Here is a 53,029-nt window from a genome sequence, read left to right on the forward strand (position 1 = left end):
GCAAACTACCCATTTGACCCAAGGGTGTCAACACCTTTTTTTCCATCTTTTTTCTTTTTTCTTAACTTGCTTGAAACATAAGAATTTTAAAAACTGTTTTTTCAGAACATACCCAAAAACAGCTCACAAAAAGCTCTACAGCAGAACCATCCGACAGGGAAAGCATACAAAAAACGCAGTGCCCCTACCACTCCCGCCGAAAAAAATCCTGCTCCCTTTCGTCGCCACAAAGCCCCGAGCCATTGGGAATGATGGTGCATCCGGTAGCAGGAGCATCCGAAAACTCCGACACTGAACGCACCGGAACGCCAACATTCCCCCGCGATATCACAAGAGGAACACGGCTTTCTCCCATTTTTGCCAGAGCCATCCTGTTTCTCCAGAGCTTCAGGTTCAATCCGATTCCCTCTGAAAAAGAGATCTCTCCATAAGAAGCCTCCTCCCAAAAACGGGAAAAAGCCTCTGTGACCGCCATACCCTGATCCAGATTTTTCTTCAGACTCAGGATGCGGTAACGATCCTGATGGTCTTTAGCAATGGGATAGAGAGCTATTGTTTTAAAACCATCCGGATCTTGTATCCATTTTTCCAAAAGGTTCCTGCAGGAAGGACAGGACGGAGAGAAAAAAATCTGAACCTCTCCAACGATTCCTTCTTGAAGAGGCCAGGGGGCAATCCCCTCCCGGGCTGCCCCCAACAGAGCTCCAAAGAACAAAAGAAACCACACCCATAAGAGACATCGATAGAGCAGAACGCCGTTACGAAAACACCAAAATCCAAACATTCCAAAAAACGCAGCCACAATAAGGCAGGATATACAGGGCCATAAAAAAATCTGAAAAACAAGAAAGATAAGATTGCACCCCAGTACCAGGGCCGTAAACAGGCGAAACCAGCGGGTCTCGAAAAACCAAGGGGCAAGCCCCCCCATCATCAGAAAAACCAGAGCGCCGACGAGATAAAGAGAAATCCCGAAAACCTGATACCCTTTGTACACATCACAGCCGGAAGTCAGGCAGAAAGGATCGCTGATTCCCCAAAAAGACAGAAGGCAAAAAATAAAACCAGAAAACCCCAGAAAAGATAAAGTCCACCGTGTTCCAGCTTTCATTGAAGACGCTCACCCAGTTTTTCCGCCTGAAAACCTTCTACCATATGACCGTTTACAAAAAAAACCGGCGTAGAGCTGATCCCAAGGGTCTGGGCGTCCATACGTTCCTTCCGAATTTTTTCCTGGTAATGGGATTCAAGATAGGCCAACGCGGCAGCACCGTCTTCCCCCCATTTTTTTTTCAGCTCCGGAAAAGCGGCTAAAAACTGCTGCAAAAGTACCTGGGGATCCTGCGTAAAAGTCAGATTTTCATAAGCAAAATCCACGACCTCAAGCACCCTGAAATCTCGGGTTTCCACATCTGTAAGCACCATGCAGGTAACCTCGGAAATCCGATTCAAAGGAAAATGCGCCAACCGCAGGGTCTTGATCTTCTCCCGCTGTCCTTTCAAAAAAACCCACCCCTTACGGCAGTACGGACAAAAGGGATCGGAAACCACGACCATCTCATGCTTGCCCTTTCCCCTGAAGAGAACTGTGCCGAAATCCTTGGGAAGATTATCAATTTTACGCAAAACAGCCATGGAGTCTTCCATAAGGCTGCGCCCTGTAGACAAATCCTGAATATCCGTGAACTGCAACTGACCGCCGCCATCCACAACCAGTAGAAGCTGTTCTTCATGGGTGTCCGGAGCCGGCATCCTGAGTTTCACTTTCACGGCAAAAAGAACACTTCCATTCACTTCTACAGGCACCTGCTGGACAATCCGAACATTCTCCCTGGAAAAGGTTTTAAACCTCTCATCCCTTTCTCCCCAGGAAAACCGGGTACGTCTGGCAATACTTTCTTTGAGGTTCTCAAGATTAAGACCGGAACTTTCTTTTACCGTCTCCCCTGCTACAAGTGTACAGGGCATGAAAAAACAGGCCCACAAACCAAAAACAAAAAGCCAGAATCTGCACCAGACCGTAGAAAATAAACGCATACAACCCCTTTTCCTCAGTGTTGAATAAAAAATGCATCCAAAATAAATCATAAAAGCATCAGGGCCTTTTCCGCAATCTGATCCAGGGGGAGAACATACTCCGCCCCTCCCATCCGGATGGCTTCCCTGGGCATACCAAAAACCACACAACTTTTTTCATCCTGGGCAAGGGTTCTTGCTCCAGCATCCCGCATTTTTTTCATACCCGCAGCACCATCCGCCCCCATACCCGTCAGAATAACCCCCAGAGCATTGGCTCCTGCATAGCTGGCTACAGAATCAAAAAGCACATCCACAGCAGGACGCTGATGATGTATCAGGGGGCCTGATTTCACCTGCACATAATATCTCGCCCCACTGCGCCGCAGCAGCATATGAAAATTCCCCGGCGCGATAAGGGCCTGCCCCGGTGTTACGGCATCCCCATCCTCCGCTTCCTTCACGGAAATGGTACAGAGATCATCCAGTCGCTTGGCAAACGCTGTGGTGAAACGGGCGGGCATGTGCTGTACCACCAGAATACCCGGAGCATTTGCGGGCATACGTATCAATACTTCCCGCAAGGCCTCCGTCCCCCCGGTGGATGCCCCAATGGCAATCATCTTGTGTGTGGTTACGCGCAACGCCAAAGGAGCAGGATGTACCATTTTTTTCTGTTCCCCTCCGGATTCAGAAAAACGCCGATTCACCTGCACACCCGCAACGGCCCGGATCTTTTCCGCAAGCTGAACACTCATATCCCCGACGGAATAGGCGGATGTCGGCTTGGAAATCACCTCCAGCGCGCCACTGGCCAAAGCTTCCAGGGCCAGTTCACTCCCTCTGGGGGTCAGGGAACTGACGATGATGACAGGAAGCGGATAATAATGCATAAGCTTACGCAAAAAGGTAAGACCATCCATACGGGGCATTTCAATGTCCAGCGTCACCACATCCGGCTTCAGATGAACAATTCTGTCCCGTGCCACATATGGATCGGGAGCTGTTCCCACCACCTCAATCCCCGGCTCCCGCGACAATTCTTCCGTAAAGACCTTGCGGACAATGGCCGAATCATCCACAACCAGGACACGGATAGATCCAGATCCCATAGCACCCTCCCGGTACTGCTCCTTTCAGGAGCGAATTTCCATCCATACACCTATGGGAGCCTCCAGGGATTCCACCAGAAGAAAAACCCCTTCCCCCGCAAAGAAATGTGGCGTCACGGAGGATGACGAAAGCATTTCGGGTATCCCAAGAGAAAAATCTGCACTGCTGTCATAGATACTGAAGGTATTCCCCGCTACCATATTGACAATTTCCTTCAGGGTACCAGCCATCTGTTCCGGCCCCACCTCCGTACTCCCCATAAAATCCGACGTCATGGTCTTGAGCAGTTTTTCAGGAATAAGCATCAGCAGAGAACCTGAAACAGGCCCTTTAAAATCAAGCTTTGCCGCACAGATACGGGCTTCCCGAAAAAGACCACTTCCCTCCAGACTCTCCTCCGGGTCAAACTCAAGGGGCATGTAAAACATCGTTCCCAAAACTTCAGAAATCGAGTCCTGCATCGCCTTCTTCAATCGCTGTTCCATGGGGAGCTCCTAAAATTGCCAGCAGTTTTTCCCTTATTTTTTCGGGGGTAAAGGGTTTTTTGATATACCCCGAAGCCCCCATACGCAAAAAAGACTCCACTTTTTCCCGACTGCCTTCCGTTGTCACGACCAGAACGGGGATTGTGGCCAGAAGGGAATCTTTTTTCAATGCCGCAATCATTTCCATGCCATTCATATCGGGCATATTGTAGTCCGTGACCACAATATCCAGCCAATTTTCTCCAATCCGGGCCAGGGCTTCCCTGCCATTGGCGGCTTCCAGGAATTCACCATCCCCATAGCCCGCAGCACGGATGGTTTTGATAATCACAGCCCGCATGGGCTGGGAATCATCTACCACCAGAATTTTAAATGCCATGAGTTCTCCCTTCTGCCCTTCATCCAAAAGACCCGATCAGGTCTTCCACCTCACGAATCCGTTCACCAAAACCTGCGATAATTTCCTGTAGATCCCTTGCATCCAGCGCCAGTGCCTTCAGGGCTTTCTTATGAAAACGATAGGCAAGACCATCTGTTCCCACGCCAATTCCCAACATAATGCAGACCTGATCGGCCACATGAATCACATTGGTAGCAGCATCGGTAAAGGCATAACCTTCAGGAATATGGGAATTCCAGATCAGATTCTGAAGCCTGGGACTAAAACCCCATTTTTTGGCCACCACTGCGGAAAGCTCAGAGTGATCCACACCCAGAATTTTTTTTTCCGCCTCCCGAAAACTGTAACCATCCTCAGTAACCAGGCGTTGAATCCGATCCAGACGCTCGCCCACAAAACGACTGAGAATCACCTTACCGATATCCCGAAGCAAGCCCGCAGTAAAGACAAGCTGGCGATCCTGAATCCCGACACGCAGGGCAAGATCTCTGGCGATAATGGCGCAACTTACGGCTTTTTTCCATAAAGCCCCCTCATCCAGCCCATATCCCTTCTGCTCTCCTGAAAAATTGGCGGCACCGCACTTCATCACCACCAGATCCACAATACGATCCATTCCCAAAATATTTACGGCATCATGCACGGAATCAATGGCATGTCCCCGGGTAAAATAGGCAGAGTTACACATTTTCAATAAGTCCGCCGTAATATAGGGATCAAAACGGATCAGGCTGGCTATTTTTTCCGTATCTGCCCTGGGATCCTGGGCCAGTGCCATCACCTGCTGGGCAATCTGCGGCATGGGTTTCAGGCTGTCAACTTCACGGATCAGTTCCGAGATGGCACGCATAGCTTTCTCTCCCCTTCTCCGCCCACCTTGATATGGACATCTCCGGAAAAAATATCCAGTCGTACGGTGCGGTTCACGTTCCCCCCAACCTCTTCATGGCTTGCAATCACATTGTTGCGAAAAAACATCTTCTTTACAGCCATGTGATTGCGCTTGCCTATATTAAAAAAGCCCTGCTGATCCAGAATCTGGGCACCTCCGGCAATCACCACTTTCATGCGCTGTTTCTGGGCACCAAGGGCATAGGTGGCCTTAAAAAGAGCGGGAATCCCCGTATCTGCAAACATGTAAGGATTTTTTCTGGCCTTTTCCTGATCAAGAGAGGATTCCGGCAGCATGTAATGCAGCATCCCCCCAACCCTCACCACAGGATCATAAATCACAATCCCGATACAGGATCCCAGAGAATAGGTGACCAACTCATCGCCCGTATTTGCACTGACCTTCATATCGGAGACACCTACAATCACTTTCACGGGCCCTCCTCATCCCCGGTTTCAGACCTCAAACCTTCCCACCCTGCTTTTTCTCCGCTCTCCCCATCTGCCATCTCAAAAAGACCTGCCATGTCAAAAATAAGCCCCACACGCCCATCTCCCAAAATGGATCCTCCTGCCAAAAAGGCCAGACGGTGAAAAGTTACCCCCATACTTTTGATGACAAATTCCTCTTTTCCCAGAAGCTCATCCAGAAGAAGGGCCCGTTTGCGTCCCTTATTCTCCACAACCACCACAATCGCCTCCCAGGGATTGACATCATCGGCATCAGCACCGCAAAGACGCCCGAGGCGGATGATGGGAACAAGCTCCCCTCTGGTCATCACCATCTCACCCTGCCCTGCCACAGTAAAAACATCCTTACGTGCAGGCCGGAAAGATTCCACAATGGCAATGGCGGGTATAATATAGCGTTCCCGCCCTACCCGAACCAGCATCCCTTCAATAATGGCCATGGTCAGGGGCAGGGTCATCACAAAGCGCGTCCCCGAACCCAAATGAGAGTGAATCTCCAGACGACCGCGCAGGGTTTCCACCACTTTCTTCACCACATCCATCCCCACCCCGCGACCCGAAACATCGGTCACCCTGGATGCTGTGGAAAAGCCCGGCTGAAAAATCAGGTCAAAGATCTCGGACTCCGCCAAGTTCGCGTCCTGGGAGACAAGCCCCCGCTCAACCCCCTTTTGCCGTATTTTTTCCGCATCAAGCCCCCGCCCGTCATCCTCCATCTCAATAACAATATTGCCCCCCTTGTGATACGCCATCAGGCGTATCAGGCCCTTTTCCGGCTTTCCCGTACCCCTGCGCTCTTCCGGAGTTTCCAGGCCATGATCCACGGCATTCCGGATCATATGCACCATGGGTTCATACAGGGTTTCCACCACATTGCGGTCGATTTCCGTATCCTGCCCGGACATCTCAAGACAGACATGCTTTCCAGAGCTTCGGGCAAGCTCCCGCACCAGGCGTACCATCTTCTGAAAAGTCGTGCCGATCTGTACCATACGCATCCCCATGGCCAGCTTCTGGATATCCGAAACAATCTGCCCCATACGCCCCATCTGCTGGGTACAGTTCTTTTCCTTGACGAGAACCATCTGACGCAACATGGACTGGGCAATCACCAGCTCTCCCGTCAGATCCACAAGGTTATCCAGCTTTACGGTGTCCACCTTTACCTGCTGCCCCGAAATCTTCCCGGCACTCCGCCCCCGTTTCTGATCCCGCAGGGCAGCAATGACCTCCTTAGGTTCCACCTGGGCCTCACGTACAAGGATCTCCCCCAGAGGCCGTCCTTCAAGTCCCTGGTACTCCAGCCCCCGCTCCACATCCTCCTGGGAAACCACCCCTTTTTCTATCAGAATTTCTCCAAGTCGGCACTCCACGGGTAAGGCCTTGTACTGATCCATGCGATCAATCAGAGGGTGGATATCAACATCGCATGGAGCCATCCTCCCCCCTTCTCCAAGACTGGTTTCCACACAAAAAAGCAATCTGCGCAGGATATCGACGGAAGCCAGAACCATATCCACAACTTCAGGATCCACCATCAAGCTCCCCTGCCGCACACTGTCCAGAAGATTTTCGGTACTGTGGGCAAGACGGTTGATCTCAAAAAGATCAAGAAAACCTGAAACACCTTTAATGGTATGAAAAGGCCGGAAAATGGCATTCAGAATTTCCATATCCGATGGATCTTCCTCAAGATCAATGAGGCGCACTTCAATGGATTCAAGACTCTCCCGTGATTCCAGAATAAAATCGGAAAGAATATCCATATCCTGGGCAGAAAAAACCCGCTCTGCACTTCCTGTTTCAGCACTTTCTGCCTTTTCGGAAGACCCTTCGGAAGGTTTCTCGATTTCTCCCGACTCCTTCCCCTCCAGCAACAGAAGAATGTCCACAATCTCGCCTGACCATGCAACGCCTTGGATCCTGGCCCTTTCCATCTCCTGCAGCAGTACCACAGCCTCCTCCAGAGGCTCAGAATTCAACACTTCGCTCAGAATAAGACGTTCGACAAAGGCCCGTATACCTTGCTGCACCCGCACCATAGACTCCGGCGCCTCTGCCGTCTTCAAGGCATCCCCCAAAGCCTCCAGATTGGAAAGCAGCTGCCCTAACCCCGGCACATCATCCACCTCAAGGGTCACCACACGCAAGGCGACTTCATCCAAAACCTTCTGAACAGCAAACCCCGTCTTTTCCATAGACTTCCTTCCCGAAACGGATCAGCTTTTAAGGTAAATGGTAGGCTGCACATAGCGGAAGCGATGCTGAATCCCCATGAGACTTTCAGAATGGCCGATAAAGAGGTAACCACCAGGGCGAAGAACATTGAAAAATTTTCCCACAAGAAGTTCCTGGGTAGGCTTGTCAAAATAAATCATGACATTACGACAGAAAATAACATCAAAGGACAGGCTGGAAGGAAACACATCCATGAGGTTGAAGCGGCGAAAGGTCACCAGATCCCGGATCTCAGGACAAATGCGGACACGTCCCTGCATACGCCCCTTACCCTTTAAAAAATAACGGTGTACCAGATCCTGAGGAAGATCGGCAACCCGGCTATGGGGATAAACGCCTGCCTGAGCCGTTTCCAGTACCCGCGTTGAAAGGTCAGTGGCCAATATTCTGAGTTGAAAACGCCCCGATCTCTGCGCTTCTTGCAGACACATGGCCAGGGAGTAAGGCTCCTCCCCGCTGGAACACCCGGCACTCCATACATGCAGATCCCGGCGTTCTTCCCGCTGCATACGCTCCCGGATGGATGTCAATCCCTCGGTTTCCAAAAACTCAAAATGCCGTTTTTCCCTGAAAAAACTGGTGAGATTGGTAGAAATAGCGTCCAGCATATGCACCAGTTCATCTTCCGCATCCGGTGCTTTCAGAAGTTTCAGGTAATGGCTGAAACCCGGAAGGCGCAATTCCCTGAGACGCTTGGAAAGCCGGGAACGTACCAGCTCCTTCTTTCCCTCATGCAGATGGATGCCGCATTTTTCATAAACCAGGCGACTGAACAGGGAAAAATCTTTGTCATTCAATTCATAGGTAGGGATGCCTGTCATGGAACTCCCTGAAACGATACGGATCCGGGCACTTAAACATGTTTGTCCCCCAGAATATCCAAGCCCGTCACGGTAAAACCGGAATCCCGTACCGGGATGCCCTTTTTGATAAACCACCGCCACAGGCAGTAATGGAGTGCTGAGCAGAACAAACACAGCAAGACGACAGTACAGATTGCTGTTACTATACGGCGACTTCCCTTCCCCTGTCAATTCAGGAAAACCTAAACGAAAACGGGCCATAAAAAGACACATCCGGAGAAGGAAAACCTTCACCGGATGTGATAAGGCACTCTATTGTTTTTAGAATAGATCAAAAAACCACGCGATTCCGTCCCTCTGCCTTGGCCCGATACAGCATGGCATCCGCCCGGGCCAGAAGGCTGGCCCCGTCCCTGTCCTCTTGGGAGGCCATGGTGACACCAAAACTGGCAGTAACCCGCAAAAAAAGATCTTTCCCCGCATGAATTTGCAGGGCCTCAATGGCAAGTCTCAGACGTTCCGCCAGGTCGGCAGCCTTCTGCCCATCGGTCTCCGGAAGCAATAAGGCAAATTCCTCACCGCCGTAACGGCAAAAAATATCCCCAGCACGAATCTTGCCACGAATCTCTCCTGCAATACCTTGCAACACGGCGTCTCCGGCAAGATGCCCATGGACATCATTCACTCTCTTAAAATGATCCAGATCAAAAAATACGAGGGAAAAATCCTTTCCATGACGCTGGGAGGCTGCCAGGAAACGGGTCATCTGCCGGTCAAGTTCCCTGCGGTTATAACAGCCGGTCAGGGTATCCTCAGACACAGCACCCTCCAGCCTGCGGATACGGACATGATTCAGAAGAGCTGCACGCATACCGGCAAGCAGGGTTCCCAGAATCTCGTCATGGTAGGGTAACATCCGGCGTCCCGTGGAAAGATAAAGATGAGCCGTAAAATCCTTTTCCTGAAAACTCCGTACATCAAGATTTTCCCGTAAAATATTCTCCTGAAGAGATTCGCTGTCCGATCCTCCCATGAAACGGATATTGGTATCGGCATCCAGGCCCAAGTCTTCCATTACGATACCTGCAAAGGCATCCCGGAAGGTATCCGGATCAATCCAGACGTCCACACCCGCCTCATCCCGTATAACAAAACCAAAAAGACGATATTCCAGCATTCCCGAAAGGCAGCGGGCGACTTCAGCAAGAAGACCATCAAGGTCTTCCTTTTCCTGCATCGCCAGAAGATGCTGGTTCAGCAGACGGTAATCTGCCTCCCGAACCCATCCCATCATGCGCCCAATGCTTCGCATGCCGTTTTTGATCTTAAGCTGTAGGGGGGGATGGGGTCTCATGGCTGCCTCCTTTTCATGTCATACGGTATCGCCTCTAAAACTGAAAAGAATTCCTTGCAATTCAGATGCCATCACAAAAAAGTCTGTCATTTCAAAAAACCACACCTCCGGGCAGGACTGCTTTCCCCAAACCAACGTCGTTATTCCGTCGTCCGTCAAAAAAACGACAATCCTGCCTGACTGCCTTCCTTACCCCACCCCAGACAGGCACGATGAATTGACAGACAGAAAATGCGTCCTATTATGAAGAAGAATTTTTGTGTGGCAGAACAAAAACCACCAAACCCCTGACAAAAAAAAGGAACTGCATGGAAACCAAAGAAGAATTTCTGGCGCAGATGCTGGCACAGACCAAACCCCTCTGCCCGCACTGCCAGAAAGAGATGCACATATGGGAAGTCCCCCCCTATACCTTCAGTGATGGCTTAGGCTGGGGATCTCCCTATGTCTATGTCTGTTACAACAATCTTTGCCCTGTATTCAGCCAGGGCTGGGAAAATATTGAGAACAATTACGGTCATAAATCCTCTTACCGCTGTCTCCGTTATCCCTTTGAAGACCGTTTTGAACTCATGACCGTCTTTGGTCACGAAGGCGGGACGGATGGGCTTATCACCCAGGAATCCCTCGACGATCAGGAAAAACTGAAGGAAGCCATCAAAACAGGCTTTTCCACCCTGGCAGACTGTTATGTAAACAAGGACATCGTCAAAATTGTCTCCATGTTTTCCGATCACAACGAACCGGTACGGGTTCGCTTCAAGGCTCTGGAAATGCTGGGGGACATCTGCGATACCCATGAGGTGGTGGAACCCATGCGTAATGTCTCTCCCTATAACGAAAAAATGAGGGAGGCCATTGCTGAGGCCATCGAAAAAATCCACAAACGCTGTTTTACCCGTGAATGTCCCTTCTGCATGGAAATCATCAAGCGCAGGGCCAACATCTGCAAGCACTGTGGCAAAACTGTAGACCCGCTGGTCTAATCTCCCCCCCAAAAAAACAAAAAAGGGACACCTCCCGATAAAAGGAGTGTCCCTTTTCATTGTTACAAGCCTCGTATGCCAATCAGCTTACATGGCGCTGCACATTCACATTCAGCGTATCATAGGTACGAAAAACCAGCCGTTGACGCAGTACCCGGTCTCCAGCAAGGGGCGTGAGGACGTTTTCCCCCTTCCACGCAGCCAGGATTTCAAAGGATGGTATCCGGGAAAGCCCTTCCCCCAGCTTTTTTCCCGTTATGCCGTCATGGATGAGGGCTGTACTGCCATCGGAAACCACGGCAAAGGGCAGTTGATGGGAGGGACTCAGAATGCGGGCCGCAGCCACCGCCTCCCGCACCCTGGAATCCAGGGATGCTGCCGCACATTTGACAAGCATCAGAGGAAGGTCATCCACAGAAATGACAAGATCCAGCTCCGTATCATAGCTCTCTCCATCCAGATCCAGATGCAGGGGGAAGTCCACGGAAATGGTCTCTCTGGGGTAGCCCTTACCGTTCACCAGATATTTTTCCACGGACTGACGGTTTTCCTCAGCCCCCACATTGGGCACCTCTTTACCTGTGATAAAATCACAAAGAGTCCTGCACTGCATGGTTTCCTCCCCCAGGCCCGTCAAAAGACCCTGAAATTTTCCTCAGTCTGTGATCAGACTTATGCCTGTCATCTCTTCCGGAATCTCAAGCCCCATGATCTCAAGCAGGGTCGGAGCCACATCGCCAAGCCGCCCGGATCGCAAGCGAATCTGTCTGCGCGTTTCATCCACCAGGATCAGGGGAACAGGATTGCAGGTATGGGCCGTATGCATCTTACCCGAAGTATCCTGCATCTGTTCAGCATTGCCATGATCTGCTGTGATGAGAACGGGAATATGTTTTTGACGCATAACAGTCACAATGCGGCTCACATTCCGATCCACAGCCTCACAGGCCGCACAGGCCGCCTCCAGATTCCCCGTATGGCCCACCATGTCCATGTTGGCAAAATTCAGCACCATCAGGGCATACTCCCCTGAAGCCACCTTTTCCAGAAAACGATCCGCCACAAGAGCGGCACTCATCTCCGGCTTTTCATCATAGGTTTCCACTTCTCTGGGAGAAGGCACCAGCACACGCTCTTCACCGGCAAAGGGCGCTTCCTCCCCTCCGTTGAAAAAATAGGTGACATGGGCATATTTTTCCGTTTCCGCAATACGCAGCTGGGAAAATCCTGCCCGGCTCACCACCTCCCCCAGAATATTCTTAAGATGCTGGGGGCCAAAAGCTACGGGGAGATCAAATTTTTCATCATACCGGGTCATGCAGACCCAGTCCGCGGAAGGGTTTTTCGCTCTTACAAAAGGCTCAAACTGCGGATCCGTAAAGGCACGGGTGATCTGACGGGCCCTGTCTGCCCGAAAGTTACAGAAAATTACGAGATCCCCGTCACGAATCTGGCCTGCTTCACCCTTGCCATGGGAAAACCGGACAGGCTCCAAAAACTCATCCGTCACGCCTTGGCTGTAGGATGCTTCCACAAAAGCGCAGGGATCTTCCGCCACCGCCCCTTCGCCAGAGGTGTAAAGCCTGAAGGCCCGCTCCGTACGCTCCCAGCGGGTATCCCTGTCCATGGCGTAGAAACGGCCGCAGAGGGTGGACACAAAAGCCTCAGATATCTCCTGAGTAAAATCCAGAAGCTCTTTAAGATACCCCAGCCCGGACTTCGGCGCGGTATCCCGGCCATCCAGAATGGGATGCAGGGCTATGGAGGAAAATCCCCGATCCTTTGCCAGAGCAATGAGCGCTCTGAGATGGGACATTCTGGAATGCACCCCTCCATCGGAAAGAAGCCCCATGAGGTGACAGGTACTTCCCCGCTCCCTTGCCCTTTCCATGGCCTGGATCAGGACGGGATTGCTGAAAAAAGAGCCGTCTTCAATGGAACGGTCAATGCGCAAAAGATCCTGATACACAATGCGACCCGCCCCAAGGTTGAGATGCCCCACCTCGGAATTGCCCATAATCCCCTGGGGAAGCCCCACATCCGGGCCACTGCAGGCGAGGGTGGTGGCAGGAAAGGTACGTATCAGTTCATCCAGCACCGGTGTCCTGGCATTCTGAACCGCATTGCCCGGCCCGGCATCGGCAAGCCCCCAGCCATCCAGAATCATCAGCAGACAGGGCTGTACCTCAGGCATCACTCCCATCCCCTTCATCCCACTTCGGTGCCTCGTCATCCTCCCACTCCCAGAAGACGTCCTTTTCCGCCTCGGGATCCGGATGGGTCAAAGCCTTCTGCACCATTTCCGAAATCAGTGCTTCACCAAAGCGGGGCGCATCGCTCCAGAGTCCCTCCAGATCATAGAAGTCCCGTACAGGTTCATGGAAGATATGCACAATCACATCCCCGTAATCCATGAGTACCCATTGGCCCTCTTCCACCCCGTCAATACTCAGGGCCTTAACCTTGACGTCCCTGAGTTGTTTGCGCATATGATCCGCAACAGCCTTGGCCTGACGGGTGGAGTTCACTGTCATGATCAAAAAGACGTCGGCATAAGCAATGAGTTTTCTTAAATCCAGCGCCACAATATTTTCGGCTTTGCGGCTACAGGCCGCTTCCAGAAAAGGCGTCAGCAATTTTTCAAGTTCAGCATGCATGGCAATACAATCCTCGGTCACGGATATAGTCACAGACCGCCTCCGGAACCAGACCGGTGACGGAGCGCCCCTCAGAGATCCGCCTTCGAATCTCTGTGGCACTCACCGCAAGGGGGCTTACGGAAATTCTTCGGATCTCCGGCCGCCCCGGATACAAAAAACGATCCCCCGCAGGGGCATATTCCGGCAGCACCCCTTCCAGCACTTCAGAAGGCGTATCCGGCCGGGTCATGACCCAGAAGGGTATTTTCGACAAAAGGGCCTCCCATTGATGCCAGGAGCGAATACCGGCCATGGCGTCCATGCCCAGCAGAAAACAGAAATCCGTATCCGGATGGGCTTCCATCAGAAAGGAGACCGTATCCCAGGTGTAGGACGGCCCCTCTCGCCGAAGCTCCAGATCCGTAACCCTAAATTCCGGATTTCCTGCAATGGCAAGAGTCACCATGTGAAGGCGGTCTTCGGCGGAAACCAGATCCCCCCTTCCCGCCTTCCAGGGCGGCACACCCGCAGGTACAAAAAGCACCCGATCCAGTCCCTGGCTTTGCAGCACTTCTTCTGCAATACCAAGATGCCCCATATGCACGGGGTTGAAGGTACCGCCCAGGATGGCGGTTTTCAGACGTGCGGCCATGGAGCTTTCAGGCCCGCACCTGGCCATCGCCAAAGACCACGAATTTTTCCGTGGTCAGCTCCACAAGACCCATGGGACCGTAGGCATGGAGCTTGGATGTGGAAATACCAATCTCCGCCCCAAGACCCAGCTCCCCGCCGTCGTTGAAACGGGTGGAGGCATTCACCATCACGGCGGAGGCATCCACTTCCCGGATAAAGCGCAAAGCCCTGCCCCAGTTTTCCGTGATGATGCTTTCCGTATGCCCGGAATTGTACTGGCTGATGTGGGCCATGGCCGCATCCAGGGAATCCACCACCTTCACGGCAAGGATGAGATCGAGGTATTCGGCGGGCCAGTCCGCTTCCGTGGCGGCCTCCGCTTCCACCAGGGCACAGGTGCGCGGACAACCCCGCAGTCGAACGCCCGCCTCCGTCAGCGCCCTGGCCGCAAGGGGCAGAAATTCCGCCGCCACCTTTTCATGCACAAGAAGGGTCTCAAGGGCGTTACAGACACCAGGCCGCTGGCACTTGGCGTTGAGGAGGACGGGAAGGGCCTTGCCAAAGTCCGCATCCGCATCCACAAAAATATGACAGACTCCCTTGTAGTGTTTCAGAACGGGGATTCTGGAATTTTCCGTGACAAAGCGGATCAGCCCCTCGCCCCCTCTGGGAATGACAAGATCAATGCTCTCCTCCTGCTGAAGCAGAAAAGGAAGGGCCGCCCGATCCGTCATGGGCAGAACCTGCACCGCTTCCTCAGGCAGACCCGCATCGTTTAAGGCTTTCCGGATGGTCTCCGCCAGCACCCGGTTGGAATAAATGGCCTCGGAACCGCCCCGGAGAATCACCGCATTGCCCGCCTTGAGACACAGAGCCGCCGCATCCACGGTGACATTGGGCCGGGACTCGTAGATCATGGCGATCACCCCCAGAGGAATGCGCATCCTGCCCACCTGAATGCCGCTGGGCCTCAGCACCATGTCCCGGATGGCACCCACGGGATCGGGAAGCTGGATCACCTCCCGAACGCCCTGAATCATGGCGTTCATCACCTTGTCCGAAAGGATGAGGCGATCCACCATGGCAGAAGACAGGCCGTTTTTCCGGGCAGCTTCCACATCCCGGCCATTCTCCGCCTGAATACGGGCCTTGTCCGCCACCAGCTGGTCACAGAGCTTCTCCAGCGCCAGATTTTTCTGGGCGGTACCTGCTGCGGCAAGCCTTCGGGAGGCCATCTTCGCCTGACGCGCCATGATCCGGATGCTTTCTTCCATTCAGAAGCCTTTTCCTTTCTCCCCATAAAGATCAGGGGCTGTCTTCTCCCGCCGTGATGGCCAGGTTGTCCCTGTGGATCACCTCATCATAGGGCTTATAGCCCAGCACATCCCGGATCTGGGCCGTTTTGCGGCCCATAATACGCCGCACGTCCGCAGAGGCATAATTGCAGAGTCCCATGCCCAGCACAGCCCCCTCCGCATCCAGGATACTTACCGGAGCACCCATGGAGAATTCTCCGTCCACCCGGATGATGCCTCCGGGCAGCAGACTCTTTCCCTGGGAACACAGAGCAGCCGAAGCCCCCGCATCAAGAAACAGGCTGCCCTTGGGCTTAAGGTTGAAGGCGATCCAGCACTTTCTGCTGCGCAGACGGTTGTTCCCCGGCACAAAAAAGGTACCAAGCTCCCTGCCCGCAAAAAGGTCGGTAAGCACCCCAGGCCGACTTCCCCGCGCGATGACCATGGGAATTCCCGCCAGGGTGGTTTTTTTGGCCGCACGGATTTTGCTGCCCATGCCCCCTGTGCCCAGAGCACCAGGGATATCACCTGCCAGGGCCTCAATTCTGCGGGTGATGCGCTCCACCACAGGAATCAGCTCTGCATCGCTGCTGGTGCGGGGATCTTTGGTGAAAAGGCCGTCGATGTCCGTAAGATTAATGAGGAGATCCGCATCCATGAGGAGGGTGATCATGGCGGAAAGGTTGTCGTTGTCTCCGAACTTGATCTCCTCCACGGCCACGGTGTCGTTTTCATTGATGATGGGCAGAACCCCCCAGTCAATGAGCGTGTTTAAAGTGTTACGGGCATTGAGAAAACGCTTGCGGTTGGAAAGATCTTCCTGGGTGAGCAGCACCTGGGCCACGGTTTTTCCGAAAGCCTCGAAAATATGCTCATACTCCATAATAAGACCCGCCTGTCCCACCGCAGCGGTGGCCTGACGTTTGGGAATCTCCACCGGCCTTTTGGCAAGCTTCAGTCGGCGCATGCCCGCAGCCATTGCGCCGGAGGAGACCAGAATAACTTCAAGGCCACCGGTCATGAGCGTATGAATCTCATGGCTGATCGCCTTCATCACATCAAGATTCAACCCGTCGGAGGCGGTAAGGACATTGCTGCCCACCTTGACCACCACCCGACGGGTTCTGGAAAACCACTGGAATCTATCCTTCATCTTCGCTGTTGATCTCCCGCGTCAGGATCTCAAGAAAGGCGTCCAGATTCTTTCCCGTTGCAGCGGAAATCCCCACCACCTTATGGGAAGGAAAGAGGTCTTTGAACTGGAGAGCATTTTCCCTGGCTTCCCCCAGATCCATCTTGTTCAGCACCACAATCTGGGGCTTTTCGGCCAGGGATTCGCTGTAAAGCCGCAACTCCCGGTTGATGGTCTCAAAGGCTTCCAGGGGATGTTCCGGATCCATGGCCATGGCATCAATCATATGCACCAGAATACGGGTTCTTTCCACATGACGCAAAAAACGATGCCCCAGACCAATCCCCTCATGGGCACCTGCCACCAGCCCAGGGATATCCGCCACCACAAAGGGTTCGCCCCAAGGGGGATTCACCACACCAAGATTGGGCACCAGGGTGGTAAAGGGGTAATCTGCCACCCGTGGCTTGGCTGCGGAGATGGCCCGGATCAGAGTACTTTTCCCCGCATTGGGAAGTCCGATAATCCCGACATCCGCAATGAGTTTCAGCTCCAGACGCAGGGTCAGATATTCCCCTTCTGTACCCGGCTGGGCAAAGCGGGGAGCCTGATGGGTCGCTCTCATAAAAAAGCGGTTCCCCTTGCCCCCCTGACCTCCCTTGGCCACCATGAAGGTAGAGCCGGGAAGATCAAGGTCACAGATACGCTCTCCGGTTTCACTGTTCCAGACCACGGTACCCGTAGGCACTTCCAGAAGAAGATCTTCCCCCCTGCGCCCCGAACGGTTAGCCCCTTCACCAGGCTGCCCTCTTTCTGCGGCATGGTGTTCCCGGTGACGAAAACGGTAAAGCGTCCGTTTTGCATCGGACGCTTTCAGGATCACATCACCACCGTCACCACCATCTCCGCCGTCAGGGCCTCCCTTGGGAATAAATTTTTCCCTTCGGAAACTGACACAACCCCGGCCGCCATGGCCGGATTCAACGGTAATTTGTGCTTCATCGACGAATTTCACGCCTGGTATACACTGACTTTCTTCCGATCACGACCGTAGCGTTCAAAGGCCACCCTGCCATCTACTTTGGCAAACAGGGTATAGTCCTTGCCCATGCCCACGTTCTCACCGGGATAAACTTTGGTTCCCACCTGACGGACAATAATATTACCCGCCTTCACGATTTCACCACCAAAACGTTTTACGCCCCGGCGCTGACCATTACTGTCGCGACCGTTGCGGGTAGAGCCCGCCGCCTTCTTATGTGCCATCTGCAAAACTCCTTATCATTCAAACAAGTCCATACCCAAAATCAGATCAGGCCTCAATACGGTTGATGCGCAACGCGGTGTAGGGCTGACGATGGCCCTGCATCTTACGGTAACGCTTTCTCCGTTTATACTTGAATACCAGAACTTTTTTGGCCTTGTCCTGCTCCACGATGGTGGCATGAACCGCTGCACCTTCAAGCATGGGCTGGCCAATTTTCAGTGCATCTCCGATCCTGGCAAGCAGAACGGAGTTCAGCACAACTTCGGCGCCAAGCTCTCCGGCGATTTTCTCGACTCTGAGGGTTTCCCCTTCAGCGACCCGGTACTGTTTACCGCCCGTTGCAATCACAGCATACGTCATCAGATTTTCTCCTTGATCCAAAAAAATACTCAAAAGGCCCTTTTTCAAAAGAAGGGTTCCTCTGCATCGCCCTGTCCCTGTCAGGATTTTTTTTTCTGTTTCCTCTCCTTGGCCGGCGGTGCCACAGGAGATGGATCGGAAAGTATCCGGGACAAAACGGCTGGTGGAATCCCCTTTTCTTCGGACAGGGGCAGGCACCGTAAAACCTCGGCCTTGTAATGGCATTCCAGCGCCTTCTTCTTCAACCTGTAGCTCAACACCATCCAGAGAACGCCAACTCCGGAACCACAGATCACAGCCAGAATCCCCACTACCCGTACAACATCCAGCATGGCACTCCCCGCATGATCCATGAAATAAAGAATTTCATCCATGCGATAGACAAGCCCTGCCACCATACCCAGCAGAAGCAGCAAAACTAAAAAAGGAATCTGCAACAGGGAGCGCAGCCAACGTGGCCCTCCTGCCCTTATGCCTTCTGCATCCTGCTGTAACTCTCCATGTAAAAAAATATTAAAAGCGCCCACCACAAGCCCCAAGAGAAAGGTCAGGGTTACGGGTGCCAGAAAAGCCATCAAAAAATAGGTTTTCCAAGGAAAAGCGCGGGTGATATGCCCAAAGCGATCCTCTCCGACCAGTCCCAGCTGATACATCCAGCAGGCAATAAAAATACCCACTTCAATGAGAACAATGACAAAAATATAACGCTGAAAAAAAGATTTAACCTCATCACCGGTAAAGAGTCTGGCAATACCCGAAAATGCATCCCTTGGTCGGGAGTATATCTTTGAAAAACGGTCTTCCATCCCCCCCCACCCTGTCCATGACTTAACAAAGGCTGGATTTCATGCCAAAAACACCGGATATCTATACGCGATCCCACTGTCCCGGTCAATCCCTCTTTTCCAGAACCAGCCGAAAGCCCACATCCTGCCCCGACCGGCGCGGATTCCCCATAAAATCACGGGCTGCAGACCGTACACTCTCGGGCCGGGTATACCACGAGCCCCCCCGGATCGCGACAGGATCCCGTCTACCCGGCCGTAAAAATCGTTCCTCCTGATATGCGGATGCTGCATACCGGGTATTGCACCATTCCCAGACATTGCCCAGCATATCATGAAGTCCATAGGGATTCGGCAAAAAGGAGGCCACGGGGGACGTGTATACAAAACCATCCTCCACAGGCGCCACCGCCCAACCCGAAAAACGTTTTCTGGCGCTGAGATCCGCCACATTGGCGTAACGAGCCATGAATGCCAGATCCTCACCCCAAAAACGGGCGGCCCCGTTCCCCCCTCTGGCTGCATACTCCCACTCCGGCTCCGAAGGCAGACGGTATTGCCGGTGCCAGCCACTCATCCAGGCCGCCATGGCCTTTGCATCCCCCAGCGTAACATGCACTACAGGGTCTTCCTCGGTTTGGTGATGCCCTGGGTTTTTCCAGGAATACCCAGACAGGGCTTCCCACTGAGTACCGGTATATACCCATGAAAACCCCTCCCTTTCTGCATCCGTCACGTAGCCCGTTTCCGCCACAAAAATCGCAAAGGCCCTTCGGGTGACAGGGGTTTCCCCCATATAAAGCGCATTTACCTTTTGATAAATCCGGGGGCCTTCATGGGGCATACGCCCTTCCTCCCTTTCGGGACTTCCCATCCAGAAACACCCTGGAGGAAGAGATACAAACCCAAGGCCTGTCACAGGATCCACATAACGTAAAGGGCGAAAATCCACAGCCTGATCCGGACAAACTTCCACGGGCAGTCGGGGTTCAGGAAGCCCATAGAACAGGAGACCGTATACGATAAAAAGTGCAGGCAGCAGCACAGCAAGAGCCAGAAGGCGCACAATACGGGGATGGATACGCATAACACCTCCTGAAATGAACAAAAAACGGCGGATCCTGTAATGAGGAAAGACCCGCCGTTTTTTCACATCTCTAAAATAAACTTATTTGCGTCCACTGTATTCCTGATAGCCCATGGCTGCGGTGCGATACACCAGATGCGCCATCTTGGAAAAGGGCAGGTAGGCAAACAGGTGGAAAATAGCGATCAGATGGATGTAGTAGGAAAGGTAGCTCAGAAAAGCCACCCCACCCAGACGGAACATCTGCGTCGTCATACCCGTAACCGCTACCAGCAGAATGACTCCCAGAATGTACCAGTCTTTATAGGCAGACTTCTGGTCTTGTCTGGCCAGACGGTTTTTCATCATGAGGAAAATACCGAGGATGAGGGCTACACCGGAAACGTTGGCCACCCACTTGATGGGATTAAGCTGGCTGTAAGGCGTTGCCTGATGCAGAAAGTAAACCCCTACAAAAACCAGACCCGTGACCACGGCCAGACCAATGAAGGAGAAAAGTACCATCATATGGGCTGTGGCACGTTCACGGTTTTCACCACACTCGGAAAACTTCTTGTGTTTACCGATGGTGGGCAGCACCTTCCAGAGGGCCTGACCATACTCTTTCCAGTTGAAATCCGTCTTCTCGGTTTTCCCCTCAAGAACGGCATTGGCATGGATGTCGGCAATAAAGCGCTTGAGTCCCAGACCAAAGACCACCACAATGGCCAAAGCCAAGGGAACAAATACCATATCCACAAACCAACTGGAGATAAAGTTGGAGGCAGCAATGCCGGGAACAGGCAGACCGTCATGGGTGTGATACCAGAACTCCCCCCCAAAAAGACGGGCAAAGAATTCATGACCGAACACTGTCAGGAAGGCAAAAAAGGCAAAGATAGCCGCAGGCACAGCTGTCAGTATCCCCAGCTTGCTGCGGTCATTGACCATTTTACCCACAATCTTGGGCTGGGCGTATTCCATGATGGCGTAGGAACGGATAGCACCCAGCACATCACCGGGAGCAGCGCCTCTGGGGCAGAGGGTGCTGCAGTCCCCGCACTGATGGCAGAGCCAGATATCCGCACTTCCCACCAACTTATCCTTCAGACCCCAGGATGCAGCAATCATTTCCTTTCTCGGAAAAGGCTTGTTCTCCGGGGAAATGGGGCAGGCAACCGAACAGGTCGCGCACTGGAAGCATTTTTTTAAGGTATCTCCACCGAGGCCTATCACCTCGTTGATAAAGCCAAGATCCGGCTCTACCATATATTTCTGTGTCATCTGACCTACCTCCTCAAATATGCAATGGGCGGTGTGGGGTGTCCTTATCAGAAGCCCTTGAAGGGGTTCGGACCCAGTTCTTCAATTCTTGCCACAAACTTATTGATCAGCTCCGGTGCCTTGTCGAATTCGTCAATGGCCACCTCAAACTGGGCAACACGCTCATTCTCAAGACCAAGGCTGGTCAGGGTATCCCCCATCTTGCTGGAGCGGACATCCATCAGCTCAGAGCCTTTGACAAAATGGCACTGGTAATCGTCACCGTGCTTGCATCCCATCATAAAGACGCCGTCCATCCCCTGGGAAAGGGCATCCTTGATCCAGATAACGTTGACGGAACCCAGACAGCGTACGGGAATGATACGCACATCCGCATGGTAGGAAATGCGGTTCATGGCCGCCATATCCAGTGCGGGGTAAGCATCGTTTTCACAGACCAGCCCCAGAATACGCATGGGCGGCTCGGTGAAATCCATATCCGAAGGCACCCAGATGCTTTTCACCATGGAACCCACGGAGTCAATGGAGTAATCCGCAAAACCAATGATACGTTCAGGGCAGGCTCCCATGCAGGTACCGCAGCGGCGACAGCGGGTGGGGTTGGGCTTGGGCGTACCACGCTCATCATCGTCCAGTGCTCCGAAGGGGCATTCTTCCGTGCAGCGTTTGCACTGGGTGCAGCGCTGGAAAAAGAAATCCGGGAAGGTCATGTCACCGGAGCGGGGATGAACCGCCACACCCCGATTGGCGGACTCCACACACTGAATAGCCTTCAGGGCCGCACCCGCCGCATCTTCCATGGATTCTTCAATGGTCTGGCTTCTGCGGACAGCACCGGCAGCATACACACCGGTACGCTGGGTTTCGTAAGGGAAACAGATGAAATTGGAGTCTGCGTACCCGTCAAAGGTTTTGATATCCCGGAAACCGGGTCCCTGGCGGTAGGCGAGGTTAACGACAGGATCTTCCTTGGTGGCAGGAACCATGCCCGTGGCCAGAACCACAAGGTCGGCCCGGATCTGGATCTCATCCCCGAGGAGGGTGTTGCCCGCAGTCACCACAAGGCCGTCGGCACCAGGCTCCACAGCTGTAACTTCCCCCTTGGTAAGAAAAACGCCGGGATCCTGCTGCATGGACTTGTAGAAGTTCTCCTGAAGACCGGGAGTCCGCATATGCTGATAAATCACATAGGCCTTGCCGTCCGCATAATCTTCACGCACATACTTGGCCTGCTTTAAGGCCACCATGGAGGTAACGGATCCACAGTAGTCAAAATCCGCATCATCCCCATCCTTGCCGGGACTCTGGACAAAAACCACGTTTTTCGCTGGACGCCCGTCGGAGGGACGCACCACCTTACCCTCTTTGGCCATCATTTCAAACTGATGGTTGGTGATGACGTCGGCATGGCCCACACCCAGGTGTGCCCAGGCTTCGGTATCCACTTCCGCAGGCTTCCAGCCGGCAGCCAGGATGACGGCACCATACTTCACACCATTGGGATCAAAGGTCAGTACATCCGCACGCCCCTCATTGATCTGGTTGTAGATCACACGGATCTGATCCACATCCAGCGCCTTGCCATTGGCATCCACCCGCTGCTCTTCAGGAACGGCGAGGGGGACATCAAATTCAATTTTTTCACCTGGCTTTTTGAAGGTGACGGTAAAATCACCGGGCTGTCCCGCAATACGGGCCACCACAGTACCGGTTTTCACCTCAATTTTGGAAGAGGCTTCAATGGCCTTGATCTTGTCGTTCACCACAGGCGGAATCAGAGACTCAAAGGGCATGGCAACAGGCATCTGCTTGCGCATTTTTGCCGCATAGCCCCCCAGAGCGTCGTCCTTTTCCACAATGGTCACTTCATACCCAGCAGCCGCCGCATCCAGGGCTGCACTCATACCCGTGACACCGCCGCCGATCACAAGAATTTTCTTGGAGTAATTCTCCAGCTTGTAGGGTTCTGGAATGGCAATCTTTTCAATACGGGCCATCCCCATGCGGATATAGTCATCGGCCATCTGCTGGATACGATCCAGAAAATACTCGTCCGCTTTCTCATCATCGGTGACAGGCCCGGGGAACACATCCCGGCTGTGGCTCCAGACCACACCTTCACGCAGATTCACACGATCCACAACGCAACCGTCGAACTTGAAAATATCAAAGTTCACCCTGCGGGAACAGGCGGCAATGGCCAGGGCATTGGTACCATCGGCCACATCCGCCTTGATGAGATCCAGACCTTCCTGGCCACAGAGACAGGCGTGGGTCTTGCAGGCAAAACGTTTTTCCGCCACCACAGATTCCAGTTTTTCAATATTCAACATCTCACCGATGCCACATCCGGTGCAGATGTATACGCCATATTTCTTCTGCATGTTATCTGCCTCCTACCGCTTCACCAGGGTTTGAATTGCCTTGAGAGCCATACCGGTTGCATTCTGGTTACTGGAGACCACGTCCGCCGGCTTGTTGGCGCAGCCGCAGGCAAACTGTCCGCCCTTGGCGTAATCATTGACAATGAAGCCATCTTCCGTGAAGACCAGATCCGCCCTGGGCTTGGCCCCTGCAAGGCTGGGTTCCATGCCTGTGGCCAGAACAGCCAGATCCACGGCACGGCGGCTTTTTTCACCCGTTACGGCATTTTCGGCGGTCACAAGGATTTTACCATCCTCTTCGGCCACTTCCGCAACCTTGCCCTTAATGAAAAAGACCTTGGGATCCTCTTTCAGCATCTTGTAGAACTTCTCATAGCGATACCCCGGAGCCCGCAGATCAATATAATAAATATACACTTCCGTATCGGGATACTGGCTGCGGATATAGGTGGCGTGCTTCAGAGAGGCCATGCAACAGATGTAGGAGCAGTAGGGTAAATGGTTTTCATCCCTGGAACCTGCACACTGAACAAAAGCCACTGTTTCCGGAGCTTTGCCATCGGAGGGACGAACAATTTTACCTTCTGTCGGCCCCGTTTTGGAAGCCAGACGCTCCAGCATCATGTTGGTGATGATGTCGGGATAGCGGCCAAAACCCAAGTTATCGATCTTTGCCGCGTCATAGGGCTTCCACCCCGTGGCCCAGACCACAGCACCCACCACAAGATTCAGTACTTTGGGCTGCATGGAAAGATCCACAGCATTGTACTTGCAGGTTTCTGCGACCTTTGCAGCATCATTGGTGCCGATAATTTCCGGCGCAAGCACATACCGCTGGGGAAACGCCATGGCATGGGGCAAATAAGCACCCTTGGTTTTGGACATACCAAAATCAAAGGCGTTGTCAATTTCCGTGGTACAAACCTTGGCACAATCGCCGCAGCAGGTACAGTTTTCGTTGACATACCGGGGGGCCACCTTCACCTGAACGGAATAGGAACCGGGAGTACCGGTCACACTTTCCACTTCAGCCAGAGTGAGCACCTTGATCCGGGCATTGTCACGAATTCTTCTGTAATTGATTTCAAGGCCACAGGTCGGCGGACAGAGCTTGGGGAAATACTGGTTCAACTGGGCAACACGCCCCCCCAGAGAAGCCGTTTTTTCCACAATGTACACGTCATAGCCGACTTCGGCAGCTTCGAGGGCCGTGGTAAGACCGCTGATCCCCCCCCCGACAACCAGAATACTCCCGGCAGGGGCTGAATTTTCCAACGTCATGCTTTCCCTCCCTAAATTTAAGATAAAAACGCTTTTTTATAATATGTGCATCGGACGCAAGGGGTGAACACGCAGATTCTGCCTGCCCTGTGCCCAGATATCCCAAGGTTCTTCTAAAAAACCCTCGGATAATTGGGCACGTTCCCGCAAGACCGCCCGCCCCTTTTGAAGGGGTGTCTTAACAAAAACCTCCTGGCCCCGGGAATCCGGAGACCAGGAGGCAAAGGCTATCCGACTACATCACGCCCACAAGCGGATTACATCGGGATAATGCGGTGATAAGGCACTTTCTTCATGTTCCACTGGTTGGTGGCTTTGTCATAGGTAGAGTTAACAAAGCAGAACCAGTTCTCATCATCCTGACCCATGAAGTCTGTTCTGTAGTAGAATCCGGGGAAACGGGATTCTTTACGGAACATGATGTGGCGGGTGTGGGCTTCTACCGTATAAATACGGTGGAAGATTTCCCAGCAGCGCATCAGTTCATGCAGGTCGCCTGCTGCCAGGAACTCACAGTCTTCGCGCATCATCTGGAAGAGTTCCATCAGGTTCTCAAGGGAAGCCTGGTTGGTGCAGTAGTAGGAACCTACACCACCACCATATTCGTTGGTGGCTTTCATCAGGCGCATGGTCATCCCCGCAGGCTTGCAGAATTTGGGGTTGACGTCAGCCATGGTGGAGTAATCTTTGTTGGCAAACCAGGTTTTTACAGGCTTCCATACCAGATCTGCAGCTTCCTGAGCATTCATTTCAGGCTCAGGCTTGAAGTCGGCATGGTTTTTCACCCATTTTACCATCATCTTGGCAGCAATACGGCCTTCTGCATGGGATCCGGAAGAGAACTTGTGACCGGAGCAGCCGATACCGTCCGCAGCAGTGAAGAGACCTTTTACGGTGGTCATCTGGTTGTACACCACACCGTTATCGCCCCACTTGTAATCTTCGGGAACCCAGTCTTCGTTGGGACCGGAAACCCAGATACCGCAGCAGCCGGAATGGGAACCCAGCAGGTACGGTTCGGTGGGCAGAATTTCGGAATCTTTTTTCTCAGGCTCGGTGTTGGTGGCGCACCACAGGTTGGCCTGACCACAGGTCATATCCAGGAAGTCTTCCCAAGCTTCTGCTTCAAGGTGCTTGAGTTCCTTCTTGTCCATGGTCTCGCCCAGTTTCTGGAGAGCCTTGGAAGTTACCATCATGATGGGACCACGACCCTGCTTCACTTCGTTCATCAGGAGGTGGTTACGCAGACAGGTCGGGGTGATGGGGGCGGTACCGTAGGGAGCGTACTTGGCCAGTTCATCCTTGGCTGCCTGAGAAGCTGCATAGTTTTCGCCGAGAGAGTTTTCCAGATGGGCTTTGAACAGAAGGAACCAGGCACCAACGGGGCCGTAACCATCTTTGAAACGGGCAGGCGTGAAGCGGTTTTCCATCATGGAAAGCTCAGCACCGGCACGAAGCGCCATGGTGTAGGTGGAGCCGGCATTCCATACGGGATACCAGGCACGGCCTTTACCTTCACCCACGGAACGGGGCTGGTAAATGTTAACCGCACCACCACAGGCAACCATCATGGTATTGCACTTGATGTAGTATACTTTGTTCTCACGGGTGGAGAAACCGACGGCACCGGCAATGCGGTTGGGTTCATTCTTGTCGCGGAGCAGTTCCACGATGAATACGCGCTCAATGATGTTTTCTTCACCGAGGGCTTTTTTAGCAGCTTCAGCAACGATCCGCTTGTAGGATTCACCGTTGATCATGATCTGCCATTTACCGGTACGTACAGGCTTGGCACCATCTTTAAGAAGGCCCAGCTTCAGACCTTTTTTACCATCAACGTTCTTGTTATCCGCATCTTTTTTCCAAATGGGCAGACCCCATTCTTCAAACAGATGAACGGAATCATCCACGTGACGGCCCAGGTTGAAGATAAGGTCTTCACGCACAATACCCATCAGGTCGTTGCGAACCATGCGGACATAGTCATCAACTTTGTTGTCACCGATGTAAGTATTGATGGCGGAAAGGCCCTGTGCTACAGCACCGGAGCGCTCCATGGCAGCTTTATCCACCAGAAGAATCTTGGTACCTTCGTCGGCCCACTTTTTGATTTCAAAAGCGGTACCACATGCAGCCATACCACCACCAACGATCAGGATATCCACTTCCTTCTCGATGATTTCAGGATTTTCAACGCATTTCAGTTCGCCATGCGGCTGATTCGGCAATGCCATTGTATAGCCTCCCTAAACGTTTCTAGTTAAGGAATGATGTTTAAATTGGACAAAAACCCCAGTCAAAAGATCAGGATTTCCATACGGGGGGCGCTACGGGAGTAGCCTGCTTGAATCCAGCCTCTTCTTCAGTGAAAAGGAATTCAGTATTCAGGTCTTTACCCTTGGCACCATCGTATGCATTGGCAGTACCTTCAGCCGTGGTACGAATGGGGAACTTGAAGCGCTTGATAACGCCGTTGCGGAACTTACAGGTCCACATAATGTCTTCGGTACCCATCATGGGGACAAGGTCGGAACCCATGGGAACGAAGTCAGAGTAGCCACGAACACCGATAGCCTGGTTCGGGCAAATTTTGATGCAGGAGAAGCACTCCCAGCATGCATCCGGCTCCTGATTGTAGGCCTTCATGGCGTTGGGATCCAGCACCATAAGGTCGTTGGGGCAGATGTACATGCAAGCAGTCTTTTCTCCGCCTTTGCATCCGTCACATTTTTCTGCGATTACAAAGCTTGGCATTTACAATACCTCCCTAAGTTGTACGTTGAACCAAACTCCTGACGATAAACAATCCGGCCGATGCACACACCGCACCGGAGACCAAGAACCCTATAAAACAAGCAACATGCCATCCTGGCGAGAGTCATACGGCAAAAATCCGATATGAGCTTCTTCAAATGAACAGCATGTCAGCACACATCCTCAGCAAAAGCACTTTCTGCCCCGAGCCGAAAAACCATGATTTTTCAGCACATTAATCTAAAAACACAATTTTTTACTTTGATATCAATGAGATACCCTCAGACCAATTGAACAGCGACGTTAACACCGGCCCAGTAGATTTGTCAAGGATTTTCTCCCTGAGACTTTCTTCAACTTTTCTTTTTCCCAAAAAAAAAGAGGAAAAATACAATATCATCGGCTTATAAAATCTAAAAACACCATATGTTGCCAACACCACCCGCACCACCAGAACAGTGTTTCCGGGTCAAACTTCTTTTTGGATTGACATCCGCCCCACAGATGGTACCCCTTCTGAATTCGCAGCATATCGCGAAAACCATACTTTTTTTGTCTTAACTAAAAAAACAAGACACTGGATACCTCGCCGGCAGCCCCGCATCCCAACCCATAACCCGCAAGGAAAAAACGTGGATACCTTACCCGAAGAAACCCTGCAAACCCTTTCCCAGGATCAGCCCTTCTGCTTTGAATGTCACAGGGAGCGGGCCTGCTTCAACCATTGCTGCCACGACATGTGCCAGTTCCTCTACCCCTACGACATCCTTCGCCTCAAAAAACGGCTTAAAATGAACAGTGCCGACTTTCTCACTGCCTACTGCATCCTATATGATGGTGAAAGCAGCGGCCTGCCCGTGGTATCCTTTAAACTGGATCCGAATCGGGAACAGGCCTGCCCTTTCCTTACGGAATCCGGCTGCCACGTATATGATGACAGACCCGCATCCTGCCGTATTTTCCCTCTGGCCCGGGGACTGGTGCGGAATCGGGCCACGGGCAGAATCCAGGCCCACTACGCCCGCATTCCCGACCCCTCATGCCAGGGATTTGCTTCCGAAAAAACCCAGACCCTGAAAGACTGGCTCACGGATCAGGATCTCCACCGCTACAACCATATGAACGATGCCATGATGATGCTGATCAGTCTCAAAAACCGACTCCTCCCCGGCCCCCTTCAGCCACACGAAAAGGAAATTTTCATCACCGGATGCTATGATTTAGATGGATTTGACAGGAAGATTTATGCATCGGGACAACTGACAGGACTCTTTCCGGAAGAACGCCTCCTCTCCGCTGAAACGCATGACGAAGAGCGCCTCCTCCTCGCCCTGGACTGGGTACGCCACAGAATTTTTGGAAAAGCTGTATAAGGAGAGCAACATGCCCCTGCAAGGAAAGGTGGCCCTGGTTCCAGGATCTGTCCGGGGTATCGGAAAGGCCATCGCCCTCGATCTGGCCCGTTCGGGGGCGTGCCTGGCCCTTACCCGCATGGACTGGCCTGAAGATTTTGCAGAGATGGAAAGGGATATTGCCGCAAGCGGCGTCCCTTTCCGGATTTTTGACGTGGATCTGCGCAATACCGAAGCCATCCCGGAACTGATCCGGAAAATCATCTCCCATTTTGGCCGCCTGGACATTCTCATCAATAACATGGAACGGGGCGGCATGCCCATTGTACACGGAAAATATTCTCAGGAGCAGTGGGATCTGGAACAGGAAACCACCCTAAGGGCCAAGCAGTGGCTGGCCGAATCCACCCTTCCCCATCTCAAGGCCTCAGGAGAAGGCTGCCTCGTCAACATTTCCTCCATCGCCGCCCTCACAGGACGCTCCGGCCCGGTGGGGCTGCTTTTCAATGAGGGCTATGCTGCAGCCAACCGGGGCATCTCCATCCTCACGGAAACCTGGGCCCGCCTCGGCGCCCCGGAGGTTCGGGTCAATGAGCTGATGCTGGGCCTTATAGAAACCCGCCACGGCCCTCATACCCGGGGATGGGGGCTGCTCAGCGAAGATCAAAAAAAGGCTCTCACAGACCACACCCTTATGGGGCGGATCGGCCTTGTGGAGGATGTGGTGCGCGCCGTTCGCTTTCTTGTCCTGGAAGCCCCCTATATGACGGGCTGCACTCTGCGTCTGGATGGCGGTTATGTACTGGGAGGGGAAAAAGTCCCTCCCATGCCCTCCGGGGTGGTATAGCCTTATTTTTTCAGCTGCATACTGGATACGCCAACCCCCCAGATACTGTGACGTATCCAGTCAAAACCAAAACGGAGAAGGGCTACATCATCCTTCTTCAGCTTCCTTTTCAGATCCGGATGCACTTTATAGCGCTGGAAAAAACTGGATTCAAAAAGAAATTTCCGAAAACTGACCACGTGATAGGCAGCCATGAAGGCCATCTTTCCCCTTTTCCCGTAAAAACCTTCCAGCCCCCAGGGATCCCGGGAAAACAACGCCCGAACCACTCCCCATTCCCGGGTCATCTGGTTGTGACGTTTGGCATCCTGATCCTGAGCCCAGGCCTCCAGACTCCAGATTTTCTCCTCCTTCTGGCCCATACAGAACTCCGGAGGCCGAAAAAAAGCCACCGTTTCCACCACAGAACCGTCCGGTTTCAGGACAGTCCCCTGCTCAATGGGAAAGGTTCGACAGGTATCCGGCCTGTCCACATACACGGAACACCCCGCATCCGTCAGAAAAGGACAGGTCTTTTCCGCATTTTCCGCCATACGCAGCAGGACTTCGGGGAAATACTCTCCCTTACGCATCACCACATCCGTGTGGCGCTCCATGAAATCCTCGGAAGAAAGCTTCAGGGCCTTGCACAACCGCAGCACATCATAAGGATAAAGGTAAAGATTCAAATTCCGACAGCAGAGGTTAAAGCAGGAAACCCCCTCATGGCAACGGAAGGCAAAATGTTCCCCTGGCAGAATCCGCTTTCCCGGCAACGTCTCCAGGGCTTCCACGTCCAGATGCTTCATCCCTTTTCCTCCCTCCCCACATCGGGCATGGGTAGCCCCAACATTTCAGCAATGCTCAGGCGGATCCGTCCGTCAAATCCAGATTTTTTCCGCAGATCCTGCTCCAGCAGGGCCAGCTCCCGATAGTGGGGGGTACGATCCAGGCAAGGGGAATCCACCCCATCCCCAAACACCTCACACCCCGGCCCCGTGACCTCACCACTTCTGCCCAGCATCTTCCAGGGCACTCCGTGAAGTCGGCAGATCATGGGCCTCTGGGCATAGACCCGACAACGCCCCTCCACATTCAAAGGACAGAGTCCCCGAAAAGGGATGGCATTTCCTTCAGCATCATGACTCTTCATGGACTGATACCAAGCCTCGGCCCTTTCCTCCATACGCCGTCGCTCTTCTTCCGGGAGGACGGAAAACCCCTTCAGAAGATACAGCACCTCCACAAGGGTATAATGATAAAAACGCGTCTCGCAGCAGTTATCCTGACATCCGCGACAGGTAAAGAGCGCCTTTTCCGCCACAAGCCCGTACGCCCTGTCCATATTTTCATACAGTCCTGCAATTCTGGAAAAAAAAGAAGCCAGCACCTCCGGTGCAAGCCCCGTCTCCAAACCTTCCATTTTTCCGAAACTCCTCTCTCTGCAAGCCCCCTCTTCCCCTTCAAAACTGGGGAAAGGGCATAAAGGTTCTGTGGTAAAGGTTCAGCGCATAGCGATCCGTCATGCTGGCAATGGCATCACAAACCACCTGCTCCCGCACATCCCTGTCCGGATCAAAGGGAGGCAGCTCCATACGCTTCAACTCCACTTCCAATCCCCTGATATCGTCCATAAAATAGGCAAAAAGCTCTTCAAGAATTTTCTTGGCCTTCACAAATTCATTGTGTACCTTGGGAGAGCGGTACACATTCTCAAAAAGAAATTGTCGCAGCTCCGCCATGGTGTCGTATACGACAGAACTCATGCGCAGACAGAAAACACCACCCTCCATGCTGCTGTTAAAAACAATATCCCGAATCATGGTAGTCCCCCGTGCGGAATGGGTTTCCCCAAGAATCTTCCGGCAGGATTCGGGAATCTGACTGCGCTCAATGACGCCGCTGCGCACGGCATCGTCCAGATCATGGTTAAGATAGGCAATGATATCCGCAATACGCACCACCTGCCCTTCCACTGTCACAGCTTTCTCACCGGGTTCCGTGGGAATAATATTACCAAAACCCTTTGAATGTTTCAGAATACCATCACGAACCTCGAAGGTAAGGTTCAACCCTTCCCCCCGTTTTTCTAAAAGATCCACCACTCGGAGACTCTGGGCCGCATGGGAAAAATGCCTGGAATAAATTTCCTTGAGTACCGTCTCGCCGGAATGTCCGAATGGGGTATGTCCCAGATCATGCCCCAAAGCCACAGCCTCCGTCAGATCTTCGTTCAGACGTAAGGCTCGGGCAATGGTTCTTGCCACCTCCGCCACCTCCAGAGTATGGGTCAGGCGGGTTCTGTAATAATCTCCCAAAGGAGAAAGAAAAACCTGGGTTTTGTGCTTCAACCGACGAAAACCGCTTGAAAAAACAATGCGATCCCTATCCTGCTGAAAAACCGTCCGGATAGGACAAAAGTCCTCTGGACGCCTCCGCCCTCTGGACGCCGCAGCACGGCATCCATAAGCTGCAATAAACCCTGCTTCCCGCCTCTCAAAATCTTCCCGTATCGACATGCGTTGCCTGCCTGCTGCAATTTCGGTATACTCTTCAACCATGATCCAGTTTCAGCGGGTTCCATCCTATGCACAAGACACCCCGCCTTGTAAAGGGCGGACACCACTTTTACGATGAGGGGAATCATGGGCGGACACCATCTTATCCTTGGACAGATGCAGGATATTCTCAGCGGAACAATCATCGCGGACACCCATGACAACCGCTATCGCCAGAAAATAGCCGCCCTGCTTCTCACACTGGGGTATGATGCAGAAGAAATTACATCCAACATCCCCCTGGTTCTGAAATGTGACACAAAGAGGGCGGAAATCCGCCTGGACTTTCTGGTTCAACCCAAGGGTAAAGCCTCCCTCCTCATCCGATACGGACCTGGTTCCCTGGTCACCCGCCGCACTCCGGCACGTGCCGCAGCCCTTCTCATGAGCGCCCCCCTTTTTGTGGTCACCAACGGTGAAGATGCTGAAATCCTGGAAACCAGAAGCGGTGTCCTCCTGACACAGGGACTCGAAAGGATTCCTGGCCCTGCCATACTGAATGAGGCATCCCTCTTACAGGAACCCCTGAATCCCGTTCTGGAAGATCGCTGCCACCGGATTCTCTATGCCTTTGAGGTCAACGACGCCTGTCCCTGCGACGACGCCGTCTGTCACCTGAACCCGGAGACCTGACATGCACCACGATCATGTTTTTATGGGCCAGGCCCTGAAACTTGCCGAAGAAGCCCTCTGGGAAGGAGAATTTCCCGTAGGCTGTGTTGTAACCCTGAACGATCAGATCCTCGTGCAGTCCCGCAGACAGGACTCCAGAGGCAGACGGCCCAGTGAGATTCATCATGCCGAAATCCTGGCTCTGAGGGAACTGGAAACCCGTCTTGACCGGAAAGAACGTCAGCTCACGACCCTCTACGTCACCCTGGAACCCTGCCTGATGTGCTATGCCGCCATTCTTCTGTCCGGTATCGGCAGACTGGTCTGGGCCTATGAAGATGCCATGGGCGGCGGCACCACCTGCAACCTTGCTGGCCTCCCCCCCCTCTACGCCCACAGCACCCTTGAAATCCGTCCCCGCTTCCGGAGGGAGGAAAGCCTGACACTTTTCCGTACCTATTTCAGGGATCCGTCCCAAAGCTATTGGCAGGGCAGCCTTCTGGCCAGCTATACCCTCCTGACGGAATAAAAATGCCTATACCCTTTTTCCTTTCATGATGTTTATTGCACACAGTGATTATTTACTTGCACAGCCATGGAAGATGATCTATATATTCACGCTGACCAACATGAACCGATCACTTTCCCATCCGAAGTGATTTCAACGGATAACGCGCAGCACGAGGAGGTCCGGTATAATTACCAACGGACGTCAGCCGGGACCCGAGTCCCCGCAACAAAGCCAGAGCCGTACCAGAATAAACCGCAACATCCGGGCAAAGGAAGTTCGGGTGATTGATCCCGACGGAGAACAACTGGGCATAATGCCCGTTCCCAAAGCCCTTGACATTGCAGCAGGCCTGGCCCTGGATCTGGTAGAGGTGTCCCCCCAGGCCAAGCCTCCTGTGTGCAAGATCATGGATTATGGCCGGTTCAAATATGAACTGACCAAAAAACAGCAGGAAGCCCGTAAAAAGCAGACGGTGGTACAGCTCAAAGAAGTCAAGGTGCGCCCCAAGACCGGCGATCACGATCTGGAAACCAAGCTCAAGAATATCCGGAAATTCATTGAAAAACGAAACAAGGTGAAGGTCACCGTCATGTTCCGGGGCCGTGAAATCACCATGAGTGACCGGGGTCGCAGCGTTCTTGAAAGCATCATCGCCCAGGTGGAAGACATCGCTGTTGCCGAGTCCACACCCAAGTTTGAAGGGCGAACCATGATGATGATTCTAGTACCCAAAGCCTGACCTTTTGCTTTTCAGACCAGATGGCGTTTATTTTTCTGGCGCATGTCTTCATGCGCCAGTATTTTTGTTTTTTTAAAGCCCCGGGAATTGTTTGCAGCGCAATCCCCGGACAGAGATCGACAATTCTCATCAAGGATGGCAAAAAGGAGGCCGTTTCATGCCAAAAATGAAAACCAACCGGGCCGCAGCCAAGCGCTTTACCCGCACTGGCTCCGGTAAATTTAAAATCCGGAAGGCCAATTCCAGTCACATTCTGACCAAAAAAACCCGTAAAAGAAAACGGAATCTGCGTCAGGGTCAGATTGCTGACAAGACCAATCAGTCTCAGCTTCTCCGGCTCATGCCCTACGCATAAGCCTCTGTCTCCGGCTTGTCCTTTGTGCTGACAGCCAGCACTCCGCTCCGAACCTCGTTATTACAAGGGTCGCCATGGCCCTGTCCTCCGGGGTGCCCCTGAATCCGGAACGCGGTGGAAAAACCGGTTTTTTATTCTTTTTTTGAGGAGATCCACCCATGCGCATCAAAAGAGGCTTCAAAGCCAGACACAGACGTAAAAAAGTTCTCGCGCTCGCCAAAGGTTTCCGTGGTGGTCGCAGCAAACTCTTCCGCACAGCCGCAGACTCCGTGGACAAGGCCCTGATGTATGCCTTCCGCGACCGCCGCCAGAAAAAACGGGATTTCCGCCGTCTCTGGATTGCCCGTATCAACGCCGCCTCCCGGATGAACGGACTTTCCTACAGCCGGCTGATTCACGGCCTCAAAATGGCCGACATCGATCTGGATCGCAAGGTTCTGGCGGAACTTGCCATTTCCGATCCCGAGGGTTTTGCCATCATCGCCAAAACCGCCTCCGACAAGCTGCAGGCTTAACGCCATGACGTCCCGGCTTCGGGTCGTTTTTTTATTGATGACCGTATGACCGGTCGCACAGAAAGCCGGAACCTCCGCCCCTTCCGGGTACGGGAGTTCCGGCTTTTTTTAACTGCTTCCCCAAAGCGACCAGAAACCCCAACCCACCGATACAGGGCATACGACGTGGAAACCAGCATCGAACAACTGAAAGAAGAGGCCTTGACCACCCTTGCAGGCATAGAAGATGCCGGGGAACTCCAGGCCCTCAGCGTGCGTTATCTGGGCAAAAAAGGCCTACTGACCCAGCACATGCGCACCATGGCCTCCCTTCCTCCCGAAGAGCGCCCCGCCTTTGGCCAGCGGATCAATGCGGCAAAGGAGACCCTTGAGCAGGCCCTTTCCGAAAAGAAAGCCCTTCTGGAGGCAGCTGCCGCAGATCAGGCGGCAGATGTGGACATCACCCTCCCGGGTCGCCCGGTACCCACAGGTACACTGCACCCCCTGAACCGCATCCGCAGGGAAATTTCCGATATCTTCAGCCGCTTAGGCTTCGAAATCTCCGAAGGCCCGGAAGTGGAGCTGGACTGGTACAATTTCGAGGCCCTCAATATCCCGCCCCACCATCCGGCAAGGGACATGCAGGACACCTTCTATGTTTCCGAAAAGGTGGTGCTGCGCACCCACACATCGCCCATACAGATCCGCTTCATGGAAAGCCATACCCCTCCCATCCGCATCATTGCACCAGGCCGGGTTTACCGCTGTGATTCGGATATCACCCACACCCCCATGTTTCACCAGATTGAGGGGCTGCTTGTGGATGAAAAGGCCAGCTTCGGAGATCTCAAGGGTATTCTCACCGCCTTTATCCATGCCCTTTTTGACAAAGATACCAGCCTGCGTTTCCGACCAAGCTTTTTCCCCTTTACGGAACCCAGCGCAGAGGTGGATATCCGCTGCGTCATGTGCAAGGGAAAAGGCTGCCGCATCTGCTCCCAGACCGGCTGGCTGGAGGTTCTGGGCTGCGGCATGATACATCCCGTACTCTTTGAAAACACAGGCATTGATCCGGAACATTACCGGGGATTCGCCTTTGGCATGGGGGTGGAGCGTCTGACTATGCTCAAGTACGGCATCGACGATCTCCGGAAGTTCTTTGAAAACGATATCCGATTCCTGGAGCAGTTCTAGTCATGAAACTCAGTCTCAACTGGCTTAAAAGCCTGATACCCGTATCCATGACACCGGATGCCCTTTCCCACGCCCTGACCATGGCTGGCCTGGAAGTGGAAGCCGTGGAGCGCCCCTTTGCCCACCTTGAGGGTATCCGCGTGGGACGTATTTTTGACATTGCCCCTCATCCCAATGCGGACAAGCTGCAAACCTGCAAGGTGGATACGGGAGACACCATCCTCCATGTTGTCTGTGGTGCGCCCAATATTGCAAACGGCATGCTGGCCCCTCTGGCCATAGCCGGCACCACCATGCCCGACGGCTCAGTTCTCAAAAAGGGTAAAATCCGGGGAGAACTCTCCGAAGGCATGCTCTGTAGTGCCAGAGAGCTGAATCTGGATCAGGATCATTCCGGTATTCTGGCCCTGCCTCCCGATACCCCCACAGGTATGCCCCTGGACAAGGCCCTGGATATGGACGATATGGTCTTCACCATCGGACTCACCCCCAACAGGGTGGACTGTGCCAGCGTGATGGGCCTTGCACGGGAAGTGGCCGCCTTTGGCGATACGGTCTTCCAGGCCCCGGCCGTCCAAATGCCCGAAGCCGACCCCGCACTGGGAAGCATGGCGGATCATACCCGCGTGACCGTTGAGGACAGCCAGAGCTGTCCCCGCTATGCAGCCCGCCTGCTTGTGGACATCACCGTAGGGCCTTCCCCTGCATGGATGAAAAACCGCCTCATCGCCGCAGGCCTCCGGCCCATCAACAATATTGTGGACGTCACCAACTTTGTCATGCTGGAAACGGGCCAGCCCCTCCACGCCTTTGATTTTGATACCCTGGCCGAAAATCGTATCCTGGTACGCAGAGCCAAGGAAGGGGAGACCTTCATCACCCTGGACGAGAAAGAACGCAAGCTGGACGCGGACATGCTGATGATCTGTGACGGTGAAAAACCCGTTGCCATCGCCGGTGTCATGGGCGGCCTGCATTCCGGAGTAACGGAAAGCACACGAAGAGTACTCATCGAAAGCGCCTGCTTTGATCCCCCCTCCATCCGCAGAACGGCCAAAATCCTGGGACTTTCCACCGATTCCTCCTACCGCTTCGAACGCGGCGTGGATCCCCTGGGAACCCTCTATGCCCTGAACCGCGCCGCAAGCCTCATGCTGGAAGTGGGGGGGGGCAGGCGGGTGGAGGATCTCATTGATGTACACCCTTCCCCTCCTGTACCCCGCAGGGTTACCGTCAGCACAGATTTCATCAACCAGCGTATCGGACTCAGCCTGACCGCAGAAGCCATGGTCTCCCTTTTGCAAAAAGTGGGATTCATGGTCACAGCAGAAGGAGAGATCCTCTCGGTGGAGGTTCCCCCTTTCCGGGTGGATGTCTCCCGAAAAGAAGATATTTCCGAAGAAGTGGCAAGACTTTTCGGATACGACAATATTCCCGTCACCTTTCCGGAAATGCCTGCTGAAACCCGCTTTGACCCCCCGAGCATCCGCTTCCGTCGCCTGCTCCAGGATCAGGTCTGCGGCCTGGGGTTCCACGAGGTGATCACCTACAGCTTTGTAGCCAAAGACAGCGCGGACAAGATGCGTCTTTCCGGGCACCATACCCTGCGGTCTGTCGTAAGCCTGCAAAACCCCATATCCGAAGACCTTGCTGTGATGCGTACCAGTCTCGTTCCCGGTATGCTGACCACCCTGGCCCGCAACATCGCCCAGCAGGAAAAAAATCTGAAGATTTTTGAGATTGCAACCACCTTTACCCCCCTTGAAGGTCATGACCTGCCCGAGGAGAAAGAACTGCTGGCTCTGGCATGGACAGGAAACCGCAGTACGACAGGCTGGCATACCCGCCCTGCCCCCTGTGATTTCTTTGACCTCAAAGGAGCCCTGGAAGCCCTGCTGGAAAACCTTAAAATTCCCCCTGCGTGCTACGCGACTCCCAAAGACCCGGCGCGCTTCCCCTGGTTCCGAAAGGGTGCCTCAGCCTGCATCACCGTTAAAGAAAATCCCATCGGTCATATTTACGAAGTACATCCGGAAACCTGCCGCCTCTTTGACATCAAGCAGGCCGTTTTCATGGCCGAGCTGGATCTGAAGGCTCTGTTGAATAGCCAGGAACCCCTCCAGCTCTCCAGAGAAATTCCAAGATACCCGGCCACGCTCAGGGATCTTACCCTGATTCTGAACACAGAAATAGCCGCTGGGGATATTCTGACCGAAGTAGAAAAGGACAGACCTGCCATCCTGGAATCCTTAAGCGTCCACGACCTCTACCAGGGCGACAGAATTCCCAAAGGCAAAAAAAGCCTGACCCTGCGCATGGTCTACCGCTCCCCCAGCGAAACCCTTGCAGACAAAAAGGTCAATAAAGTTCAGGAAAAAATTACGGAAAACCTCCTGAAATGTTTTGACGCCACCCTGCCCGCCTGAGACAAAAGCCCCTGTCCGGTATCGGCCAGGGGCTTCTTCCACGCTTTCCGGCAAAAGGCCGAATCCCTTACCCGTGAAAGCAGCCTTGACAAACCTGTAAAAATAGCCTAATTGGTATGTCTGGCATTTTCCAGAGTTGCATCCGTATTTCAGGACATTGCACACTGCCATGCCAACAGTACCGGAATCGCCACGGAAAACGGGCCACTGCCCGTTTTTTCTTTATGCAATTCCGGTCTTCCTTTTGTCCTTGGAGGAAAAAGCTTGCAAACGGAAAAACACAGCCTGATCCATCGTATTCAGGATCTTGCCCTGCCCCTTTCAGAAAACCTGGGTCTGGAGCTTGTCCTTGTTGAATTTGTCAATGAAAACGGACGACAGATACTGCGCCTTCTTATGGACAAGGAAGGAGGCATCACCATTGATGACTGCGCCCGTTTTGCAAAGGAATTCGCTTATCTCCTGGATGTACATATTAATATTCCGGGACAGTACAGCCTTGAAGTTTCATCTCCCGGCATCAATCGCCCCCTTGTCAACCCCCAGGATTTCGAACGTTTCTCCGGGGAAGTGGTAAAAATCAAGACCCGCACCTCCATGAATGGACAACGCAACTACAAGGGCGAACTGCTGGGCATCACCAACGGCCTGGTAACCCTCAAGCTTACCGAAACAACCGTTGCCATTCCCTATGGGGAAATCCACTCGGCGCGGATCTGCCGGGACTAAGGGAGAGCATATTATGCTGTTTAGCGATATCAAAAGGGTTATTGAACAGGTCAGTCGGGACAAGGGAATTCCCATGGAAACCCTGATCCATACCCTGGAAGAAGCCCTGGAGTCCGCCGCCAAAAAAAAACTGGGATCCCACATTGATGTGGAGGCTCAGTACAATGCCGAACTGGGCGAAATAGAAGTCTTCCAGTTCCGGGAGGTAGTGGCGGAAGTAAGCCAACCCGATTTTCAGATTCCCCTGGAAGAAGGACGCAAGCTGGATCCGGACTGTGAAATCGGAGACTCTCTGGGTACCAAACTGGATACGGCAAGTTTCGGTCGTATCGCTGCGCAGTCCGCCAAACAGGTCATTATCCAGAAAGTCAAGGATGCGGAACGCAATGCGGTTTACGACGGCTTTATCGACCGCAAGGGAGAAATCATCAACGGCATTGTTCAGCGTGTAGACCGGGGGGATATTCTTGTCAATCTCGGGCAGACCGAAGCCCTCCTCCCGGCACGGGAACAGATTCCAAGGGAAAGCTACCGCAGGGGCGACCGTATCCGGGCCAGCATCATGAAGGTCATGCAGGACAGCCGTGGCCCCCAGATTGTTCTTTCCAGAACCCATCCCCAGTTTCTCATTGCCCTTTTCCGCAGTGAAGTCCCCGAAGTGGCAGAAGGTACGGTTTCCATTGAAGCCGCTGCACGGGAACCCGGTATCCGGGCCAAGATCGCCGTATCCTCTCAGGATTCCGGCGTGGATCCCGTAGGTGCCTGCGTGGGAATGAAGGGATCCCGGGTACAGGCTGTTGTGCAGGAACTCCGCGGCGAAAAAATCGACATCATCCCCTGGAATCCGGATGCAGCACGTTTTGTCTGCAATGCCCTTGCACCTGCTGAAATTCTGCGGGTTGTGATTGACGAGGACAACCGGGCCATGGAGGTTATTGTACCCGATGAATTTCTGTCCATTGCCATTGGGAAAAAAGGACAGAATGTACGTCTGGCCTCAAGGCTTACAGGCTGGCATCTGGATGTGAAAAGTGAGGCCTCCTACAGTCAGGCTATGAAGGAGGGGTATGCCGCCCTCATGGGAATTCCCGGAGTGGGCATGACCCTGGCGGAAACCCTGTATGGCGCAGGTTTTTCTTCAGTTCGGGATGTGGCCCATGCCCAGCTGGAAGATCTGCTGGATATTGAAGGGTTGGACGAAGAGCTGGCAAAAAGCATCATTGCTTCGGCCATTGCGTCCAGAGCACAGAAAAAAAACAAAGACAAATCTGACGCTGAAACCTCTGTTTCTCTCGAAGAAGATCCGGGAGACACGGACAGAGAAATGGCGGAGATACCTGTAATGGAAGAAAACCGGAAGGTCCCCGCAGACGAAGCGGCGACACCGGAATCGGAAAACGAATAATTCCGGACCGGGAAAACCGCGGTAATTCGGAAGCTTCAGAGGCAAAAACCTCTGCTACCGGTGAGAAGGGGGATATGGATGGGACGAATCAGAGTGTATGAGCTGGCCAAAGAATTAAATATGACCAATAAGGCGATCCTCGACAAAATCGCAAAAATGGATGGCGTCGAAGTTCGGAGCCACATGAGTGCCCTGGAAGACGGTGAAATCGAAGCCATCAGGCGTTTTGTACTTGGAAAAGACACGGAAGAAGAAAACAGCCGGGTTCAGCCCTCCGTCGTCCGTCGGCGCAGACGCCGTTCCGGTCGTTCCGGCAATGCGAATGCGCCAGCCCAGGCGGCTGCGGGGACACCGGCCCCTCCCCTTGCAGATCCGGGTCATTCTCCAGCAGAAGCTGCAGAAAAAAAAGAAACCCAACTGCCCGGAGCCGAAAACGATGGCACCAGACCTTCCCACCGCTCTCCCAAACCCCCCAGGGGTAACGGGGCTGCCAAAATTATTTTCCGGCCCCCGGAGACACCGGTATCCCCTCCCCCTGTTGCCCCGGAGATCAACGTGATCGCCCCTGAGGCCCTTGCCATGGAAACAGAAAAAACGGTCTCCTCCCCTGTACTTTCTCCGGATACGGAAAAACATGTTGGGACAGAGGGAGAAAAAGGACAAAACGCAGAGCAGGTAACGGAGCCGGATAAAAAAGGGCCGGAAGGTGTCATCTCTGCGGAAAAAACCGAAGAGAACGACGAAGCCGCCCGTGCGGCCCGAAATAAAAAGAAAAAAAATACGGCCGCCAAAATCATCAAACGCATTGATCCTGCTGTACTGCAACAGATGAAATCGGATCGCAGCCCCTCCAAGCCTTCGGGCCGTCCTCCTGTGGTCACCCCCACAACGACAACGGTACCCGTCGCACCGGTCAGCGTTGAACCGGATCCCCTGGAAGCGCTCCTGATGCCGGAAAAAACCCCTTCAGACACCCCCTCCAGCGGCAGCCGCAAGAAAAAAGGGAAAGACAGCCTTTCCAAAGATCTTGTCGAATCCCGTGAAGAAGAGGGAGATCGCAGGGGCAAGAAAAAAGGCCGCAAGCGCTCCGTTGTGGAGGGGGATGCCCTCTATGGCAAGGGTAAGAAGGGCAAAAAAGGTAAAAAACAGGAAGCACACCAGAAAACCCAGATCACTGTGCCAAAGGCCATCAAACGCCGCATCAAGGTGGATGAAACCATCATTCTTGCAGAACTGGCCAAGCGTATGGGGATCAAATCCAGCCTCATGATCCAAAAACTCATGATGATGGGGGTCATGGCCACCGTCAACCAGACCATTGATTATGATACCGCTGTACTGGTGGCAACGGAATTCGGTTTTGAGGTGGAACGGGCTTCGTTTGAGGAGGAACACATCCTCCAGGCCCATGAGGACAGACCCGAAGAACTCATCACCCGTGCGCCCGTTGTGACGGTTATGGGTCATGTTGACCATGGTAAAACCTCGCTGCTGGACACCATCCGGAAAACCCAGGTGGTTACAGGGGAAGCCGGCGGGATCACCCAGCACATCGGTGCTTATTCCGTGGAAACGGATCGGGGCCGCATTACCTTCCTTGACACCCCCGGTCATGAAGCCTTTACGGCCATGCGTTCCAGAGGAGCCAAGGTAACGGATATTGTCATCCTGGTGGTGGCTGCGGATGATGGCGTTATGCCCCAGACCGTGGAAGCCATCAACCATGCCAAGGCGGCTGATGTTCCCATCATTGTGGCCGTCAATAAAATGGATAAACCCGGTGCCGAACCCGATCGTGTCAAGCGGGAGCTTTCAGAAAAGGGCGTTCTTGCCGAAGACTGGGGGGGGGACACCATCTTCACCTATGTTTCCGCCAAGGAAAATATGGGGATTGACACCCTTCTGGAAATGGTGCTCCTCCAGGCCGAAGTACTCGACCTGAGGGCCAATCCGGATAAAAAGGCCCTGGGCCATGTGGTGGAAGCCAAACTGGATACGGGTCGTGGCCCTGTGGCCACCGTACTGATCCAGGAAGGAACCCTGAAAACCGGGGATGCGGTGGTCTGCGGTATTCACCACGGTAAAATCCGGGCAATGATCAACGACAAGGGCAGCGCACTCTCCGTGGCCGGGCCGTCCATACCCGTCGAAATTCTGGGGCTTTCCGGTGTTCCCGAAGCCGGGGATGAGCTTGTGGCTCTGAAGGATGAAAAGGACGCAAGGCAGGTTTCCCAGCACAGATCCCAGAAACAGCGGGCCAAGGAACTGGCCAAAACCAGCCGTATGAGCCTTGAAAAACTCTTTGAGCAGATGGAAGAGGGAGAAGCCAAAGAGCTGAACCTCATCCTCAAGGCTGACGTTCAGGGATCCATTGAAGCCCTCCGGGATTCGCTGGCCAAGCTGTCTTCCCAGGAGGTCAAGATCCGCATCATCCATGCCGCCACAGGCACGGTGACAGAATCCGACATCTCTCTCGCTGCGGTGTCCAATGCCATCATCCTTGGCTTCAACGTCCGTCCTGGTGCCAAGGTACACGACATGGCCAAGGAAGAAAACGTGGACATGCGCTTCTATGATATCATCTACAATGCCCTCAAGGATATCCAGAACGCCATGGTGGGTATGATGGCTTCCACCTTTGAGGAAAAAGTACTGGGCAGGGCCGAAGTCCGCCAGACCTTTGTCATTCCCAAGGTGGGCACCATTGCAGGCTGCTTCATCACCGACGGTACGGTCTTCAGAAACCAGAAGGTACGCCTGCTCCGGGATGGTGTCATCCTCTATGACGGTCGCATGTCTTCCCTCAAGCGTTTCAAAGACGACGCCAAAGAAGTGGCCAGGGGCTATGAATGTGGTATTGGCATTGAAAATTACAATGATGTCAAAGTTGGAGATATCATGGAGTCCTACGAGATTATTGAAATCAAGCCCAGCCTGAGCTGAGATCCAGCCAGTCTTTCTTTATCGGAAAAATCAAAGCCGCCCGGTAAGCCTGTTGTCACCGGGCGGCTTTATTTGCTGCACATCTGCCCCAAAAAAGGAGCTTTGACATGAAAGCCTCTCCCAGATCCGACCGGATCCGGGGCCGTATCCGTGAGGTCATCTCCACTCACCTTGCCCGGAATGTACAGGATCCGCGTCTGCACCTTGTTACCGTTACGGCGGTGGAACTCAGCCAGGATCTGCGTATCGCCACCGTTTTTTTCACCACGGCAGGTGGCCCCGAAGCCCAGGAAAATGCCCTCAAGGGGTTTCAGAGTGCCAAAGGTTTTCTGAAGCGGAATGCCGCACGGGATCTGGGCTTGAAGTACATGCCGGATCTGCGTTTCCGCCATGATCCTTCCTTTGACTACGGTGCCCGCATGGACAAAATGATCCGCACGGTTCTGGAATCGGACAGACCGGCAGAAGAAGCCAGGGAGGAGGGAGACGACAATGCTACGGAATCTACTTGAAAAAAGCCGCCATGTTCTGGTGGTTTCCCATGTACAGCCCGACGGAGACGCTATCGGCTCCCTTCTCGCCATGGGCTTTGGCCTGGAAGCCAGGGGAAAACAGGTTGTCCTGTACAATGAAGATGCCCTGCCCGCCTCCTTTGATTTTCTTCCCGGTATCCGGCGGATCACCCGCGATCCCGGCCCGCTCCAGAATATGGATACCCTGATTGTACTGGATTCCGGAGATGCCGACAGGATGGGCCGTCTCGCGTCAGAACTGGAAAAAATTCCCCAGCGCATCAACATTGATCACCACCCCAGCAATACAAATTTTGGCACCTTCAACCTTGTGGATCCCGGTGCAGCCTCCACCACCGCCATTATTTACAGAATTTTCAGAGAAATGGGCTGGGAGATTCCATTGGAGGCGGCGTGGGGAATCTATGCGGGAATCTTTACGGATACGGGAGGCTTCCGATTCAGCAACACCTCTACCGAAGCCCTTACCATGGCCGCAGAAATGACCACCCTCGGAGTACATCCGGAAACCGTTGCCCGTAATATTTACGGGAAATACGCCTTTTCCCATATCCAGCTCCTTCAGAGGGCGCTGGCTTCCATAAAACTGGCTGCCAATGGACAGCTGGCCACCATGGTGCTCACCCGGGCCATGCTGGCGGAAAGCGGCGCAAGCGATGAAGAGGCAAGCGGACTTGTCAATTATGCCCGCAATATCGAAGGGGTGGAGATGGCAGCCCTGATCCGGGAAAAGGAAGATACCTCTGAAGGCGCCCCCTCCTACAAGGTCAGTCTGCGAACCAACGGCCGCATGGATGCCACAGTCATCGCCATGGCCCACGGCGGTGGCGGGCACAAAGCCGCTGCGGGCTTTTCCACGACCATGAACCTTCCGGACATTCTGACCCTGCTGGAAAACAGCCTTTCCCAAATCGCCCCCCGGAGTCTCCAGGCATGAATCCGGATGGTATCCTCCTTGTGGACAAACCCCGGGGCGTGAGTTCGGCAGGTCTTGTGGCCAGAATCAAAAGGGCATTGGGGGGCCCGAAAAGCGGACATGCGGGAACCCTGGATCCCTTTGCCACAGGACTCATGCTCATCTGTCTCGGCAAGGCCACACGCATTTCCCGCTATTTTCTGGGAGGTGACAAGTGCTATGAGGCAAGCCTGCTGCTGGGCAGCACAACGGACACCCTGGATCCTGAGGGCCAGATCACGGCCACAGCCCCCGTCCCTTTTCTGGATCAAGGACAGATTCTTGAAACTTTTGAGCGTTTTACAGGCCCCATTCTGCAAAGACCGCCCATCTATTCGGCACTCAAGCATCAGGGCGTTCCCCTCTACCGTCTGGCACGTCAGGGAAAGGCCGTGGAAAAACCAGCGAGGCCCGTCACCATACACAGCCTGAAACTGCTGGAAAGCCCTCTTCCTGAGATCCGCTTTGAGGTACACTGTTCGGCAGGTACGTATATCCGTACCCTGGCTGCGGATCTGGCCGAAGCCTTTGGCACGGTCGGGCATCTTTCCGCTCTGAGACGCACGGCCTGCTGTGGCTTTAACGTACAGGAGGCCCTCCTCCCGGAAAAACTTCTGGATGGAACGGAAGGAAGGCTTCCTGAAAACCTGCCCATCCCCATGGGCACGGCCCTGGGATTCATGCCTGAAATCCATGCGAATAATACTTTGACGGAAAAGGTCTTTCATGGCAAAGTGCTCTTCACAGCGGATCTGCCCGGAACGCTTCCCGCAAAAACACCCCTGCGTGTACTGGATGCTTCGGGAAGACTGATTGCCGTCATCCGAAAGGAAAAAGAAGATGCGGTGTCCTTTTCCTATGATGCTGTGCTGGCTCATGCAGATATCTGAATCCTGACAGTTATTTTCCGATCCGGAAAAGCTTTTTCTCCGGACAGGAAAATCTTTTTACCCCCTTTGACACGCCCTTTAAGCCTTGGCTTACGGTCTGAATGGAATATCGGATCGAAAACGTTGAAGGGAAAACAACACTATTCCAAACGAAGGAGACGTACCGTGGTTTTCACCAACGAGCAGAAAAAAGAAATCATTGAAAAATTCAAGACCCATGAATCGGACACCGGATCTCCGGAAGTACAGGTTGCCCTGCTTTCCCACCGCATTCTGTATCTGACCGAACATCTGAAGATTCACAAAAAGGATCACGCCTCCCGCAGGGGTCTGCTGATCCTGGTCGGTCAGCGCAGGCGCCTGCTGAACTATCTTAAAACCAAGGATATGCAGCGCTACAGAGACCTCATCGCCACCCTCGGTCTTCGCCGGTAATGTTTCAGGGGAAAGGGGCAGAAACGCCTTTCCCCGAAACGCCCCACGCAGCCAGGCCACACTTTCTTTTCGAAGCAAACAACACGGCGGCAGCAGGCAAGGGTCTGCTGCCGTCCGCTGCCGAAAACAGCAAATCACCGGACTCGGAATGATTTCTGACTGGCAGCTATCCCCAAATTGCTGTGAACGGACAAAGGGGACTTCCGCAAAAACATCTTCACGTCTCTATCCTCACTTCCCCAAAAAAATGAGCCGTAAAGATGTTTCTGCGTAAGTCCGTTTCCATATCTGTCCGGTCACGGCCCCCGCAAAAGGAGTTTTCAGATGCAGTTCACCTATTCCGCAGACATCGACGGAAAAGTTATTTCCATCAGCACAGGTAAAATTGCCAAACAAGCCTCGGGCAGCGTTCTGGTACAATGCGGTGAAACCGTTGTTCTGGTCACAGCGGTTTCATCAAGCGAGGAACGGGATATTGACTTCCTGCCCCTCACCGTGGAATACCAGGAAAAAATCTATGCCGCAGGCCGTATCCCCGGCAACTATTTCCGCAGGGAAATGGGACGCCCCAGTGAAAAGGAAATCCTCACCTGCCGCCTCATTGACCGTCCCATCCGTCCTCTCTTCCCCAAAGGGTACCGCAGCGAAATCCAGGTGATTGGCACCGTTCTTTCCATGGACAGGGAAAATGATCCGGATGTACTGACCATCATCGGTGCCTCCGCAGCCCTGACCCTTTCGGATATTCCCTTTGAAGGTCCCATTGCCGGTATCCGGGTAGCCCGGATTGACGGCAAATTTGTTTTCAATCCCACCCTCTCAGACCTCAAAGCCCCCGGCTGTGACATGAATATTGTCCTGGCTGGCTCCAAAACCGGTATTGTCATGGTGGAGGGTGGTGCGGACTTTGCCAGTGAAGCGGATGTTCTGGACGCCATCTTCCAGGGACATGCTGCCATGCAGCCCCTGATCCAGATTCAGGAACAGCTCAGGGAAAACATCGGTAAACCCAAGCGCAGCTTCACCCCGCCCGTTGTGGACATGGCCCTCGCCGAAAAAATTGCCGAGCTGGCCGCAGCCCCCCTGAATGCGGCGCTCAAAGCCGATGACAAGATGGTGCGCAAGGACAATGTCAGTGCCGTTAAAAAACAGCTCCTGGAAAGCCTCGGCGAAGACGGCGCTGCACGTAAAGGGGAAGTTGGCAGTCTCTTCGAAAGTCTCATGAAAAAAGTCAGCCGGAAAATTGTTCTTGAAGAAGGTACACGGGTTGATGGCAGAGCCTTTGATGTGGTGCGTCCCATCAGCTGTGAAGTGGGCAGCCTTCCCCGCCCCCATGGTTCCGCCCTGTTCACACGGGGGGAAACCCAGGTTCTGGGGATCCTGACCTTGGGATCCGGACAGGATGAACAGCGCATCGAGACCCTTTCCGGAGACGAAAGCAAACCCTTCATGCTCCACTACAATTTCCCCCCCTTCTGTGTAGGGGAAGTGAAGCGGGTAGGCGCTCCCGGACGCCGGGAATTCGGCCATGGAGCCCTCGCCACCCGGGCCATTGAACCCATCCTTCCGGATCGGGACAAATTTGAATACACCGTCCGTATCGTCTCCGAAGTGACGGAATCCAACGGCTCTTCCTCCATGGGGACGGTATGCGCCGGAACCCTGGCGCTCATGGACGGCGGTGTCCCCATCAAGGCTCCCGTTTCCGGTATTGCCATGGGTCTTGTCAAGGAAGGTGACAAGGTGGTCATCCTTTCCGATATTCTGGGAGACGAAGACCATACCGGCGATATGGACTTCAAGGTAGCGGGTGGTGAAGCGGGAATCACAGCCATACAGATGGATATCAAGATCCCTGAGCTTTCCAGAGAGATTATGGAAAGAGCCCTGGCCCAGGCCAAGGAAGGCCGTATCCATATTCTCAACAGAATGCTGGCTGCCATGCCCCAGACCCGGGGTGCCCTCTCTCCCTATGCCCCCAAGGTCTTTACCGTAAAAATCAATCCCGATAAAATCCGGGATCTCATTGGGCCTGGCGGTAAAATGATCCGGGCCATTCAGGCGGATACACGCTGCAACCTGGATGTGGATGATTCGGGTACCGTAAAGATTTCAGCCGCTAATCTTGAAGATGCGGAAGCTGCCAAAAAACTGGTACTTGAAATCTGCCTTGAGCCTGAGGTGGGAGAAATCTATACGGGCAAAGTGGTACGCACCACAGACTTCGGAGCCTTTGTGCAGCTCAAACCCGGAACCGATGGTCTGGTACATATCTCGGAACTGGCGCACCAGCGGGTACAAAAGGTAACGGATGTGGTCAGTGAAGGGGATATGCTTCAGGTAAAAGTGCTTGAAATTTCAAGAGACGGTAAAATTCGTCTCAGCCACAAAGCCCTTCTGGAACCTCCCGCAGGCAGTGAGATTCCCCCCTCGGAAAATAACGGGGAAGCAAGACGCAGTGATCGGCCCCGCAGGGACGATTCCAACGGCAGCAGACCCCGTCGGAGATAAGACGACCCCATGATGGATCCGATGACCCAAAAAACCATCCTTGCCAACGGTGTCCGGATTCTCACCCACAAGGTTCCCCATGTGCGCTCTGTTGCCATGGGGATCTGGGTGGATGTCGGTACACGGGATGAATCCGAAGAAGAAGCGGGATACTCCCACTTCCTCGAACATATGATGTTCAAAGGCACCCGCAGGCGTTCCGCCTATGAGCTGGCCAAGGCCTTTGACGCCATTGGTGGGCAGTCCAATGCCTTTACCACTATGGAAACGACCTGTTACCATGCCCGTGTCATGGATACCCACCTGCCTGTCATGGTGGATATTCTCTCGGACATGTTTCTCAATTCCTGCCTCGATTCCGAAGAGATCGAAAATGAAAGACCGGTTATCCTCCAGGAAATCGGCATGCTGGAGGACTGCCCCGAAGATTTTGCCCACCATCTTCTTGAAAAATACGCCTGGGGAGAGCATCCTCTGGGGCGTTCCATTCTGGGAACCCCTAAAAATATCCAGAGCGTCCGATCCGAAGACCTGCAAGTTTTTTTCCGCAAATACTACTGTCCCTCCCGGGTCATCATCTCCCTTGCGGGGAACCTGGAACATGGCAGCGTGGTGGATCTTCTGGCACCTGCCTTTGAGATGCTTGCTCCTGGCTCCGGACGATCCGAAAGACGCACGCCGCGCATTCAAAAAGGCGTCCGGGTTACGGCCCGCCCCATCGAACAGGTACACCTCTGCCTTGGGGCACCAGGGCTTCCCATCACCCATGAAGACCGTTTTTCCGCCTCCCTGCTGACAACCATTCTGGGGGGCAATATGAGTTCCCGCCTTTTTCAGGAAATCCGGGAAAAAAGAGGGCTGGCCTATTCGGTCTACGCTTTTTCATCAGGCCATATGGATACGGGGATGCTGGGTATCTATGCCGGAGTGGCTCCCGGTACAGTGGAAACATCGGCAACACTGATTCACAGGGAACTGAAAAAAATATGTGATGAGCCCGTTTCCACGGAAGAGCTGGAAGGGGCCAGGGCCTATACCAAGGGCAACATCCTACTTTCCATGGAAAACACGGAAAATCTCATGGTCAAACAGGCTCAGAATGAAATCCACTTTGGACGCTACATTCCTGTGGAAGAAACCCTGGCCAAGGTAGATGGGGTCACACGGGAAGATATCCTGAATCTTTCCAGACTGTCCTTTGGAGAAAACCACCTCTTTGTCTCCGTCCTTGGGCCTTCGGACAATGCGGCAGCCTTAAGTGAAAAATTTGGTATTGTTGAAAATAAAGACAGCAACGGAGAAAAAAAGGTATGTCTCTCCTGAGAATTCCCATTCTCCGCATGGGCCACGCCGGAGATCTGCCCCTGCCCACCTTCATGACCCCCCTCGCTGCAGGAATGGATCTTCCTGCGGCGGAAGCCTGCACCCTCAATCCCGGTGACATTGCTCTGATCGCCACAGGCTTTGCCATAGCCCTGCCTCCGGGATTTGAGGCCCAGATCCGCCCGAGAAGCGGGCTGGCCATCCGCCACGGCGTCACCGTTGTCAACGCACCGGGTACCATAGACGCGGACTACAGGGGAGAGGTCAAGGTGGCACTCATCAATCTCGGGAAAAAAAGCGTTGCCATACAGCGAGGAGATCGTATCGCCCAGATGGTGATCGCTCCTGTGCTGCAAATCCAGTGGGAAGAAGTAAAAAATCTGGACACAACCCTGAGAGGTACAGGCGGTTTTGGGCATACGGGAGCCGGGGGAGAAAAGGCCCCATGAAAGACGGTTTTCCCGAAAAAGATTCCCCTGCCCTGACCCTCACCGTTCTGGCCAGCGGCAGCAGGGGCAACTGTCTGCACATAGACGATGGAGAAACCGCCATTCTGGTAGATGCGGGCTTTTCCTGCAAAGAACTGTTCCGTCGCATGGAAAGCACAGGGATTTGCCCCCAGCGTCTTTCCGCCATTGTGCTCTCCCACGAGCACACGGATCATGTGAGTGCCGCAGGTGTCCTTTCCCGAAAACTCAAAATTCCCGTTTATGGTACCTCCGGGACTCTGGATGCGGCAAAGACCAGAACCGGAGAGCTGGCCTGCCGCAGGGACATTACCTGCGGGGTTCCCTTTGCCATCGGCGGTTTTCTTATCCACCCCTTCTCCATTTCCCACGATGCTGCGGATCCCACGGGCTTTACGGTGAGCAGAGACCAGATCAAAATCGGTATTGCCACGGATCTGGGGGTAGCCACCACCCTCATCAAAAACCATCTCAAAACCTGCAATGCCCTGGTTCTCGAAGCCAACCACTGCCCGGAACTTCTCGATAAAGGTCCCTACCCCTGGGCCTTGAAACAGCGGGTTAAAAGCCGTACAGGCCATCTTTCCAATGAGAATGCACGGGATCTGCTGGGCGAAGTTATCCACGACCAGCTCTCCCATGTCATCCTTGCCCATCTGAGTGAAGAAAACAACCAACCGGAAAGGGCCTGCCGTGTCGTGGGGGAAGCTCTCGCAGGAACCCAGACAAGGCTCCACACAGCCGGGCAGTTGTCCCCCCTCCCGGCCATACGCATTGGGGGAGGAGCATCCCGACAGGACACCTCCTCCCCCTCTGAATCGTTCCTCCCCGTCTTTGTTGCGGGATAGGATCGTTTTTACCTCTGCCGTACTACAGGTTCCCTTCGTGTCGTATGGACGCCCTTACTTTGGGCGTTTAAAACGATACTCCATCTTCATCTCACTGGTATTGGGCGTCACACCTGCAAGGGTCCAGCCACGCTCCTGATATTGACGAATCGATTCCCTGTGCTGCATGGCATTCAAGCCATCCATAAGCACTTTTTTATGTTCCATATGCTGATTCAACATGGCGACACCTCCTGATTCTGGAAAGGGGTAGGGTCTTGAACGGCAAAGACCGATCATGCAGGGCATTCACTGCCCTGCACCTAAGGTGTTGGACTCTCACTGCGGACACAATCTGAAGGGAACCCGCTTGTTGCCCATGGATAAAATTCCACATTGCCCAAAAAGTATCCTGCCTCCTGTCCGGCATTCCCGTCCACCCTCCCACAGTTGAAGAGGGGACTCCATCGTATACGATGCACAGAGATTCTTATTCAGATCAAGGGAGAAGGGTGAATCGGGTTGGCTGACCATAAAACCCGGGACAACAGGAAAAACCACTGGGAATGGGAACAAATCCCTTAATTAAATCTATCATCTTTCACTTTACGTCAAGCTTTTTTTTAGAACTTTCCCCAAAATAGACCGCCATTCCCTTTTCATTGCAGACAAACCATTTTCTATTCCCGCACCTGCCCCTCCGCTCTCCGTCGCTTTTTCTACCCAGGCCCATCAAGGGTGTTTACAAAAATCCTGTAATCCTATAAGGAAGCAAACTACATTGCGATGTCCATAATTACAAAGGAAAACGAGCGTGATCCCCACAGGGATTGGCCGAAAAACAGAGAGGTCATCATGGCAAAAAAAATTACCAAAAAGAAACCTGCAACAAGCACAAAAAATCCTGGCAGCGATACAAAAGATACAAAAAAAGCGGAAGCCACAACAAAAACGGCTGCTGCAAAAAAAAACAGTACCTCAAAAAAAACGACGTCTTCTTCAAAGAGCAAAGCTGTCGCCTCCGGAGACCAGAAGGAAGGAATTCTTTTTCGTAACTTTGGTGATTGGCGACCGGAAACTTCATTCCAACCTGTCCAGGAATCTTCATCCCTCCCCCCTGCCCCTCCCTTCTTCACCTCAGCGGACAAAGATGCGGTTTTACGGGTCAAAAAACTGCTTCTGAAATCCTTCACAGAAGCTTCCAGCGCCCCTGCTCCGCAGACAAAAAAAGACACGGTAGAGGAAGCCCGTAAAAAGGCCGAGGAAGAAGCCCGCATCAAGGCGGAAGAAGAGGCTCGTAAAAAGGC

General features: G+C 53.4%; 52 protein-coding genes. 21 read left to right on the forward strand and 31 right to left on the reverse strand.

The window, feature by feature from the left end; translation table 11 throughout:
- Positions 1 to 184: 184 nt before the first annotated feature.
- The 10 genes from BR04_RS10965 to BR04_RS11010 all read right to left on the reverse strand — a co-directional run bounded on the left by BR04_RS10965 (position 185) and on the right by BR04_RS11010 (position 9,771).
- Positions 185 to 592 carry a hypothetical protein gene (locus BR04_RS10965; RefSeq protein WP_496356055.1) on the reverse strand — a complete coding sequence of 136 codons (408 nt, stop codon included), beginning with the start codon at positions 590 to 592 and terminating at the stop codon, positions 185 to 187.
- A gap of 515 nt (positions 593 to 1,107) precedes the next feature.
- Positions 1,108 to 2,037, reverse strand: a complete 930-nt coding sequence (locus tag BR04_RS10970; RefSeq protein WP_496356056.1) for a DsbA family protein — start codon at positions 2,035 to 2,037, stop codon at positions 1,108 to 1,110.
- A gap of 47 nt (positions 2,038 to 2,084) precedes the next feature.
- Complete coding sequence (locus tag BR04_RS10975) at positions 2,085 to 3,128, reverse strand: protein-glutamate methylesterase/protein-glutamine glutaminase (RefSeq protein ID WP_496356057.1); 1,044 nt, start codon at positions 3,126 to 3,128, stop codon at positions 2,085 to 2,087.
- A 24-nt stretch (positions 3,129 to 3,152) separates the two neighbouring features.
- A complete protein-coding gene (locus BR04_RS10980; protein ID WP_496356058.1) occupies positions 3,153 to 3,614 on the reverse strand; it encodes a chemotaxis protein CheX in 462 nt (153 codons plus the stop codon).
- Positions 3,571 to 3,993 (reverse strand): response regulator, encoded by a 423-nt coding sequence (locus BR04_RS10985; protein ID WP_496356059.1) that lies wholly within the window; start codon positions 3,991 to 3,993, stop codon positions 3,571 to 3,573. The genes BR04_RS10980 and BR04_RS10985 overlap by 44 nt, the downstream gene beginning before the upstream one ends.
- 19 nt (positions 3,994 to 4,012) lie before the next feature.
- Positions 4,013 to 4,864 carry an HDOD domain-containing protein gene (locus tag BR04_RS10990; RefSeq protein ID WP_496356060.1) on the reverse strand — a complete coding sequence of 284 codons (852 nt, stop codon included), beginning with the start codon at positions 4,862 to 4,864 and terminating at the stop codon, positions 4,013 to 4,015.
- Positions 4,843 to 5,340 carry a chemotaxis protein CheD gene (locus BR04_RS10995; RefSeq protein ID WP_496356061.1) on the reverse strand — a complete coding sequence of 166 codons (498 nt, stop codon included), beginning with the start codon at positions 5,338 to 5,340 and terminating at the stop codon, positions 4,843 to 4,845. Before BR04_RS10995 ends, BR04_RS10990 begins: the two co-directional genes overlap by 22 nt.
- Positions 5,337 to 7,574: a chemotaxis protein CheA gene (locus tag BR04_RS11000; RefSeq protein ID WP_496356062.1), complete on the reverse strand. Its 2,238-nt coding sequence runs from the start codon at positions 7,572 to 7,574 to the stop codon at positions 5,337 to 5,339. The genes BR04_RS10995 and BR04_RS11000 overlap by 4 nt, the downstream gene beginning before the upstream one ends.
- A 21-nt stretch (positions 7,575 to 7,595) precedes the next feature.
- Positions 7,596 to 8,435, reverse strand: coding sequence for a CheR family methyltransferase (locus tag BR04_RS11005; protein ID WP_496356063.1), 840 nt, complete (start codon positions 8,433 to 8,435; stop codon positions 7,596 to 7,598).
- 313 nt (positions 8,436 to 8,748) lie between these two features.
- Positions 8,749 to 9,771, reverse strand: a complete 1,023-nt coding sequence (locus BR04_RS11010) for a GGDEF domain-containing protein (RefSeq protein ID WP_496356064.1) — start codon at positions 9,769 to 9,771, stop codon at positions 8,749 to 8,751.
- Between the two features lie 308 nt (positions 9,772 to 10,079).
- On the opposite strand from BR04_RS11010, the gene BR04_RS11015 reads away from it, so the two are divergent.
- Complete coding sequence (locus BR04_RS11015) at positions 10,080 to 10,757, forward strand: zinc ribbon domain-containing protein (RefSeq protein WP_496356065.1); 678 nt, start codon at positions 10,080 to 10,082, stop codon at positions 10,755 to 10,757.
- 82 nt (positions 10,758 to 10,839) lie between these two features.
- Here the strand turns inward: BR04_RS11015 and BR04_RS11020 are convergent, their stop codons facing one another.
- The 16 genes from BR04_RS11020 to aprB form a co-directional block, all read right to left on the reverse strand.
- Positions 10,840 to 11,370 (reverse strand): type I restriction enzyme HsdR N-terminal domain-containing protein, encoded by a 531-nt coding sequence (locus BR04_RS11020; protein ID WP_496356066.1) that lies wholly within the window; start codon positions 11,368 to 11,370, stop codon positions 10,840 to 10,842.
- Between the two features lie 42 nt (positions 11,371 to 11,412).
- The gene (gene gpmI / locus BR04_RS11025) at positions 11,413 to 12,951 is read right to left on the reverse strand and encodes a 2,3-bisphosphoglycerate-independent phosphoglycerate mutase (RefSeq protein WP_496356067.1); all 1,539 of its coding nucleotides are present in this window, start codon (positions 12,949 to 12,951) and stop codon (positions 11,413 to 11,415) included.
- A complete protein-coding gene (rsfS, locus tag BR04_RS11030; protein ID WP_496356068.1) occupies positions 12,944 to 13,414 on the reverse strand; it encodes a ribosome silencing factor in 471 nt (156 codons plus the stop codon). The genes gpmI and rsfS overlap by 8 nt, the downstream gene beginning before the upstream one ends.
- A complete protein-coding gene (nadD, locus tag BR04_RS11035) occupies positions 13,404 to 14,048 on the reverse strand; it encodes a nicotinate-nucleotide adenylyltransferase (protein ID WP_496356069.1) in 645 nt (214 codons plus the stop codon). The genes rsfS and nadD overlap by 11 nt, the downstream gene beginning before the upstream one ends.
- A 7-nt stretch (positions 14,049 to 14,055) precedes the next feature.
- Positions 14,056 to 15,303 (reverse strand): glutamate-5-semialdehyde dehydrogenase, encoded by a 1,248-nt coding sequence (locus BR04_RS11040; RefSeq protein ID WP_496356070.1) that lies wholly within the window; start codon positions 15,301 to 15,303, stop codon positions 14,056 to 14,058.
- A gap of 31 nt (positions 15,304 to 15,334) precedes the next feature.
- Positions 15,335 to 16,477, reverse strand: coding sequence for a glutamate 5-kinase (gene proB / locus BR04_RS11045; RefSeq protein ID WP_496356071.1), 1,143 nt, complete (start codon positions 16,475 to 16,477; stop codon positions 15,335 to 15,337).
- Positions 16,467 to 17,471 carry a GTPase ObgE gene (gene obgE / locus BR04_RS11050; RefSeq protein WP_496356072.1) on the reverse strand — a complete coding sequence of 335 codons (1,005 nt, stop codon included), beginning with the start codon at positions 17,469 to 17,471 and terminating at the stop codon, positions 16,467 to 16,469. The genes proB and obgE overlap by 11 nt, the downstream gene beginning before the upstream one ends.
- Positions 17,468 to 17,722 (reverse strand): 50S ribosomal protein L27, encoded by a 255-nt coding sequence (gene rpmA / locus BR04_RS11055; protein WP_496356073.1) that lies wholly within the window; start codon positions 17,720 to 17,722, stop codon positions 17,468 to 17,470. The genes obgE and rpmA overlap by 4 nt, the downstream gene beginning before the upstream one ends.
- Positions 17,723 to 17,768: 46 nt before the next feature.
- Positions 17,769 to 18,083 (reverse strand): 50S ribosomal protein L21, encoded by a 315-nt coding sequence (gene rplU / locus BR04_RS11060; protein WP_496356074.1) that lies wholly within the window; start codon positions 18,081 to 18,083, stop codon positions 17,769 to 17,771.
- Positions 18,084 to 18,163: 80 nt separating this feature from the next.
- The gene (locus BR04_RS11065) at positions 18,164 to 18,889 is read right to left on the reverse strand and encodes a hypothetical protein (protein WP_496356075.1); all 726 of its coding nucleotides are present in this window, start codon (positions 18,887 to 18,889) and stop codon (positions 18,164 to 18,166) included.
- Positions 18,890 to 18,974: 85 nt separating this feature from the next.
- Positions 18,975 to 19,955, reverse strand: a complete 981-nt coding sequence (locus BR04_RS11070; protein ID WP_496356076.1) for a formylglycine-generating enzyme family protein — start codon at positions 19,953 to 19,955, stop codon at positions 18,975 to 18,977.
- A gap of 81 nt (positions 19,956 to 20,036) precedes the next feature.
- The gene (gene qmoC, locus BR04_RS11075; protein ID WP_496356077.1) at positions 20,037 to 21,218 is read right to left on the reverse strand and encodes a quinone-interacting membrane-bound oxidoreductase complex subunit QmoC; all 1,182 of its coding nucleotides are present in this window, start codon (positions 21,216 to 21,218) and stop codon (positions 20,037 to 20,039) included.
- Positions 21,219 to 21,265: 47 nt separating this feature from the next.
- A complete protein-coding gene (locus tag BR04_RS11080; RefSeq protein WP_496356078.1) occupies positions 21,266 to 23,602 on the reverse strand; it encodes an FAD-dependent oxidoreductase in 2,337 nt (778 codons plus the stop codon).
- 12 nt (positions 23,603 to 23,614) lie between these two features.
- Positions 23,615 to 24,883, reverse strand: coding sequence for a CoB--CoM heterodisulfide reductase iron-sulfur subunit A family protein (locus BR04_RS11085; RefSeq protein ID WP_496356079.1), 1,269 nt, complete (start codon positions 24,881 to 24,883; stop codon positions 23,615 to 23,617).
- A gap of 257 nt (positions 24,884 to 25,140) precedes the next feature.
- Positions 25,141 to 27,117 carry an adenylyl-sulfate reductase subunit alpha gene (gene aprA, locus BR04_RS11090; protein WP_496356080.1) on the reverse strand — a complete coding sequence of 659 codons (1,977 nt, stop codon included), beginning with the start codon at positions 27,115 to 27,117 and terminating at the stop codon, positions 25,141 to 25,143.
- Between the two features lie 70 nt (positions 27,118 to 27,187).
- A complete protein-coding gene (gene aprB / locus BR04_RS11095; protein WP_496356081.1) occupies positions 27,188 to 27,637 on the reverse strand; it encodes an adenylyl-sulfate reductase subunit beta in 450 nt (149 codons plus the stop codon).
- A 632-nt stretch (positions 27,638 to 28,269) separates the two neighbouring features.
- Here aprB and BR04_RS11100 point away from each other — a divergent pair.
- On the forward strand, positions 28,270 to 29,010 hold the full coding sequence (locus BR04_RS11100) for a YkgJ family cysteine cluster protein (RefSeq protein WP_496356082.1): 741 nt from the start codon (positions 28,270 to 28,272) through the stop codon (positions 29,008 to 29,010).
- Between the two features lie 10 nt (positions 29,011 to 29,020).
- Positions 29,021 to 29,836 carry an SDR family NAD(P)-dependent oxidoreductase gene (locus BR04_RS11105; protein WP_496356083.1) on the forward strand — a complete coding sequence of 272 codons (816 nt, stop codon included), beginning with the start codon at positions 29,021 to 29,023 and terminating at the stop codon, positions 29,834 to 29,836.
- Positions 29,837 to 29,838: 2 nt separating this feature from the next.
- Here BR04_RS11105 and BR04_RS11110 read toward each other — a convergent pair whose 3' ends face one another.
- Genes BR04_RS11110 through BR04_RS11120 form a run of 3 tightly spaced genes read right to left on the reverse strand, consistent with a single transcriptional unit; the run spans position 29,839 to position 32,376 of the window.
- Positions 29,839 to 30,624: a YkgJ family cysteine cluster protein gene (locus BR04_RS11110; RefSeq protein WP_496356084.1), complete on the reverse strand. Its 786-nt coding sequence runs from the start codon at positions 30,622 to 30,624 to the stop codon at positions 29,839 to 29,841.
- Positions 30,621 to 31,238, reverse strand: coding sequence for a YkgJ family cysteine cluster protein (locus tag BR04_RS11115; RefSeq protein WP_496356085.1), 618 nt, complete (start codon positions 31,236 to 31,238; stop codon positions 30,621 to 30,623). The genes BR04_RS11110 and BR04_RS11115 overlap by 4 nt, the downstream gene beginning before the upstream one ends.
- 40 nt (positions 31,239 to 31,278) lie before the next feature.
- Entirely contained in the window at positions 31,279 to 32,376 is a 1,098-nt protein-coding gene (locus tag BR04_RS11120; RefSeq protein WP_496356086.1) for a deoxyguanosinetriphosphate triphosphohydrolase, read from the reverse strand.
- Between the two features lie 84 nt (positions 32,377 to 32,460).
- On the opposite strand from BR04_RS11120, the gene BR04_RS11125 reads away from it, so the two are divergent.
- The 18 genes from BR04_RS11125 (at position 32,461) to BR04_RS11210 (ending at position 51,743) form a co-directional block, all read left to right on the forward strand.
- On the forward strand, positions 32,461 to 33,006 hold the full coding sequence (locus tag BR04_RS11125) for a type I restriction enzyme HsdR N-terminal domain-containing protein (RefSeq protein WP_496356087.1): 546 nt from the start codon (positions 32,461 to 32,463) through the stop codon (positions 33,004 to 33,006).
- 1 nt (position 33,007) lies between these two features.
- Positions 33,008 to 33,514, forward strand: a complete 507-nt coding sequence (locus BR04_RS11130) for a nucleoside deaminase (protein WP_496356088.1) — start codon at positions 33,008 to 33,010, stop codon at positions 33,512 to 33,514.
- 169 nt (positions 33,515 to 33,683) lie between these two features.
- Positions 33,684 to 34,235 carry a translation initiation factor IF-3 gene (infC, locus tag BR04_RS11135; protein ID WP_496356125.1) on the forward strand — a complete coding sequence of 184 codons (552 nt, stop codon included), beginning with the start codon at positions 33,684 to 33,686 and terminating at the stop codon, positions 34,233 to 34,235.
- Between the two features lie 157 nt (positions 34,236 to 34,392).
- Complete coding sequence (gene rpmI / locus BR04_RS11140) at positions 34,393 to 34,590, forward strand: 50S ribosomal protein L35 (protein WP_320356567.1); 198 nt, start codon at positions 34,393 to 34,395, stop codon at positions 34,588 to 34,590.
- 158 nt (positions 34,591 to 34,748) lie between these two features.
- Complete coding sequence (gene rplT / locus BR04_RS11145; protein WP_496356089.1) at positions 34,749 to 35,105, forward strand: 50S ribosomal protein L20; 357 nt, start codon at positions 34,749 to 34,751, stop codon at positions 35,103 to 35,105.
- Between the two features lie 165 nt (positions 35,106 to 35,270).
- A complete protein-coding gene (gene pheS / locus BR04_RS11150; protein ID WP_496356090.1) occupies positions 35,271 to 36,278 on the forward strand; it encodes a phenylalanine--tRNA ligase subunit alpha in 1,008 nt (335 codons plus the stop codon).
- Between the two features lie 2 nt (positions 36,279 to 36,280).
- The gene (pheT, locus tag BR04_RS11155) at positions 36,281 to 38,704 is read left to right on the forward strand and encodes a phenylalanine--tRNA ligase subunit beta (RefSeq protein ID WP_496356091.1); all 2,424 of its coding nucleotides are present in this window, start codon (positions 36,281 to 36,283) and stop codon (positions 38,702 to 38,704) included.
- 264 nt (positions 38,705 to 38,968) lie between these two features.
- Complete coding sequence (gene rimP, locus BR04_RS11160; RefSeq protein WP_496356092.1) at positions 38,969 to 39,433, forward strand: ribosome maturation factor RimP; 465 nt, start codon at positions 38,969 to 38,971, stop codon at positions 39,431 to 39,433.
- Positions 39,434 to 39,446: 13 nt separating this feature from the next.
- Positions 39,447 to 40,838, forward strand: a complete 1,392-nt coding sequence (gene nusA / locus BR04_RS11165; protein WP_496356093.1) for a transcription termination factor NusA — start codon at positions 39,447 to 39,449, stop codon at positions 40,836 to 40,838.
- A gap of 78 nt (positions 40,839 to 40,916) precedes the next feature.
- A complete protein-coding gene (gene infB, locus BR04_RS11170) occupies positions 40,917 to 43,781 on the forward strand; it encodes a translation initiation factor IF-2 (RefSeq protein WP_496356094.1) in 2,865 nt (954 codons plus the stop codon).
- Positions 43,782 to 43,888: 107 nt separating this feature from the next.
- Entirely contained in the window at positions 43,889 to 44,293 is a 405-nt protein-coding gene (gene rbfA, locus BR04_RS11175; RefSeq protein WP_496356095.1) for a 30S ribosome-binding factor RbfA, read from the forward strand.
- The gene (locus BR04_RS11180) at positions 44,274 to 45,251 is read left to right on the forward strand and encodes a DHH family phosphoesterase (RefSeq protein WP_496356096.1); all 978 of its coding nucleotides are present in this window, start codon (positions 44,274 to 44,276) and stop codon (positions 45,249 to 45,251) included. The genes rbfA and BR04_RS11180 overlap by 20 nt, the downstream gene beginning before the upstream one ends.
- Positions 45,248 to 46,159, forward strand: a complete 912-nt coding sequence (gene truB / locus BR04_RS11185) for a tRNA pseudouridine(55) synthase TruB (RefSeq protein ID WP_496356097.1) — start codon at positions 45,248 to 45,250, stop codon at positions 46,157 to 46,159. The genes BR04_RS11180 and truB overlap by 4 nt, the downstream gene beginning before the upstream one ends.
- A 165-nt stretch (positions 46,160 to 46,324) precedes the next feature.
- Positions 46,325 to 46,594 (forward strand): 30S ribosomal protein S15, encoded by a 270-nt coding sequence (gene rpsO / locus BR04_RS11190; protein ID WP_496356098.1) that lies wholly within the window; start codon positions 46,325 to 46,327, stop codon positions 46,592 to 46,594.
- A gap of 324 nt (positions 46,595 to 46,918) precedes the next feature.
- Positions 46,919 to 49,105, forward strand: a complete 2,187-nt coding sequence (gene pnp, locus BR04_RS11195; protein WP_496356099.1) for a polyribonucleotide nucleotidyltransferase — start codon at positions 46,919 to 46,921, stop codon at positions 49,103 to 49,105.
- 9 nt (positions 49,106 to 49,114) lie between these two features.
- Positions 49,115 to 50,428, forward strand: coding sequence for a M16 family metallopeptidase (locus BR04_RS11200; protein WP_496356100.1), 1,314 nt, complete (start codon positions 49,115 to 49,117; stop codon positions 50,426 to 50,428).
- Positions 50,416 to 50,877: a dUTP diphosphatase gene (dut, locus tag BR04_RS11205; protein ID WP_496356101.1), complete on the forward strand. Its 462-nt coding sequence runs from the start codon at positions 50,416 to 50,418 to the stop codon at positions 50,875 to 50,877. The genes BR04_RS11200 and dut overlap by 13 nt, the downstream gene beginning before the upstream one ends.
- Entirely contained in the window at positions 50,874 to 51,743 is an 870-nt protein-coding gene (locus BR04_RS11210) for an MBL fold metallo-hydrolase (RefSeq protein WP_496356102.1), read from the forward strand. Before dut ends, BR04_RS11210 begins: the two co-directional genes overlap by 4 nt.
- Before the next feature lie 54 nt (positions 51,744 to 51,797).
- On the opposite strand, the gene BR04_RS11215 is transcribed toward BR04_RS11210, so the two are convergent.
- Both BR04_RS11215 and BR04_RS11220 read right to left on the reverse strand, forming a co-directional pair.
- Positions 51,798 to 51,965: a hypothetical protein gene (locus BR04_RS11215; RefSeq protein ID WP_496356103.1), complete on the reverse strand. Its 168-nt coding sequence runs from the start codon at positions 51,963 to 51,965 to the stop codon at positions 51,798 to 51,800.
- Positions 51,966 to 52,498: 533 nt separating this feature from the next.
- On the reverse strand, positions 52,499 to 52,957 hold the full coding sequence (locus tag BR04_RS11220; protein ID WP_496356104.1) for a hypothetical protein: 459 nt from the start codon (positions 52,955 to 52,957) through the stop codon (positions 52,499 to 52,501).
- Positions 52,958 to 53,029: the final 72 nt, after the last annotated feature.

This window comes from Desulfobotulus sapovorans DSM 2055, assembly GCF_059569355.1.

What these genes read in the sequence shown, in the direction of transcription:
- BR04_RS10970 (WP_496356056.1), bottom strand. Translation starts at nt 2,037, where the DNA reads ATGCGTTTATTTTCTACGGTCTGGTGCAGATTCTGGCTTTTTGTTTTT.
- BR04_RS10975 (WP_496356057.1), bottom strand. Translation starts at nt 3,128, where the DNA reads ATGGGATCTGGATCTATCCGTGTCCTGGTTGTGGATGATTCGGCCATT.
- BR04_RS10980 (WP_496356058.1), bottom strand. Translation starts at nt 3,614, where the DNA reads ATGGAACAGCGATTGAAGAAGGCGATGCAGGACTCGATTTCTGAAGTT.
- BR04_RS10985 (WP_496356059.1), bottom strand. Translation starts at nt 3,993, where the DNA reads ATGGCATTTAAAATTCTGGTGGTAGATGATTCCCAGCCCATGCGGGCT.
- BR04_RS10990 (WP_496356060.1), bottom strand. Translation starts at nt 4,864, where the DNA reads ATGCGTGCCATCTCGGAACTGATCCGTGAAGTTGACAGCCTGAAACCC.
- BR04_RS11000 (WP_496356062.1), bottom strand. Translation starts at nt 7,574, where the DNA reads ATGGAAAAGACGGGGTTTGCTGTTCAGAAGGTTTTGGATGAAGTCGCC.
- BR04_RS11005 (WP_496356063.1), bottom strand. Translation starts at nt 8,435, where the DNA reads ATGACAGGCATCCCTACCTATGAATTGAATGACAAAGATTTTTCCCTG.
- BR04_RS11010 (WP_496356064.1), bottom strand. Translation starts at nt 9,771, where the DNA reads ATGAGACCCCATCCCCCCCTACAGCTTAAGATCAAAAACGGCATGCGA.
- BR04_RS11015 (WP_496356065.1), top strand. Translation starts at nt 10,080, where the DNA reads ATGGAAACCAAAGAAGAATTTCTGGCGCAGATGCTGGCACAGACCAAA.
- BR04_RS11020 (WP_496356066.1), bottom strand. Translation starts at nt 11,370, where the DNA reads ATGCAGTGCAGGACTCTTTGTGATTTTATCACAGGTAAAGAGGTGCCC.
- gpmI (WP_496356067.1), bottom strand. Translation starts at nt 12,951, where the DNA reads ATGCCTGAGGTACAGCCCTGTCTGCTGATGATTCTGGATGGCTGGGGG.
- rsfS (WP_496356068.1), bottom strand. Translation starts at nt 13,414, where the DNA reads ATGCATGCTGAACTTGAAAAATTGCTGACGCCTTTTCTGGAAGCGGCC.
- nadD (WP_496356069.1), bottom strand. Translation starts at nt 14,048, where the DNA reads ATGGCCGCACGTCTGAAAACCGCCATCCTGGGCGGTACCTTCAACCCC.
- BR04_RS11040 (WP_496356070.1), bottom strand. Translation starts at nt 15,303, where the DNA reads ATGGAAGAAAGCATCCGGATCATGGCGCGTCAGGCGAAGATGGCCTCC.
- proB (WP_496356071.1), bottom strand. Translation starts at nt 16,477, where the DNA reads ATGAAGGATAGATTCCAGTGGTTTTCCAGAACCCGTCGGGTGGTGGTC.
- rpmA (WP_496356073.1), bottom strand. Translation starts at nt 17,722, where the DNA reads ATGGCACATAAGAAGGCGGCGGGCTCTACCCGCAACGGTCGCGACAGT.
- rplU (WP_496356074.1), bottom strand. Translation starts at nt 18,083, where the DNA reads ATGACGTATGCTGTGATTGCAACGGGCGGTAAACAGTACCGGGTCGCT.
- BR04_RS11065 (WP_496356075.1), bottom strand. Translation starts at nt 18,889, where the DNA reads ATGGAAGACCGTTTTTCAAAGATATACTCCCGACCAAGGGATGCATTT.
- BR04_RS11070 (WP_496356076.1), bottom strand. Translation starts at nt 19,955, where the DNA reads ATGCGTATCCATCCCCGTATTGTGCGCCTTCTGGCTCTTGCTGTGCTG.
- qmoC (WP_496356077.1), bottom strand. Translation starts at nt 21,218, where the DNA reads ATGACACAGAAATATATGGTAGAGCCGGATCTTGGCTTTATCAACGAG.
- BR04_RS11080 (WP_496356078.1), bottom strand. Translation starts at nt 23,602, where the DNA reads ATGCAGAAGAAATATGGCGTATACATCTGCACCGGATGTGGCATCGGT.
- BR04_RS11085 (WP_496356079.1), bottom strand. Translation starts at nt 24,883, where the DNA reads ATGACGTTGGAAAATTCAGCCCCTGCCGGGAGTATTCTGGTTGTCGGG.
- aprA (WP_496356080.1), bottom strand. Translation starts at nt 27,117, where the DNA reads ATGGCATTGCCGAATCAGCCGCATGGCGAACTGAAATGCGTTGAAAAT.
- aprB (WP_496356081.1), bottom strand. Translation starts at nt 27,637, where the DNA reads ATGCCAAGCTTTGTAATCGCAGAAAAATGTGACGGATGCAAAGGCGGA.
- BR04_RS11105 (WP_496356083.1), top strand. Translation starts at nt 29,021, where the DNA reads ATGCCCCTGCAAGGAAAGGTGGCCCTGGTTCCAGGATCTGTCCGGGGT.
- BR04_RS11110 (WP_496356084.1), bottom strand. Translation starts at nt 30,624, where the DNA reads ATGAAGCATCTGGACGTGGAAGCCCTGGAGACGTTGCCGGGAAAGCGG.
- BR04_RS11115 (WP_496356085.1), bottom strand. Translation starts at nt 31,238, where the DNA reads ATGGAAGGTTTGGAGACGGGGCTTGCACCGGAGGTGCTGGCTTCTTTT.
- BR04_RS11120 (WP_496356086.1), bottom strand. Translation starts at nt 32,376, where the DNA reads ATGGTTGAAGAGTATACCGAAATTGCAGCAGGCAGGCAACGCATGTCG.
- BR04_RS11125 (WP_496356087.1), top strand. Translation starts at nt 32,461, where the DNA reads ATGGGCGGACACCATCTTATCCTTGGACAGATGCAGGATATTCTCAGC.
- BR04_RS11130 (WP_496356088.1), top strand. Translation starts at nt 33,008, where the DNA reads ATGCACCACGATCATGTTTTTATGGGCCAGGCCCTGAAACTTGCCGAA.
- rpmI (WP_320356567.1), top strand. Translation starts at nt 34,393, where the DNA reads ATGCCAAAAATGAAAACCAACCGGGCCGCAGCCAAGCGCTTTACCCGC.
- rplT (WP_496356089.1), top strand. Translation starts at nt 34,749, where the DNA reads ATGCGCATCAAAAGAGGCTTCAAAGCCAGACACAGACGTAAAAAAGTT.
- pheT (WP_496356091.1), top strand. Translation starts at nt 36,281, where the DNA reads ATGAAACTCAGTCTCAACTGGCTTAAAAGCCTGATACCCGTATCCATG.
- nusA (WP_496356093.1), top strand. Translation starts at nt 39,447, where the DNA reads ATGCTGTTTAGCGATATCAAAAGGGTTATTGAACAGGTCAGTCGGGAC.
- infB (WP_496356094.1), top strand. Translation starts at nt 40,917, where the DNA reads ATGGGACGAATCAGAGTGTATGAGCTGGCCAAAGAATTAAATATGACC.
- rbfA (WP_496356095.1), top strand. Translation starts at nt 43,889, where the DNA reads ATGAAAGCCTCTCCCAGATCCGACCGGATCCGGGGCCGTATCCGTGAG.
- BR04_RS11180 (WP_496356096.1), top strand. Translation starts at nt 44,274, where the DNA reads ATGCTACGGAATCTACTTGAAAAAAGCCGCCATGTTCTGGTGGTTTCC.
- truB (WP_496356097.1), top strand. Translation starts at nt 45,248, where the DNA reads ATGAATCCGGATGGTATCCTCCTTGTGGACAAACCCCGGGGCGTGAGT.
- pnp (WP_496356099.1), top strand. Translation starts at nt 46,919, where the DNA reads ATGCAGTTCACCTATTCCGCAGACATCGACGGAAAAGTTATTTCCATC.
- BR04_RS11200 (WP_496356100.1), top strand. Translation starts at nt 49,115, where the DNA reads ATGATGGATCCGATGACCCAAAAAACCATCCTTGCCAACGGTGTCCGG.
- dut (WP_496356101.1), top strand. Translation starts at nt 50,416, where the DNA reads ATGTCTCTCCTGAGAATTCCCATTCTCCGCATGGGCCACGCCGGAGAT.
- BR04_RS11210 (WP_496356102.1), top strand. Translation starts at nt 50,874, where the DNA reads ATGAAAGACGGTTTTCCCGAAAAAGATTCCCCTGCCCTGACCCTCACC.
- BR04_RS11215 (WP_496356103.1), bottom strand. Translation starts at nt 51,965, where the DNA reads ATGTTGAATCAGCATATGGAACATAAAAAAGTGCTTATGGATGGCTTG.